This window comes from Lysinibacillus sp. FSL K6-0075 (assembly GCF_038592945.1).
In the GTDB taxonomy this organism is placed as follows: domain Bacteria; phylum Bacillota; class Bacilli; order Bacillales_A; family Planococcaceae; genus Lysinibacillus; species Lysinibacillus fusiformis_F.
The window spans coordinates 1,900,472-1,958,142 of the sequence record NZ_CP151947.1 but is presented as its reverse complement, the minus strand read 5'-3'; the positions used below and the strand labels follow the sequence as shown (position 1 = coordinate 1,958,142).

Here is a 57,671-nt window from a genome sequence, read left to right as displayed (position 1 = left end):
AACAATGCTTGGTCGTCTTCCAATACGCGTAGCTTGTATTGACGAATTTCACTATCCGTTGAATAAGCATCGAGCAAATTAATATCACCTGATTGTATCGCCTGATAGCGAAGCTTTGGCTCCATCGTTGCAAGCGTTGTAAAGGCAATCCCATATCGTTTTTGAATGCCCACATAGCCATCCTCACGGTCATTAAATTCTAATGTAAAGCCTGCTTTCACCTTTTGCTCTATCGGCTTAAGGTCAGAGATTTTTTGCAGTTGATAGCTCTCAGCCAGCTCCTGTGATACAGCGAGTGCATACGTATTGTTATAGCTCATGGGACTAAGCATGACCATATCGAATTGCTCCTGCATCCCCTCTTTTGCCTGACGATAGACGTCCTCTTGGTTATGATTAATCGCTTCTTCCTTTAAAAATTCCGAAATGGCTGTGCCCGTAAATTCAGGATAAATATCAATACTGCCCGATTTTAATGCATTGAAAACAAATGAGGTTTTACCAAGCCCTGGCTTTAATTGCACTGTTAAATCTGTCTCCTGCTCAATCAATAATTTATACATATTGATAAGAATCTCAGGCTCCGCACCAAGCTTTCCTGCAATGACAATTTCATCTTGCTGTTTACTGCTTAGTAGCGGGAAGAAAATCATTACGAGTGCCGCTAAACTAATGGCACTCAAAGTCGTCATTGTTTTTTTAAAGGACAGGGTTTCTAATTTTTTGAGCGCCACATCAAAAATCAGGGCTAAAATAGCGGCGGGAATGGCTCCTATAAGAATGAGGGTCGTGTTATTTCGGTCAATCCCAAGTAATATGATATCCCCTAAGCCTCCTGCACCAATTAAAGCCGCTAATGTTGCAGTCCCCACAATCAGCACCATTGCTGTGCGAATACCAGCCATCATAACAGGCATAGCGAGTGGTAGCTCAACCTTTACTAAACGCTTTGATCGATTCATCCCCATAGCTAATGCCGCTTCCTTCAGTGATGGATCGACTTCATTAATCCCCGTGTAGGTGTTTCGTAGAATAGGCAACAGCGCATAGACGACTAACGCAATAATAGCGGGAACTTTTCCAATACCGAATAAAGGAATCAATAAGCCGAGCAACGCTAAGGAAGGAATTGTTTGCAGCACCGCACTGACCCCAATAATGCTTTCTGCTATTTTCTTTTTATTGGTTAAATAGATACCTAGAGGAATGGCGATGAGGACAGCAAAAAATAGCGCAATAAAAGAGATTTGGATATGCTCTAGCAATGCCGCCAGTAGCTGTGCCTTCCGTTCCTGAAATACATCCACCACATTAGCCACCATGTGTATGTCCTCTTTTCTTAGAATCCTCTGCTAAATAACGCAGCATAGAAGCTCTTGTCACCATGCCAATGCGCTTGCCATTCTCTTCGACACCCAGCAAGTCATGCTTCGCTAATTTTTCAAGAAGCATCGTAAACGAAGCATCGACAGGAATCGTATCCCCAAAGTCGTTTATCGCTACGATTGGTTGTAGCACATCATGGATCGTAAACAATTGATCTGTCTGCTTGCCACCAATAAACTGTTGGACAAAATCATTTGCAGGATTTTGCAGCAATTGCTGTGGCGTGCCTATCTGAACAATTTCACCATCTTTCATAATACAGAGGCGATCCCCTAATTTCAGCGCTTCCTGCATATCATGGGATACAAATACGATGGTTTTCTGGATGGTACGCTGCATCTCTAGTAGATCATCCTGTAGTTTGGTGCGACTGATAGGATCTAGCGCACTAAAGGGCTCATCCATTAAAATAATCTCTGGGTCAGCTGCCAAGGCTCGAACAACGCCAACCCTTTGCTGTTCGCCTCCTGATAATTCCTTTGGTTTACGCTGACGATATTTTGCAGGCTCTAGCCCCACCAACGCTAATAGTTCGTCCACTCGCTGATGGATTTTCGTTTTACTCCATTTCTTCAACTCTGGCACAATGGCAATGTTTTCTTCAATCGTCATATGTGGAAAAAGGGCGATTTGCTGTAGTACATAGCCGATACTCCAACGCAGCTCATGGATATTATAATCGCTAATTCTTTTATCATTAATCCAGATGGTGCCTGCTGTTAAGGGGATTAATCGATTAATCATCTTCAATAAAGTCGTTTTGCCGCATCCACTAGGACCGATAATAACAAAGAATTCACCCTTTTTAATTTCTACATTTAGTTCTTTGACAGCTATTTGGTCGTTATCATATTGTTTTGAGACATTATCAAATGTAATCATCTGTCATCTCCTTTAGAATTTGCTCATGAAGTGCGTTCACTTTTTATATTTCACCAACAAAATTCATTTCAAACATTTGTAGATAGGTGAAGCTATTTCATTCTAAATACCTCGCCTTTGGGCACAAATGGTAGCTTGGCCCCTTGTGGTAGTACGAAGGCATGCTCTCTTTTAATGGCTAAACGATCACATTGACCATCTGTAATAATCAGGATAGGACCATCCTTGGGAAAATCCTGTGCTTCTTCAAGTAGCTGTATACCAGGCTGTAATACCGTGCCGCCTCTACCTCTTACTTTCACTTTCGTTAATAGTTCTTCAGGTGCTAGATAGCCTGCGTCATAGGCAACAGCATCACAAAATATAACGCGAACAAAAGGTACATCTCTAGCGATGCTATAGCTCGCTATTGTGCCGAGTGCTTTTCCTAGTAAGAGGCGATCCATGGAGCCTGATGTATCAATAAGGACTGCGAAAGTGCGCCCATCTTCCTCTCCGCTTTGATGAATCCATCTTGGTCGAGCGATATCCGGTGTCGATGCTTGCCTTCTACTTGGGCGTGCATACGTTCTCACTTTCTCTATTGGTTGAAACATCCGATCAAACCATTTGGCTAATGCCACATCCCAGGCAATAGGAGGCTGTGCTAGGCTACGAATTTCCTCAATGAGCCCTTGTGGCAAGTATCCTCTCTCTTGGGTCATATGATAGCTTAACCCTTGACTTAATGCCCTTTTATAAAAAGCATCCAAATCCACGCCTACCTTGCCTTCCCAAAAGTCTGGTGGATTCGTTTCGATCATATCTCCTATGCCCTGCCCTCGAAAGGTTCTTAATTTGCGATACACCCTGATATCCGTAACAATGCGATCATAAATAGATTCTGCCGAGAGCCCTTTTAATGCTGGATCATATAACCCGCCAAATGCTGGCATCTCGCCGATTTTCATATCGATGAGCCAGCCATTGATAACATAATCACAAGCAACATTCCATAAATAGGGATCACGTCCTTGTCTGCGTGTCGCATGGCTTAATCCCGCATGAAGTAGTTCGTGTGCCAGTAAAAACCGCATTTCCTCATCGGTCATGCCCACGGCCGTATTCAAGTAAATCTCCTTTGTTTCCACTGCAATGGCCGCGACTGAGATATCCATTCTTGTACAAATAAGTGGATCTTCAATTATTGTAAAGTCAGCTGCTAAAGCACCAAATAAGGGATAGGAGCTCATAAACCAAGCCTTTGCGCGCTGTGCTTGTGTTACCCTCGTTGTGCCTCCTAATGTATTTTCTACCCCACCTGCTACCCGAATGGCACTTTGCACTGCTTTCGATAAGCCTTCTGCAAATAACGCAGCGAAATTACTATTGCCTCGATAAAGATAGCTTGTTTTATTTTGTGAAATAACAAAATCCACTTGTCCTGGCATTGTACTATAGCCTTTCAAATCATCTGGCACACCTTCGCGTAAAAATCTATCATACAATTTTTCCTCAGAGCTAAAGGCTTCAAAAAGTGGATTACTCATTTCCTTTGGGGCTTGACCAAATTTTAGTTCTGCTAAAAACTTTGTTATATAGCAGTCACAGGCGATATTCCAAAGCTCCTGCTGCTCTTTTGGTTGATGATGATGCAAGCCAAGGTGTAGCAAACAATGCGCTATCACATAAGCCCATTCATTTGGCTGTCCTTTTTTATCCTGATTCACATAGATGACACCTGCGCTTGTAACGTAAGCCCAATCTTTTTGTGGCATACTTTCGTATTGCATGTAAACAGCATGTCCTAACGCCTCGAACAGGGGGTGTGTACAGACAATGTCATGCCCACGTGCAATGGCTTTCTCATTTTTATGCTCCTGCTGTGATGCTTTCTTTTTTTTGGCCATAAGCTAACCTTCCTTTTTGGCTACTAAACGTGGTAAATCTCGGATAACCTCCAGCATAAACCAGGCAGGTAAGGCTTCACCCTTTTGCTCTGACACAACCATCTGTGCAATTTCTAAGCTGATGGATGATAGGTCCTTGATCAAGTCCTTGGCACGAAAGGCTAATTGCCGTTGATTTCCCTTCAAAGTCGTATGCTCGTTCGGAAGCTCCTTCAGTAACTGAGCACGGAAGGATTGTGCCATGAAATAAAGCAAATCTCTTTCTTCTGGTTGATCGGGCCAACGTAATTCTCCTTGGATAATTTTGGCGAGATCATATTTACTTCGCACTTGCTTGATAAAGGCTTTAAATTGACTGGCAGTATGCGCAGATAGGCAGCTACTTGCTAATAGATCGATTGTTTGTTCTTGCAAGCTGTTGCCGTATGCATACAAACAATCACTTAGCATATGCCATGAACGAGGTGTGGAGAAGGGTTCTTCTGTTTTCGGTGGTTCGCTCCATAAATGATCGGGACGCATTTGAATATACTCAATCACATATGGATGTAGTTCATGTGCATAGGCCCATTCAAGCCAATCCTTATGCGATGCCCTAAGCTGAACATGGACCATTCGATTGATTAATGCGGAGGACATCGGTTTAACAATCGCGTTATCCTGCGCTCGATTGCCTGCACCAATAACAATCGTGCCCTCTGGCAATCTAAACTCTCCAATTCTGCGCTCATGAATAAGACTATAAAACGCTTTTTGTACTTCCTGTGAGCAAGCATTTAATTCATCTAAAAAAAGGCAATAAGGTTCATCGCGTGCAATCATTTTAGGTGGACAAAAAACACTGTAGCCATCCTTAATCTGTGGAACACCAATAATATCCTCAGGTGCTAGCTGACTGCCCAATAACGACACACAGGGCAAGCCTAATTCACTAGCGAAATTTTCAACAATCGCGGATTTCCCAATGCCAGGTGCTCCCCAAATAAAGACCGGTCTTATTGTCGCTACATTCAGTAGAAAATCATATAGTTGTTTTTGTGTAACACTAAAAATCGTATTCAATCAAAACTCCCTTTCAACTCATTGTTTTAAAGGTTAATAATACCATTTTCTATGAAATTATTCTTGTCTCTACCATTCTATGAAATTGACTGCCAATTACTTGCTGTGAGAAGATAATAAAAATTGTAATAGAGAGGTCGTGACCTATGTATAATGGCTTTCAGTTTATGGCGATTTCACAACTAGCTCAAAGGTTTCCAGCAGACTCTTGGTGGGCAAAGTTTTACAAGGATTTTAGTGAAGATGATCTAGTAGCGTACTATGAGGGCGATTTGACACTCCCCTCCCTTGATTTGGACTGGGATATGCCTTTTCCACAGCAGGACAAGACCATTCTCATTTTCATCAATGGCCATTTAACCGTGGACACCCTCTATAATTTAGAGACAGATGGTGCAATTGGGCTGATGGTGATGGGCAATGTAATGGCTAAAAATATAGCAGTAGGTGGTCAGGAAATCTATGTGCACGGGCATCTGACGGTCGAGAATATTTTATGTGGCTCATACAATCATGGCGAAACGATTGTGAATGGCAATCTTCAGGCAGCAATATTGGTTCAGGATGATGAGTATCGCATCAGCGTAAAGGGCCAGAAGTCGATTCCTTGTATCGTAAATATATGGCACGGAGATGGCGTTTTTCAGGAACTCCCTATCCGTATTGAAGACATTTTAATAGAAGAGATATTTTTACCTGAGGATGAGGATGACATCGGCTTTTCCTTCACTTCACTTGTGCAAATTCTTAAAGAAGGACGTTCCGCACTCACTCAATTTACAAGCGTTCCTCAAAGGACAATAGCATCTCCTATTTATTTCACGCACCCTTCCATTAATGCGGAAAACATACTAAAGCTGACTTCATGTATTCTGATGACACCTGACAATCCTTCATTCGATTTGACGGAACAGGATGTTTATTTCATGATTCAGCGTGCACATACCAATGCTGATGGTGATGTACGCAATGACAGTGTTTATATGAAGACCGCACAGTGTCACTATTTTATTTGGCTTAATGACGATCAATCCGTCTCCCTCTTGACAAAAACACTAGATGAAGAAGCTGAATGGTGGGATATTACAGAATCATCACAGGAGCATTTAGTGGATATTCAGGAGCACTGGCTGATGCTGTTAACTTGCATCAATGTAGCAGAGCTTTATTTGCATACGATTGAGGTGCGAGATGTACAACAAATGTTCCAGCATCCTGCAATTCAGGATTTAGACGAGGAGCATGATGGATTCTGGGATGGTTCCAAATGCTATAGCTTCCGCCAAGCCTATTTGGATGAGGATGGTGATAGGATACATGCTCGCATTGAAATTCATACGCCTGACGAAGCCTATTATTTTTATACGCTCGAAAATGAAACCTATGTTTCCCGTCATTATCAGCCTCCTAACGATGTTGGTCGTCAAGAGCTATCCTATTTGAACACGACACAATGGGAAGCGTCCGAGCGATATTTTGAGAGATTCAAACAATTTATGTCTCAGAATTTTAAGATAGATATAGGAACTAATTAAGGCAAGAAACGTTCTATTAATGATGAAGTCTATTCAACTATACATCTCTTTCACTCTCTGTAATAATGAGAGATAGCTAAACTTTTAATAGAAGGGAGGGAGATGTGGTCACGACCAACATCCAGCTACAATGAAATACGTGCTAAATTTTTTTAAAGGACTTATGATTGCCGTTGTTGTTATTTGTATTTCGTTTTATATGGTGACACAGTTATTTAATACGACTGAAAGAGAAGAGTCTGTGGTTATTGATGATCGTCCAAGTGTGGAAGAGTTTATCGGTGAGATTGCAGAAACGGCACGAGATCTTGGTGCTGACAATGACTTATATGCATCCGTGATGATTGCTCAGGCGATTCTAGAAAGTGAGCATGGGCAAAGTGGACTTGGCTCTGCCCCTAATTATAATCTATTCGGTATGAAAGGCAGCTACCAAAATAATTCCGTCACACTCGAAACAACAGAGGATGATGGGTCAGGCAATCTTTCCACAATCATGGCTGCCTTCCGCAAATACCCTTCCTATGAGGCATCCATGCAGGATTATGTAAAATTAATGCGAAATGGGGTTTCGTGGAATAAAGATTTTTACGCAGGCGTTTTCAAAAGCAACACGACGGTCTATACAGATGCAACGAAATTTTTAACAGGCTCTTATGCAACTGATTCGGCTTACAATGAAAAATTAAATACATTGATCGCAAAATATGACCTGCAACAATATGATAGTCCAGTAAAAGATAAGAAAACCATTACAGTGGCTGATGGCGATTCACTTATGAAGATTGCAGAAGCCTATAATGTGAAAGTGACATCACTGAAACAATGGAATCAACTTCGAACAGATCGACTTGAGGCAGGCCAACAACTCAATATTTATCATTATTAACCCAAAACGTCCATGACTCACCAACGAGTATGGACGTTTTTTCTCATGGAACTAATCCGTTTGGCAAACGTCTTCATGTAAAATTACAGAAAGGACAGGAAAACAGTGAAGCGTACACAATTGCTCCGTCTTCTCGCCGTGAACCTTGTGCTCTTGCCATTGATTCAGCTTAGCTACAATCTATATTTCATGACAAAAATAGCGGAGGGTTCTTTTCATCTTATTATTTTCCCCACGCTTATTATTTTATTGAACCTCTTGCTATGGTGTAGTCGACAAAGAGTAGCATCTTCTATTCATTGGATCTTTATCTATGTCGGACAAGGCACCTCTTTAGCCTGTTATTTTGTGTGGCATTATTGGCAATTAGAGCCCTATCCAGATATGCCTCCAGGTGAAGCAGCCTTTGATTTATGCATGCGTACATTTTTAATCGGCTTATGGCAGCTCATCGGATTAGTGCTGATCCAGCTCAGTACGTTCATCATCCTGAAAATGAGGATGACCCTCAAGCATCATTCTAGTAGGGAGCTCAGCTAGTCCTTCTGTGCGTTAAATAAAGTACCTACTGCTAGTATGGTCGTGGCTAAATCCTGTCGATAGAGGGGATGTTTGGCATCTAAACTATTAACCGTTACTTCATTACCGCCCAACGATGAGTGGACATACAAATCATTTCCCATATATAAAGCAATATGACCTGGAAAATAGATCAAATCACCCTTCTGCATCTGGTCTTGGTCGATGCTAACGATCGGGAAGCCCTCTACTATTCGGGCATCTCGATAAATATAGACACCGTTTAACAGATAGGCCATCGAACATAAACCAGAGCAATCAATACCGAATGGCGATTTGCCACCCCAGCGATAAGGGGCCGTTAAATAGCTGAGCGCTGTTTCCACAACATTTTCTCGGAACTGCTGCTCCGATAATGACTGTACTGTTATTTTAGGCTGTAGCCATTTTGTTCGAACATACCCTGTTTGTCCTGATACTAGCTGTACGGCTGACCATTCTTCAGGTACTACTTCGTCTGACATGACACGAATGGATGAGCCTTTTACTAGCGTTAACAGCTTTGTACTTTGGATACGTGGTTGCTGCAAAACATCGGCAAAGCTTTGACAAATGACATGCTGTGCTTCTTGTTGCCACGTAGATGCAAGTGTTGCCTCTTGCAGTAACTGTGCCCTCTGACAATACCCCTCGTAACGATAGGCTGTTCGGATAAAAACCCAAGCTTCATTGACATCACTGATGATCTCTACGGTCATCCCATACAGTACTTCATCGACTAATTCAGAAGCTTTATCTGGCATGGCATGCAAACTAGCCATCATGGCTGTAACGATAGCCTTCATCCCTGTCCCCCTCTCGCTTCACCAACTGGTCATAGACAACTTTTGCTAGACGACCAATGAGTTGGCGCGCCTGATCATTGTCCGTCACGTTTGTTATAAAAACGCCCATACTATAATCAACTGTGCTAGTGTAAAATATTCCCACATCATGATCGACGGTATCGAGTCCGCCTGTTTTATGTGCCAGTCGCACATCATCTACTAGATAGCGCTTTAGGGAGTCATGTACGCGCTGACGACTTAAAATAGCAATGACTAGTTTACTGTAAGAAGATGATAGTAGCTCTTGCTGATAGATACGCGTATAAAGATGTGCCATATCCCTTGCTGATGTGCGATTATCTATGCCCTTTGCTAGACGCTCTACATCCATCATTTTTCGCTGTAGCAGCGTGTCCTGTAAACCGATATGCTGAAAATAGTCATTCAAATATTCCATGCCAACTACATCGATTAAGACATTCGTGGCTGTATTGTCACTCGTAATAATCATCCAAACAAGAAGGTCATAGAAAGTGCTTTGAGTAAGTCTTTGCTCACTAATCACACTAAAATCCACCCAATCAGTTGGTGAAATTGCAAGCGTAGAATCAAGTGATCGTTTATTCTCCTCTAAATATGAGAGCAAGGCTAACAGAATCGGCACTTTGATTAAACTTGCACTAGAAAATGACGCCTCAAGCTGATGACCGACGAGCAACTGATTCGTTGATAGATTTTTAATAAACAAATGTACGTTGTAGGGCGATTCTTGAATAAGTGTCGTAATCCGCTGCTCCATAGAACACCTACTCAACCACTTGGATGCGCTGATTGTCCGCATCCATCGTGACAGTTCTACCTAAAGGTAGCGACATCGTTGGTAAGCAATGACCACATGTCAACTCTGCAATAATTGGCTTCCCTAGAGGCACTAGAATTTCTTGAAAAATAGTTTGTAATGATAAGCAATGTGCTGGCTTTTCGGGATTTTCAGGTCCACAATTTGTCCAAGCTCCCAATAAAATGCCTGCCACGTCATCTAGCTTTCCTGCCAGTTTTAATTGTGTCAGCATACGATCCACCCGTTGCTCCGTTTCATCGATATCTTCTAAAAACAGAATTTTATCTCGTGTATCAATTTCATAAGGTGTGCCAAGTGAAGCCGTCACTAATGTTAGGTTGCCACCGATGAGCTGACCTGTGGCTCTTCCAGTGACAAGTGTGGACATGGGCTGGTTAGAGGGATTTTCTAGGTAGAACTCCGTTTTTTCATTCGCCATAATCTGTTGAATGAACGACTGCCATGTATAGTCGTCCATCTCCTGTCGAATAAATTCCGTGGATGGCATCGGAGTATGATAGGTTACAAAGCCACATAGCTGATTAAAAGCTATATGTAAAGCGGTCACATCACTATAGCCCGCAAATACTTTTGGATTGGCGCTAATCATGTCAAAGTCTAATTGCGCTAAAATTTTCGTCGCCCCATAGCCCCCACGTATACAAAAAATGCCATTAATCGTTGGATCTCCAAACATACGATGAACATCCGCTGCCCGTAAATCATCAGTGCCTGCTAAATAGCCATGTCTTGCGTGACAGGTTTCCCCAACCACCACATTGAGTCCTAGCTTTTCAATAGTTGCTATAACAGGCTGCAGCTTTTCTGGTGGTGTGGCCCCAGAAGCACTAATAAGACCAATTGTGTCACCTTTTTTCAATGCCTTTGGACGAATCATACCTTTCCCTCCCTTTTCAGTGAAGCACGATAATGGGCTAGTTCCTCTTCATTGGCTAAAATAAAATGACCTTCCTCAATTTCAACGAATGAAGGGGGATTTTCCTCATAACGATGCTGTGACGGATCATACACCTCTACAACTTTCTCCCGCTCCTTATAGGGATTTGGCTCTGGTACTGCTGATAACAGTGCCCTTGTATAAGGATGCAGCGGATGGGCAAAAAGCTTTTCTGTTTCCGCTAGCTCCACAATCTTCCCCTTATAAATGACCGCTGTACGATCGGTAATAAAACGGACAATCGATAAATCATGGGCAATAAATAAATACGTTAAATGTTTACGCTGCTGCAGGCTTGCTAATAAATTCAATACTTGCGCTCGAATGGATACGTCCAAAGCAGAGATGGGCTCATCTGCAATGATAAATTCAGGCTCCATCACTAAGGCGCGGGCAATGCCAATTCGCTGGCGCTGTCCACCTGAAAATTCGTGCGGAAACCGACTGGAGAACTCTGGCAGTAGCCCTACATTTAATAAAGCAGCTCGAACCTTTTGCTGACGCTCTGCCTCATCCTTATATTTTTTAGAAGGGTACAGTCCTTCCGAAATAATATAATCCACTTTTGCTCGTTCATTAAGGGAGGCCATTGGATCCTGAAAAATCATTTGGATTTTCTGCGTAATTTCTCTATCCCAATCTTTCGGGATTTTGCCCTGTATGCTTTTGCCATGGTACAAAATTTGTCCCTCTGTGACCTCATTGATGCGCATAATCGCTCGACCAATTGTTGTCTTCCCTGAGCCTGATTCACCTACAATACCAAATGTTTCACCTTTAAAAATATGAAAGCTGACATCATCAATCGCTGTAAACTTATTTTTTCCTTTGCCAAAAACAACGGTTAAATTTTTTACTTCTACTAGCACCTCTTTATCAGTCATTCGCATACTGCCTCCCCTCGTCAAAAAATGCTTGTAGGGCAGCTGGAGGCTCTACCTTTGGTGCAAGTGGATCTAATAACCATGTGCGGGCATAATGGGTATCACTGACCTGAAAAAAAGGTGGCCGCTCGATAAAGTCAATTTTTAATGCATATGGATTGCGTGGGGCAAAGGCATCCCCCTCAATTTCCTGAAAAAGATTCGGTGGTGTGCCCTTGATGGAATACAATTGTTCCCCCTTGGAGCCAAGCTGAGGTAAGGACGAAATAAGCGCCCATGTATAAGGATGCTTACTATGAAAGAAAATTTCATGTGTTTCCCCGACCTCGATGACATCGCCCGCATACATCACAGCAATTCGGTCAGCCACCTTTGCGACAACGCCTAAATCATGCGTAATATAGACGATTGTTAAGCCGTATTTTTGCTGAAGATTTTTTAAGAGCTGTAAAATTTGCGCTTGAATGGTTACATCTAATGCTGTTGTTGGCTCATCACAAATTAATATATTCGGCTTACAGGCAATGGCAATCGCAATAACAATGCGTTGGCGCATCCCTCCTGAAAATTCATGCGGGTATTGCTTATAACGCTTTTTCACGTCCGTTATGCCGACATCTGTTAGTAGTTTTAATGTTTCCTCATAGGCTTCCTTGCCTCTTAAGCCCTGATGCATCACTACACATTCTTCGATTTGCTTCCCAATGGTTTTGAGCGGGTTCAATGATGTCATAGGATCTTGTGTCACCATCGCGATTTCCTTGCCTCGAATACCCAACCATTCTTGCTCGGTCGTGAACTGCCCTAAATCCTGTGCATTGTATATAATTCGCCCCTGCTTAATGCGGCCATTTTTATCAAGCAAGCCCATAATGGCTTTCATCAGCACGGATTTACCCGAGCCTGATTCGCCCACAATGGCTAAGCTCTCTCCCTTGTATAGGTCGAGTGAAATATCGCGGATCGCTGTTAAAACTCGACCACGTAGCGTAAACTGAATCACTAAATTTTGGATGACTAATACGCGTGATTTTTTAGCTGTCACTTGTTTCCTCTCCTTATACATGGTTTTTCGGATCTGCTGCATCAGCAAAGGAATTACCAATCATATAAAATGCAATCGTAATAACACTTAACACAATACTTGGGAAAATAAGTTGATAGCGTAAGTCTGGTGACATCATAAGGACGCGTCCTTCATTGATTAAATTTCCTAGGGATGGCTCACTGATCGGTAGCCCTAAGCCGATATACGTTAAAAATACTTCGGCCCCTATCGCAAAGGGTATGGCTAGACTCATGCGTAGCATAATGACAGAAATTAAATAAGGTAATAGATTTTTTAGGATAATACGATAATCGGGTGTGCCTAAGCACTTTGAGGCTAGGTTGTATTCACGGTCACGCAAAATCACAATTTGATTGCGGATAAACCTCGCCATTTCCACCCAACCCGTTATACACATCGCAATAATAATCGTTGAAATACTTGGCCTTAAGATATAGGACATTAAAATGAGCACAATGGTTGTGGGAATATTATCTACCACATTATAAAGCTGGGTAATAGGCGCTTCTAATTTCCGCGAAAAGCCCCACAGCGTTCCAATCGTAATGCCCACCACTGCCTCCACTAAGGCGACAACACAGCCAATAAAGAGAGATGTTCGCGTCCCTGCCCAAATACGAGACCATAAATCCTGACCAATGGAATTCGTGCCAAACCAAAATTCTGCATTAGGCGCAATATTACGTGCCTGCATCCCTGTTTGTTCATCCAAGTAAATCTCAGTCGGTGATTTTTGCGCTGGTAAAAAGGGCTGAAAAATAGTAAAGCCAACAATGATAATTACCCCGATTAATAAAAAAACGGCCAGTCGATTTTTCAAAAAGGATTGCCAAGTAGAACGCCAATAAGAATAATTTGAATAGCCCGTTTCCTCTGCCTGCCTTGCGTCCACTTCCGCAAATTCAAACAAAGCTTCACGGGATTTATTTGAAATATTATTGATTTCATTTGTATACATCCCCATTAACGCACGCCCCCTCCCTTGCCTAATTTAATACGAGGGTCGACAAGTGCCATGGCAATATCCCCTAAAATAAGTCCGATGATACCAAGGGAAGAGAACACTAACACTAGGCCCTGCACAATCGTATTATCCTGTCGTTGAATAGCATCCACAAGCAAGCCCCCCATCCCCGGAATGGAATACAACGATTCAATATAGATCGAGCCTGTAATCGTAAACAGAATCGTAGCAGGTAAATATTGCGCCATCGGAATAAAGGCATTACGTAATACATGCTTGAACATCAATGTCCGCTCCTTCACGCCCTTCGCCCTTGCTAGCTTAATATAATCCTTGTTCAGTTCATCGACCATATAGCGTCGCATCCACATCGCATAGGAGGCTGTTGGAGCTAAGGCCATGGACGTAAGCGGAAGAAGCCAAGTAATCGGCCTATATTCATCAAACAGCATCGGTAATTGAAAAAGTTCTGTAATATACATTTGAATGACTAAGTAATAAACGGCTGCAGGGACCGCAACAACAAATACGATATAGCCTGTCCCAAGTCGATCCAGCCACCGCCCCTTACGATAGGCCATCAAAATTCCTAACGGCACACCAATCAGTAGTGATAAAGCGACTGCTCCTAAACCAAAGAGAAGTGAATACGTCATTTTATCTGCAATGATCGTCACAACCGGTACATCAGTACGATAAGTCACCGATTTGCCTAAATCCCCCTGCAGTAAATTATTGTAAAAATTTCCCAATTGGACTAAGATCGGATCTCGCAAGCCCAGACTTGTTAAGTAAATTTCCTGCTGAGCAGGTGACATTTTATCGGCTGCCGCTCCTAAATAGCCTTCCTCTGGCATTAGCCGTAATAATGAAAAGACAATGGTGATGATAATAAAAAGGGTTAAAACGGATTGTAAGAGTCGTTTTCCTATATACTGCAACATCGCGCCATCCTCCTTTGTCAAAAAGACGAAAGGAGATGCCGACTATTCTTTTCGGTATCTCCTTTTCATCTACAAAATGCTACTACTTTTCAGCATTGGCTAGGGCTTCCGCACGTTCTTGTTCCCAATCGGCAAGCGCCTTTTTAAATTCTTCATTACTCATTGGCTTTTCTAGCACTTGCTGACCTTTAAATTTCTCTGCTGTTACACCAAATGGCGAATATTGTGCCTCGAATGGATTTAATTTAGAAGCCATATAACCACTACCACCAACTGAATACGGAATGACAAAGGCTTCCTCAATTAAAAACGCTTCTGCCTTCGCAAATAGCTCATAGCGTTTGGCTGTATCGATTGTTTCTTTCGCTTGATCCACAAGATTTTGATAAGTCGTTTTTCCATTCGCCTCTTTATAACCCTCTGCTAATTCAGGCTTATTGTAAGTACCATCAACAGTGAATGGATCTGTATACGTAGAAGGATCTGCATAATCAGGGCCCCAGTTCGCTTCTAAAAGCGCAAACTTGCCAGGTCGACGCACCTCTGATAGGAAGCCTGTCGATGGACCCGCCTCTACGATAATGTCGACATAATCTGTCCCTAGCAATTTCTCCATTTGCTGCTCGACTACTTGAGAACGATTAGCCCAATCTGGACTGCCCGCATTATAGGGCATTAATACTTTTACAGGGAATGTAGCCTTATCTGCTAATGCTGCTTTTGCCTTTTCTTTGTACGCTAGAGCCAGCTCTTTATTGAAGGAATCTTCATTGGAGATGGATGTAAGTGGTGCAAGTTGTGTATAATCCACCCCTTCCACATCAACAAAGTTTTTCGGTGTAATGGTATTGCTCAGCAAATCTGCTGGATTATAAGGCTCAACCGTCAGCATCGCAGATACACGATCAAGCGCATGGAATAAGGATTTGCGGAAATCTTTATTATTGACAGCGACCTTCCAATTATCAGGCTCGTATTGTGCGTCAAATTGTGGGTTGAAGTTGAGTGCATAGAAGTAGGTATAGAAGTTATTTTGTGTTTGACGAACCTGTGATTTTTTCTTTTCATCTTTAAACCATTCATCAATAATGGAGGTTGGGATACTAGCCGAATCGATTTCGCCACGTAAAAATAGCTCAGGTGCCACTGTTGCTGCTTCTTTATTGTATTTATAGCGAATACGATCAATCAGCACCTTGTCTTTATCCCAATACGACTCATTTTTCAGAAGCACGCGCTCATTTTGTGGCTCAAATTTATCTAAAATATACGCGCCATTATAAAGGAAATTTTCACGTGTCGTACCAAAGGCCTCCCCTTTTTCCGCAATGAACTTGCCATTCACTGGGAAGAAGCATACATAGTTCAACATAGAAAGAAAATAGGGTGTCGGCGCCTCTAAAGTATATTCTACTGTATGTTTATCTAACGCCTTTATGCCAACTCCCTTGAAATCTGTCATCTCGCCGTTATAGAAGGCCTCCCCATTTTTCACCACTGTTGCAATCCAAGCTGTCGACGATTCATTTTTAGCATCAAGCACATAGTGCAAGCCATCCACAAAGTCTTGTGCCACAACATCTGCATAACCCTTGCCCTCATGTGTCACCCATTTTGCGTCATCACGCAGCTTGAACGTCCACACGGTAGCATCCTCATTCGCAGACCATTCTTTCGCTAATCCTGGCTGGACCACCCCATATTGATCGTATTCTATGAGCCCATCCACCATATTCGCGGCCACCGCAAATTCATTTGTTTCTGACGTCTTTAAAAAATTTAACGTTTTAATTTCCCCTGAATACACCACACGATATTCCGATGCTTTTTCACTCGATGATTCATCATTGCAAGCTACACAAAATAATACGACCAGACATACGAACAGCAACCAATACTTTCTCACAAGCATCCCCCTAGTCATCTTTTTATAATGAAAATCCTATTGGCTGGATGGATTGTACCTTCAATAGGATCATTCAAACATAAGCTAGGTCCGTCTAAATCGACCATCTATCGATGAAATGAACAACGGTACAATACCCGTTGTCACGGTTATGAGATTTAATTGTTGGTTCTATCAACTATCAAACCACTTAGACAGCGTGTCCCACTGCTTTTTGAAGGCCTCTTTAAGTGGGAGGAGTTCGCTGGGTTGAGCTGGGTTGAGCGCTTTTCAACTATTTGTGAGCGGGTTCTTTACTTTTTTGATCACTTTTCACTTGATTATGAGTGGGGTGCCCTACTTTTTGATCACTTCTTACTCGATTGTGAGCGGGTGCCCTACTTTTTGATCACTTCTCATTCATTTGTGAGCGAGGAACTCCACTTTTTGATCACTTCTCACTCTTTTATGAGCGGGGACCTCATCCTTTTGATCACTTCTCACTCGATTGTGAGCGGGGTGCCCACTTTTTTGATCACTTCTTACTCGATTGTGAGCGGGGTGCCCTACTTTTTGATCACTTCTCATTCATTTGTGAGCGGGGACCTCCACTTTTTGATCACTTCTCAGTCAATTGTGAGCGGGGACCTCATCCTTTTGATCGCTTCTCACGTGATTATGAGCGGGTTACCCAACTTTTTGATCACTTCTCACATGATTGTGAGCGGGGACCTCCACTTTTTGATCACTTCTCACTCATTTATGAGCAAGTCCCTCACCAAATTGATCACTCCTCACCTATCACGTTAAAAATTGCAGGACACGCAGCACTTCATAAAAATCACCTGTTATGAACTCTACGGTATTGTGTGGTTTGAATTTGGCATGAGGATAAAAAGAATTGCGATAGGCCCGTGTATGGTCGCGATAAATAATTTCTACTACAAAGTGTTCTGGCAACGTTACCTGTAATGCGGCACGGGGCACCTTCATAGAAGACGCTACCAGTCGTTTGGTTTCCATGATGGTTAGTTGCGGACTGACACTAATCGTTGCGTTGCCGATGCCTTCCTTAGTGGCGAATGTGACAATGTGTTCATTGATGGCCTGAATCTCTTCTGTCAATCCCACATCTCCACTCACGAAGGACACGGGCACACCGTGTAAGGCTGCTGCATACGTATTGATTAGAAATTCGCTCGCATATTCGCCATTAATTTTGACGTCGGCATACGTACAAAGCGTGTGGGCTAGTGGGTTACGCTCACTTCCTCCTTTACTGTGGTAGCCGATAAAAATGGCACGGTCAAAGCTTTGATCGAGGCCCGCTACCATACACATAGGATCGTATGTCCAGCCACGGATGACTTTACAATTGATTGGTAAATTGGAAATGTCTAGATTGCGGGCTGAATCATGGGCATCCTTTAATAAAATTTCGGTTGCTCCCCCTGCTATCGCTCCTTCAATGGCTGCTTCTACTTCTCGCGTCATTTGTCTTTGGAAAAATTGATAGTCAGGCGCATTTAACTCGGTTTCACTCCACGAAGTTGTTCCTGTAATCCCTTCAATATCTGCACTAATATAAACTTTCATAGAAATCGAAACTCCTTTACATTGTGATTTTGAATTGTTGCGTGTACTGCTCCATAATCGGCTACCTGTGCCTGAACACGTCTAGCCCATGCCACATTGCCATAATCGTAATGCCACCATTCCTCCGCATAATTCGTAAATCCAGCAAGTGTCATACAGTTATACAGCAAACGACGATGCTGACAGGCTAGCGGATTTTCTTCCGTATACTGTTCAAAATAACGGGTAGCAGATTTTTCATTCATTGCATCGAACGCTGTCCCAAGATCCAAGGCTTTACCATGAATATCAGCTAACGTCACGTCGATGGCACCGCCTGTTAAATGGGGGGCTAAATGGGCTGCATCTTTACTTGGAAACGCTACATATTTTTTGGTTGCTTGCACAATCGCTTGTGGTGATAACTGCGGCATCATTTTTGCTAATTGCTGTGAAAAATGGCTAAACAAATACTCCTGTACTTGAAAGGGACGATAGCCATCATAAAGTAATAAGCAATACTCCTGAGGTAATAATGTTAACGCCTGCTGCAAACGCTCATAGACACCTTCTCGCACATAAATAGCTCGTAAACTATCAGGAATCTGTTGCTGATAGTAGATTGGCTCCATCACTATCCTAGAATGAGCAGCTGAAATCTGGATAAGCGGCTCATCGTTTTCACGTACAACTGGTGATGTTGAGGGGTTTCCATTTAGAGACGGCGCTATCGGTTGAAAAAGGTTCATAGTAATAGAGCCCCCTTAAAATAATTAGATAATTCAGTTTTTTAAGTTGAATGTTATCACATCTCTCTATCATTGACTACATAAAAAAAGAATAATTACAAAATAATGGATATACTCTTATAATGAAACATATTCCAGCAATTTACGGGGCGAAAAAACGCTTTCATCCTCTAATTAAGGATTTTATTCATCTTATAGCTCGCTCATGCTAAAAAAACAACGAATCCTGTTTGGTGGCATAAAAAAAGCCATTGAAACACGAATATTGTCTCAATAGCTCTTTCTATTATGCCTGATGAAATGAGTATGCTTCCACCGTATGACCATTGCGACCAATTGTTGTCTGTGCCTGAGACAACGAATTAAGTATCGCTTCCTCTGTCGCTTCAGCAGCGGCTGTAAACAATTGATTCATGATAGGATGATCCTCACGTAGCTGTGTTCTTGTCTCAACAAGCTGATCAGCGGTATGAGGAATACAATGTGCCGTCGTGAAGCCAATCACAATGTCGCCACTACCATGTGAAAAATGACTGCCTGTCCGTCCTAAACCGATACCACAACGTTTAATGACGCGTGTCAATTGTCGGCTACTCAATGGGGCATCTGTCGCAAGGACAATGATAATGGAGCCATCTGTTGGTGATAAGCTTGATTGGTTTTGAACAGTTGCAATTTTGTAACGCTCGGCTAAAAACTCTGCGCTTTGTCCGAAATTACTAAGAACTAGGCAGCCTACAGTATAGTTGACTTCATTTGATTGTGCTTTGACGATGCGAGAGGAGGAACCAATTCCTCCTTTATAGCCGAAGCACATCATACCCTTCCCTGCTCCAACAGCGCCTTCCTGTGCCATCTGTGTAGAGGCTTGACGAATGGCATCTGTGGCATGAGCAGGTGTCACTGGACAAGCTCGAATCGAATTGAGATAACTATCATTACATTCTCCCACAACGAGGTTAATGGTTCCCGTTGTTAGTCCAATGTCTTCATTCTGGTCAAGCATATAGCTTAATGTTCCTTGGGTAACAGCTGGTACGCCAAAAGTATTGGTTAACATGATGGGCGATTCGAGTACACCTAGCTCATTCACCTGCACAAGTCCCGTTGTTTTCCCAAAGCCATTTAGCACATAGCCTGCCGCCGTTACCTTTTGCTGAAATACATTGCCACCATGCGGTAAAATGGCTGTGACGCCTGTACACGCATAGGCTCCATTCTGATCTAATGGCTCATCCAATGTAACATGTCCTACTCGGACTCCTGCTACATCGGTGATGCAGTTTTTCTGTCCAACTGGTAACACGCCAATTTCAATGCCCAATCGTCTTACCTTTCCCTGCATATTATGCCTCCTCCTGAATCGCCATTAACACAGCAGCCTGTGCATGGATAGCTGTTGTATCAAATACTGGAATGCTGACATCCTCCTGCTGAATCAGTAAGCCAATCTCCGTACAGCCCAAAATCACCCCTTGTGCACCCGCTTGTACAAGCTCCTCGATCACTTGGATATAGTACGCTTTAGAGGCCGGTACAATAGTGCCGAGACACAATTCATCATATATAATTCGGTTTACTTCCATTCGTTTGATGCTATCTGGCACAATGACCTCAATATCAAAGCTCTCTACTCTCGCCTTATAAAAGGCTTGCTCCATTGTATATTTTGTGCCAAGAAGCGCTATTTTCTGGTATCCCGCTTCTTTTATTTGACTAGCTGTGGCATCCGCAATATGTAAAATAGGAATGGTAATGGCAGTCTCGATAACATCAATGACCTTATGCATTGTATTGGTACAAATGATGACTAAGTCTGCCCCTGCACGCTCGAGTGCTTGTGCTGCTTGAGCTAGCACCTCGCCTGCTTTGTCCCATTCTCCGTTAGCTTGCAAGTGCTCAATTTGCTGGAAATCTACACTATACAAAATACATTTCGCAGAGTGTAAGCCCCCTAATCTATGTTTCACCTGTTCATTGATCAGTCTGTAATATTCAGCAGATGATTCCCAGCTCATCCCACCAATTAAGCCGATTGTTTTCATGACAACAACACTCCTTTTTTCTATTATTATACGCCTATCTCGCACCGAAATAAGAGAATTTTCCAAAAGTAATATGTAAGGCTTGGAAAATAGTAGATAAAAAGAATTTTTACAATTAAATAATTACAAATCTCAAAATTTTATTATAATTCATTATTTTAGAAAAGTTGATTTTTTATAAAAAACCAGTGTAGACTAAAGCGTATTGTGAAAGGAGGACAACTTATGGAATGGATCTCAACGATAGTAGATAGCGGAAATAATATTTTATGGACATACATCCTCATTATCTTACTTTTAGCAGCAGGACTATATTTTTCATTCGGTACGAAGTTTGTACAAATTCGTCTTTTTCCTGAAATGTTTCGTTTAATTGTAGAAAAAAGAGAGGGCGATTCGGGGGTTTCTCCGTTCCAGGCCTTTACCATTAGTGCTGCTTCACGTGTCGGCACAGGGAATATTACAGGTGTAGCCTTAGCCATTGGTGTAGGTGGACCTGGTGCAGTATTTTGGATGTGGATGATTGCGATTTTAGGGATGGCCACTGCATTCATTGAAAGTACCTTAGCACAAGTGTACAAAGTAAAGGATGGCGATACGTTTCGTGGTGGTCCTGCCTACTATATGGAGAAGGCGTTAGGTCAACGAAAGCTTGGTATTATTTTTAGTATTTTATTAACATTAAGCTTTGGCTTTATTTTTAATGCTGTGCAGGCCAACACCATTGCCACTTCAGTTGGCGAAGCCTTCGATGTAAGTCCAAAGATCATCGGGGCGATACTTGTTATTTTAACAGCCTTCATTATTTTTGGTGGTGTCCATCGAATTGTAAAGGTGACACAAATTCTTGTACCTGTTATGGCCATCTTCTATTTACTTGTAGCCCTTTTTGTGGTGGTGACCAATTTATCGGAAATTCCGCATGTTTTTTCATTAATTTTCACTCATGCATTTGGCCTACAGGAAGCTGCTGGTGGCGCAATTGGGGCAGCAATTATGCAGGGCGTACGTCGCGGTTTATTTTCCAATGAAGCAGGGATGGGGAGTGTGCCGAATGCTGCGGCGACTGCTAATACCTCACATCCTGCTAAACAAGGACTTGTACAAAGCTTAGGTGTCTTTTTTGATACGATTATGATTTGTACAGCCACAGCCTTTATTATTATTTTAGCTGGGTTATATGATAAGGGTGAAAGTGATGGCATTATTTTGACGCAACATTCTTTAGCTGTTCATGTTGGTGATTGGGCTCCTTATTTTATTGCCATCTCCATCATTTTCTTTGCTTTTAGTTCGATCATTGGTAATTATTATTATGGTGAATCCAATATTGAATTTATGGACGCACATAAAGTTTGGATGTTTAGCTATCGTATTTTAGTGCTGTTTATGGTCATGCTTGGCTCCGTCGCACAAGTACAGCTTGTATGGAACCTTGCTGACCTCTTTATGGGGCTGATGGCGCTCATCAATATCGCCATCATTATGATTCTCGGTAAAATTGCCTTCCTTGTGCTAGACGACTTTACAGAGCAACGAAGAGCAGGCAAAAACCCTGTCTTTTATGCAAAATCAATTCCAACCTTAAAAAATACAGACTGTTGGGAAGAAGAAGATCGATAAAACAACTAACGCCACTCCGAAAATTGGAGTGGCGTTGTGCGTTAATATTTAAACTGACTAATCAGCAGCTTTAATTCATCGGCCATATGTGCGAGTGCTTGCGCAGAGGCATTGATTTCCTCCATTGAGGCTAATTGCTCCTCTGTTGAAGCTGCTACATCCTCAGACGCCGCTGCATTGCCCTTCGCGGAGAATGCCAAATCTTCTGTTACCGCTGCTACCTCCTGAACTCCTGCTGACATTTGCTCAGAGGCGGAAGATACCTCCTCCATTTTCGGGGTAATTTCATTCATACTAGTCATAATGACTTGGAATTTCGCAATGGCTTCATCGGAAATATGCAAACCACTTTGCACATCCTCTGTTACCTTCGCCATAATACTGACAGATTGCTCCGTTTCTTGCTGAATACCTCGGATAAGCTCAAATATTTGTTTGGCTGATTCTTGTGATTGCTCTGCTAGCTTGCGCACTTCGTCTGCCACTACTGCAAAGCCTTTCCCGTGTTCACCTGCTCTTGCTGCCTCAATGGCTGCATTTAAAGCCAGTAAATTTGTTTGATCTGCAATGCTTGTAATCACATCTAAAATGGATGTAATTTGCTGAGAACGTTCATGCAACGTCTGGATTTTTGCATTGGAATCTGCTACGGATAAATGGATGGATTGCATTTGATCCTTCGTATTTTGCACAGCTTGTCCTCCCTCATCCGCCTGTAATGTGGCGTGCTGTGAAAGGTCTGTCACAGCAGAGGAGATTTCTGCAATATGCAGAATGGCAGTAGCAAGCTCATGTAATGAAGCTGCATTTTTATTGGCACTAATCGTTTGAGAATCAGCGCTTGTGGCAACATCCTGAATGGAAATCGCCACTTTTTCTGTTGCAATGCTAGTTTGATTGGCATTGGCGGTTAGCTCTTCTGCTGAAGAAGCAACCTCCTCTGCGTTTTGTTCGATTTTTTGAATCAGTGTCCGTAAGCTTTCTTGCATATCATTAAAGGCTTGACCTAATTGACCAATCTCATCTTTCGACGTAATTGTCACTATTTCCGTGAGGTCACCTTTGCTGATTGTAACAGCACTATCCTTTAGGGCTTTAATGGGTTTAATGACAGCCTTCATTACAAAATAAAAGATGATGGTACTGATGATAATTGCAGCTATGAGGACAAGAATTGTATGATATAGGATTGAGGAAGCGGACTCATCAATTTCTTTAGCAAAAATTGTTCCTGTTATTTTCCAATTCGTCAGTTCATTTGTCGTATAGAATAATAGACGATCATCGCCATTAAAGACATACTCATACGTACCTGATGGACTTTCGTACATTTTATCAAGGAAGCTTTCTTTCAGCTCCCCTCCCGCTTCAAGGGTAGGATGTGAAATGACCATCTTGTCCTCCCCAAAAATAGAAGGATAACCATTTTTTCCGATGCGAATAGAATCTGCAATTTTTTGAAGATCGGTTAACTTAATATCAATTGCCACAACCCCAGCATGATCTTTCGTCTGCTTGGCAACTGTTACCACCATATCACCCGTTCCTGCATCCTTGTAAGGGTTGGTAATCAAGGTTTCTCCTTTTAAAGCTGTCGCCTCTTTATACCAATCTCGATCTAATGGATTATAATCTGCACCATTTAATTTTGGCTCCTGTGTAAATCGTCCGTCATTCATGCCAATATAAACACTTAACACATCAGCATTCAGCTTTGTATATTGCTGGAATTTAGACACCATCGATGCTTGTGCTTCTTCATATTGGCGCGCATCTATTTCACTACTGAACACACTGATGTCACTCATTTTCTCACTAATCGTTTTGTCAATGAGCTTATTTAAAATGCCTACACTTTCATTGGCACTAAATAAGATTTCTTCTTCAATCGAGTCTTTTGCAGATAAATAAGACAAACTCCCAACAGATATGACAGGGATTAGTAAGACTAGCGCAAATAGCGTATAAAGCTTGCCCTTAAAACTGCTAAATAGTTTCTTCATATATCAATCTCCTTTTTATTTCTCTCCCTCTCTTTATCTGCTTAACATTTCTCCCAAAGCTTTTATCGGATGAAAAAAATTTTTTCCAACATTTTTACGATTTTCATATTATTCAGGCTTTATCGACAAATAAAAACCCCTGTAACGAGACAGGGGTCAGTTGAATTTAGTATTTAAACGACTGGATGGATTCTTGCAGGTCTATCGCCATCTTTGCTAGATGGGTAGAGGCTGCTGCTACCTCCTCCATAGCCGCATTTTGCTCCTCTGAAGAGGCTGCAACACTTTGCACATGATGGCTTGATTTCATCGACACTTCACTAATATAGTCGATTTCTTGCACTAACTTTTCAATATCATGATGGATTGTTCGAATGGCTGCGGTTACTACCTCGGTCTGTGCTTGTACATCATTAATCGCATCATCGATTTGTATAAAATTATCTCTTGCCACATTGACCTTTTCACGACCTACATGGACAGAATCATTACTGTTGACCATATCTTCTTCGATAATTCTCGTGCTATCGGTGATTTGGGCCACTACTTTTTCTATATCGACGGCAGCAAGATTTGACTCATCTGCTAGCTTACGAACTTCCTCTGCCACAACCGCAAAGCCTTTCCCATGCTCCCCGCTTCTTGCCGCTTCAATAGAGGCATTGATTGCCAGTAAATTGGTCTGTGTTGCAATACTCTTAATGACATTTACCGCTGATACAATCGCCGCCGTATTGTCATCTAAATCTTGCACCCGTGTGTTAAGCTCACTTGTATTGGCAGAGATTTCATTCATTTGCGCTGTCACATCATGCACAGAAGAACGACCTGTATTTGCCATATTTTTCGTGTCGACTGTTGCCTGATTCACGCTTTGTATGCTTGCAGAAATATCATTCATTTTCTTCAAAATATGGGCAGATAAATTTCGTACATCTCCTGTTAAAGTATCCTGCTGATCAATACCTTGCGCAATATCATGAATAGATTCTGTTACCACCTCTGTCGCCTGTGTAACCTCCATGCTACTTGCCGTTAGCTGTTCCGATGTCGCGGCTACTTGCTCGGAAGAGTTTCCGACTTGTTTCATCATCAGCCGAAGTTTCTCTGACATACTATTGAAGGAATCAGCTAAATGTGCAAACTCATCCTTCGTTTTAAATTGTAAATGCGTATGCAAATTACCTTCTGAAAACTTATCCATTTCAACCACTGTTTGTTGAATATTTTTTGCGATTCGTCTACCAAATATTGTCGCAATGATGATACTTATAAAAAGAGAAATGGCCGCTAGTGTCATAATTTCAATGCCACTTTTTTCTCCTTTTTGCTTGGTAGCTTCAATATGTGCTAGCATGTCTTCCTGTTGAGCCGTTGCCATCGTCTTTCCAAAGACAACCAATTTCTGAGAGCCTTCTCCTAGAATCGGTAAAGCCATTTGTTGTGCTTGTTGGTGATCTCCACGTTGATAAAGTGGCACAATCTGCCCATCTATGGCCTTTTCCCAATCGGCAAGCTGCAATAAAAATTGGTCAAAATCTTGATTGCTATCGCCTATTTCTTGAAGTCGATTAATTGACGTATGTAAGGTATTGCGGATTTCATGATGATTGTTGAGCATTTCTTCCTTGCCATATAACATATACCCACGAATAGCTGCATTCGCTCGTACAGTTTGGAACGAGATATCTTGATATAAATGAATTAATTCCGTATTGTCTTCGATTTCTGCTAATGTCTGATTATTATTATTCAAGTAGTACATAGCAATGCCTGAAATAAGCAGTAAAAAGACGAGGACAATACCAAAAGCAATTTGCAATTTCCGTTCCACAGTTAGTCTCATATGATTCCCTCTATTCTTCTATAATCCACTTGAGTATAGCCTACCTGAATCTATTAGCCTATAAAATCTATGCCTCTCCTCATAAACTATCGCTAAAATTTAACAATAATGAGAACTTCGCCTCCAATCTATTGACAATAATATCCACTATTGCGCTAGTTGAAATAGGAAGAAATCATTTGAAAACCGTAAAGATAACACCAAAAGAGCGGAAGAAGCAGGAGCATTTTCAGAAAATGACCTCTTTTTTCTACAAACTCCCGAATGCCTGAAGTCAGCATAATCGCACTCAGTAATAGTAAGCTATGCTGAGCCCCATAAATCTGCAAAGAGAATGTGATGACCAAGGGCAAGATGGCTGGATAAATAGAATCTGCTAGTGATCGCTTGCCCTTCAGATTGATGGGAATACTTTCTTTCTCTGTAGATTTAGCGCCTGTTAGTTTCTTTCCAAGCATAAGGACAAGACTAAAAAATATAATCGTATAAACAATAAATAATAGCCACGGCATTGCGCTTTCCTCATTCAACAAACGAAAATAATCCACAGCTTCTTGTGCTTGGAGCTCATAATACTGTTTCGTCTTCTGATCCATTAGGAAGTATCGTTCATCCTCGACTATTACTTTCAAGGCCGTTTCCTTGCCATTATGGAAGCGTATGTATAAATCACTTACTGAAGAATTGTTGGCTGGTCGACTGCTAGGGTCCTTTTTCGTCTGTAAAACTTGCTGAAGGCGATCTATATCTTTCACCTCATAGCGATCGACATAGAACACTTGCTTTAATGGATACAAATGTTGCTCTTTGCCATTACTCCCAGATAAATACCAAGCCTCTTCAATGGATTGAATGGGACTATGCTGCAGTGGTACTAGCTCCTCCCGTTGCCTTTCATTGTAAATGAAGAGTAGTAGTGTGCTTAAACTAAGAATAATGCCTAGTATAAGTGTATAAATATAGCCTCCCTTGTGCATGCTTTCACCTCCTTTGTCATATATAGTAATTATTGTAATATACGGTTTACTCCCCTAATAAGTTTCAACTCTACTTAAAATAGAGGGGATGAAGTATGAGTAGACGATAATTATACGTACATTTAGTAGTCGGTCCTGATTGTGATTTTGAATCCATGGCCATTCGAGCGGCAATGGAATCCTTTGGTGCAAGAGTGACACTTGATTTAATTGGCAGACCAAATGATTTAATTGACATTTTATCTGGAAATGATCTTCCTCATAAAGTGGATTATCTGATCTTGAATTTTCACGGCGATGAGGGGCGATTTTGTCTGCCTGAGTTAAGCTAAGAGGTATATGAAGAAAATGAACCAAGGCGTATCTATTTTGAACCACAGGATGTCTTAACCTATTGTCAGCTACAGGATGTCAAGGTCATTGCGGCAGGCTGTACATTAGGTTGGCAGCAGCTAGCGACAGCCTTTTTAGAGAGTGGCTGTCATTCCTACTTAGCACCTGATGATGATATAGAGGGTAACGCCAATCTCATGTTTCTGATTCGCTTTTTTTATGAGATAATCACAAATCATAGAAATCAGCAGGAATCGTTTGAACTCGCTCAATCGATCGATACCGAAACAGCCGTGTACAAGCTGTATTTTGCATAAAAAAGATCGTAGCACCTACTACTGGCTACGATCTTTTTTCATTAGTGTTGATGTTTGTCTAGCATAGCTTCCGTAAAAGCCTGTGACTGTCCTTTAGGAATACTGAGTGTTTGCCAATCAGTGCCCTTTACCTGTTTCGCGATATAAATGATTTGACCGACGTGCTGTGCATAATGCGCCATTTGTCTTTCAATGGCATCGATGACCGCTAGCCGCTCCCCTCTAATCGTGACATCCCCATGCAAATCAGATTCTGTTAAACTCGCCAAGGCCTCTAAAAACACTTGCCAGCCCTTGTCCCAAGCTGCGATGATCGCTTCTTTGCTGTGAAGACTATCCTCAAATTCATCATCTCGATTTCTCGTAGGCTTTTCTCCATCTGTCGTTAAAAAATTGGTCCAGCGGGAAATCATATTCCCACTTACATGCTTCACAATCACTGCGATACTATTGGATTCTTCGTTATATGCCCAGTGCAGTTGTGCCTCTTCTAATTGGGCAAGCGCTTTATCCCCTAGCTCTTTGACACTTTGAAATCTTTTCTGGACAACTTGTAAATAGGTTTGCGCAATCGTCATAGCCAAATCTCCATCCCCTCTTTTCTATCATTCTATAATAGGTCAAAGCGAATGTCTCATTAATTAATCGTTAACAATAAAATCTCTTGCAAGGATCGCCATTTTTTCTTGAACCTCCTGTGGGTCCCCATCAAGTTGATACCCGATATGATAGACATAGCCGTTATAGTAAGAATAAAACTCATTGGCTCTAGTCGTCATTTGAAAGATTCGCTTATCCGCTTCATCGTAATTATAATAAGTATATACATAACCTCGCTCTGGTGACATCTCCCGATAATACAGAGGATTCATAAAATTTAAGCCTATATTCGAAACTTTCATCCCTAGCGTTTCCTCCATATTTTTGGACTTCACATAGCTCGCTAAGGGATTATACTTTACATTTGTCACGGTAAAATTAATAAATTGTAAATCCACCCCAGTGGAGGATTTTTCTTTATAGCTAAATTGAAATTGTGTTTGTTTGCTACCATCCTCCATTTTTGCTGATACCGCATAGACCTCCTGAATATTTGGTTGAAATGGCAAATTTTCAGGTTCAATGAAATGAACGACGTCCTCCAGCGATGTTGCTACTGATTGCATTGCCTCTAAACCTTGAAGTGGTGCATAATATTGGATATGTTTTGCCTGACTTAAATAATTAGCAAGTGGAAGAAAATTACTGTATGCTGTGTCTTTTCCCTCCACTTCTGTTTGAAATAAATCCGTGAATGTAGATGTTTCCCCTTCATCCTGTGTCGCCAGCTCATCCATCGGTTTTGCGGCTTGCCAGGCAATGAAAAATAAAATAGAGCAGGTAATCATCATCGTAACAGCACGATATGTCCACTTCGACTTGGACATCGTAGGCTCTTGCTGAATTTGCTGTCGAACCTTTTGAATGATTGCCTCTTTATGTGCTGTAACATCTTGTAGTACCTGCATTGTATGCTTATCCATGGAAAAGCACCTCCCACTCAATATGTTGTAACTCTCCTTTTAATAGCTCCTTTCCTTTCTTTAAGCGTGATTTCACAGTACCTTCAGGAATCGCAAGTAACTCCGCAATCTCTTTAATCGTCATCTCCTCCAAATAAAAATAGACAATCGCTTCTCGTTGCTTAAGAGGTAAGCTTAAAATAGCATCATCTAACAGAGCTTGTTCATCTTGACGAATTAGTGTGTCCTGCAAAGTTGATTTTTGTTTGGTAAAAAACTTATGTTGCAATGTAATTTTTCTGTATGCCCAGCTTTTTAAGTAATCCTTGCATTTATTGATTGTCATGCGAGCTAAGTACGCCTTCATCTCTCCTCGTTCCTCATAGTGTTTTTGATGATAGAACTTAATAAAAACATCCTGCACAATATCCTCGGCTATTTGTAAATCCTTTGTATAGTAATAAGCAATTCGAAACAATTGCTCCGTATGTATAGCCATTAGCTGCTCTAATTTTTCATTATCAGACATGCCTTCTCCCTCCTTCTACACTATAAACGACTCCCAACCAGAAAAAGATTATTTTTCCAAATAGAAAAGCGCATAAAAAACCGCCTCAACCATTTGAGACGGTTTATTGTTACTTTATAAATTTTCATCAATATATGTTTCAATATCAGATGCTATCGTATCAATCGGTACATCTTCAATATTTTCAGCATAGCCATTATACATTTTGACGAGTTCACCATCTTTATCGACTAAGAAAAATTGATTACCATGAATGACTTGGTCACTGTTAGGGTCGTTTTTCACTAAAATCTTTGTATTTTTTACCGCAAATTGTTCGATATATTTCTGTGAATACCCTGTCAGAAGGTTCCATTTAGATTCATCTGGAACATTGTATTTACTAAGATAATCCGCTAACACATCTGGTTGATCAACGTCTGGATCTACTGAGAAGGCAACGATATTATAGTCCTCTACGCCTTTTTTCTGAAGCTTTTCTTGGACTTGTGCCATGTTTAATGACATGGGCGGGCAGATAGACACACAGTTTGTGAAAATATACATGCCAATCCAAGGCTTACCTTTTAAGCTTTCAAGTGAAACCGTTTCACCACGTTGATTAACATGTTCAAAATCGGGTATTTCCAGACTATAATCTGCTTTAAATTTTGAATTTCCACATGCGCCTAGCACAGATGCACAGGCTAAAAGCAACACTAGCCCTATTAATTTACGTTTCATGTCAACACTCTCCCTAACCTACACTATCCCCATCCTAACGTAGGTTGTAAGCGTTGACAAGAACTTCTAAGTGACAGCTTTCGTACATCTTTGTGAAATCCATTTCATTTTAATGAAACGAGTGCAGCATGAATCGCATCAAGCTTTACTTCGACGCGGTGCAATAAATAAAATGACACCAAAATCGGAAAACCGATATCGGATATCATGTTCAACCACTGTTCCATTCGTCTCCTCCTCTCTTACGCTAAAAATGGTCTTTGCACTGCTCATTGCAAAGACCATTTTTGAATTATTCTGTTGCTACTTCAAATTCTGTTACTTGACGATCTACAATACGGGCTCCCTTGATGGCTGACAGAGCACCACCTTGCCCAGTAAAAACATTTTTAGCCATGATCGTTGCCATTGCCTGCTGAATTTCAGTCACTGTGATATTCGGCTTGGGTGCATCAATCGAAAGAGTTGTCGTTTTCCCATCAGTTGTTACGAATTGTAACTCTAGAACTTGTGTCATTCTGTAATCCCTCCTTAAGATAAATCGTGTGTTTCCTGCTTAGCAATGCCATCCAGTGACTGTGATGAAAGACTAGCAATGGCATGAGCAACAGCTAGCAAATCGTCCGCGCCATGTGTGTTGTTCACATTTCGATACAATTTCGTTGTAAACGTAGGCTCATTGTTCTCATCATAGCCATCCACATACTTGAGACGCAGTGTAGCATTTACAAAGTTAATGTTAGCCATCAAGCATCACCTCCCTTCTGCACACTATATAATGGCGAATTGCTAAAAAAGGGACATTAAGGATGAATTTTTTTTCAGAAGCTTTTATAATAGAGTGAGAGAAGGCAAAGAGGTGAACGATTTGTTACAAGGTTGGTTTTTATGGTTTATTTTATTTTGGGTTGTCGTCCTCATTTCATTGATGGCTATTGGCGGATTCTTCATGTTCCGCAAATTCCTTAAGGCACTCCCAAAGCAGGATGGAAAATCAGATTTAGATTGGCAAGAATATTATTTAGATAAAACCGTTCACTTGTGGGGACAAGCTGAAAAAGATTTACTCTATGAACTCGTAAGCCCTGTCCCAGAGCTTTTTAGACAAGTGGCTAAGGAAAAAATAGCAGGAAAAATTGGCGAGCTTGCATTAGAGGAAAAAGCAGCTGCCATTAACAATGACCTCATTATTCGCGGCTATATTCAAGCAACACCAAAACGCGACCACAAATTTTTACGCAAAAAATTAGAGCAAATGCAAATTGACATCTCCCCCTATGAACATTTATTCGAATAAGTAAACGCTGCACAAAGGTTTGTGCAGCGTTTTTACGTAGCTTCGGGATGCTATCGATCGTTGTTGGGCGTTTTAACCTGTTTTTTTGAGATGCTATCCTTTATTTTTGCTAAGTTTATCCTCTACATTTGGATTTCTATCCACGCTGTGCTGCTCTATCCTCTACTTTTGAGATGTTATCCTTCACTTTGCTAGTTTTATTCTCTACATTTGGACTTCTATCCACGCTTTGCTTTTCTATCCTCCACTTCTGAGATGTTATCCTTCACTTTCCTAGTTTTATCCTCTACATTTGGACTTCTATCCACGCTTTACTTTTCTATCCTCTACATTTGAGGTTCTATCCGCTACTTTTATGATGCTATCCTCCACTTTGCTAGTTTTATCCTCTACATTTGGACTTCTATCCACGCTTTGCTGCTCTATCCTCTACTTTTGAGGTTCTATCCGCTACTTTTATGATGTTATCCTCCACTTTGCTAGTTTTATCCTCTACATTTGGACTCCTATCCACGCTTTGCTTTTCTATCCTCCACTTCTGAGGTTCTATCCTCTACTTTTTAGATGTTATCCTTCACTTTCCTAGTTTTATCCTCCACATTTGGACTCCTATCCACGCTTTACTTTTCTATCCGCTACTTCTGAGGTTCTATCCTCTACTTTTATGATGCTATCCTCCAATTTGCTAGTTTTATCCTCCACATTTGGATTTCTATCCACGCTTTGCTACTCTATCCTCCTCTTTACTAGTTTTATCTGATTGAAGCACAAAAAAACTACACTAGCTTCAGCACTAGTGTAGTTTTGGGATTGTTTTTTTGACTTTTTTAAACTGGATGAGCATCGCGATACGCCAAGGTACTAACATGGCAAAGGCTAATATCCAGAACATACCTGCTAATTCACCGACATCGATGGAGCTACTTAAAATCATTTTCGCCACCACTCGGAAAATTAACAAACCGATTAATATAAATGCGAATGCTTTTGATCGTTTTAAATAAATATCTCGACCCCTTACTTCAAATTTCGAAGTGGCAATTAATATTATCGAGAACACCATTCCTACCGCGGTTGCCTCTAAAATTTGCATCGGTGGCACACGGAATTGTTCAAATAAAAACATCAGTGCACCGGAAGACATCGCTATTGGTGGAATAATAATTTTCTTCTCATTTGTCGGCATTTTGGAAGCTCTCATTCGTATGACCATTACAAAGCTCCCCATAAGAATGGCCATAATGGTCGACCCTATAACATAATAGTGAGAAGGGATACTGCTTAACATAAAAAAAATCCTCCTCTAATGTCTAATTAACAATTTTGTCCAAGTAATTGATCAGCTACAGCCTTCAATCTCTCTGGTTCAAAAGGCTTTGTGATAAAATCCTTTGCCCCACTCTCAATCGCCTCGACGATTAATTTTTGCTGCCCTAATGCTGTTACCATAATGATTTTTGCATCTGGAAATTCTGGGACAATTTTTTTTACGGCTGCAATACCTGTCATAACGGGCATCGTTACATCCATTGTCACTAAGTCTGGTTGTAACTCACGATACATCGCCACAGCTTCCTTACCATTTACTGCCTTACCGACTACTTCATAGCCCCATTCTGTAAACATATTACTGATTGCAACACGCATAAAAAGCGTATCATCCACTACTAAAACTGTAGGCACATGTTCATCTCCCTCCACGTTAAAGTTCGGTATGCCTCTTTAGTTTAACAAATTAAAAGCCTGTAAATCCACCGAAAATAGGTTGTAAAACGCGTGTAATATACGTTAAGCCATCAAAGAATAATAAAATCCCAACGGCAATCATGATGTACCCGCCGATTTTTACAATTTTCTGGCTGTGTGTACGAATCCATGTCATGCGTGAAATAAAGAAAGATAACACGAAGAATGGAATTGCGAACCCTAAATAATACGCAAACATATAGCTAAAGCCCGCACCTGGATTTGTACTTGCTAGCATAATAATCGATGCAAGGATTGGTCCTGTACATGGTGTCCAGCCTGCCGCAAAGGCAATACCAATTAAGACGGACCCAAAATAGCCAGATGGTCTATTTTTAAATTGGAACTTTCGATCCTTCATTAAGAAGTCTATTTGCAATAACCCTACAATCATTAAACCGAATACGACGATTAAGATCGCTCCAACCTGTCGTAATAATGTTTGATAATTGAGGAAGAATTCTGCTGCAAATGAAGCACTTAGTCCAATAATGATAAAGATAATGGAAAACCCTAGTAAAAAGAATAGTGTGTGGAAAATGGCACGTTTTTGTAGCATACCTTTTTCTGATTTTAGCTCATCTAATGTCATACCCGTTATGTACGATAAAAATGCTGGATACAGTGGGAGAGTACATGGTGAAATAAAACTTAAGAACCCTGCACCAAAAGCTAAAAATACGTTAATATCAGATCCCATATTTTTTTAATCGCTCCTTACAGTTACTGCATCCATCGTACCAAAAAACAAAATAAAAAGCGCCCTTCTAGTTTGTGAACGTTTCATGGCAAAATGATGAGATTTTTGAGAAGTAGCATCAAGCTACTTCTGCATTATGCGCTCCTGTTGATTTTCTGTCAACAAAATCCGCCAATCTTCCCCCTTTTCAAAGAGAGTATAGCTAATTTCTCTAGCTTTTTCTTGACATTGTCGATTGCTTGTCGTTAATGTTGAAAGAAGCTTCAATATTTCAAATACACTATCACGCCCATGTTATAGTAAGAAACTATTTATTTTTTCATTCATCAGCAAATCTATCTGGATATCATGTCATCTGATGACCTTATTATAGGCTTATTCGATGCATTATATTTTCCCTAAATTTCGACAGTCCTCTACTCTACACAAAGTGTTCATGTTCAACCATGAGTAAATGACTTATTTTCATGTATAATGATAGGAAATGAGCGAGAAAAAGAGGTGTAGCCCTTGAAATTAAGAAAGATTAAACCAAAAAAAATTTATGAAGAAGTGTCCGAAATCCTGCATGAAAAAATACGAGCTGGTGTCCTCAAGCCAGGTGATCGGCTTGACTCAGTTGAGCAGCTTGCTGAACAATTACAAGTGAGTCGATCCGCTGTACGGGAGGCGTTATCTGCTTTAAAAGCGATGGGATTGATTGAAATCAAACAAGGCTCTGGAACATTTGTCAAAAGTGTGCCAGCCAATCAGCTTGATTTTCCTTTATCCACAGCTATGTTAACGAATAGACAGGATATTGCTCATTTATTAGAAGTGCGCAAAATTATTGAAGTAGGCGCAGCAGGACGTGCAGCGCTCCACCGTACAGATCAGGATATTAAGGTAATGCTACAAATTTTAGAGGATATGAAGCAGGCCCATGGGGATGGTGAGCTTGGTGAAAAAGTAGATTATCAATTTCATGCAGCTATTTCCAATGCCTCTCAAAATCCCCTACTCGCTACCCTTTTAGATCAAATTTCGGGATTGATGATTGAAACGATGAAAGAAACGCGACGAATTTGGTTGTACTCCCAGAAAACAACGAGTGAACAATTATATGACGAACATATGCAGATATTCCTCGCGATTAAACAACAAAATGAAGAGCTAGCCAAACACGCAATGGCATCACATTTAAGCAATGTTGAAAAAGTGCTATTACAATATTTCGAAACGACTGAATCCAATTCACACTAAAATTACCTAGTACCCTCTAGGTAGTTTTTTCTTTTCTGAAAATTCATTAAAAATGGTTTTATCTCGTTATAATTTATTGTATGATTAAGTTATCGATAAGTCATCAGATGACCAGTTGTTTTAGAAAAGGAGGATGCATATGAAAGTCACACTATTCGCCACTTGCTTAGTGGATATGTTTCAGGGGGATGTAGGGAAGGCCGTTGTTGAAGTATTAGAAAGACTTGGCTGTGACATCGATTTTCCAGAGGATCAAATTTGCTGTGGGCAGCCTGCTTACAATAGTGGCTATGTCAAGGACTCGAAAAATGCGATGAAAAAAATGATCTTAGCCTTTGAGCATGCTGAATACGTCGTCTCCCCTTCTGGCTCCTGCGCTTATATGCTGAAGGAATATCCAGAAGTTTTTAAAGGGGACACGACATGGGAGCCAAAAGCGCAAGCATTAGCAGCTAAAACCTATGAATTCACAGAATTTATTGTCAACGTATTAAAGATTGAAGATGTGGGTGCCCATTTAGAAGGCAAAGCTACCTACCATACGTCATGCCATATGACCAGATTGCTAGGTGTGACAGAGGCACCCTTGCAATTATTAAAGAACGTCAAGGGCTTACACTATGTGGACCTCCCTGGCAAGGATCGATGCTGTGGATTTGGTGGTACTTTTTCAGTCAAAATGGGCCATATTTCTGGAGAAATGGTCAATGAAAAAGTACACAATGTAGAAGAAACAGGTGCTGATATTTTAATAGGCGCAGATGCTGGCTGTTTAATGAATATCGGTGGTCGCATTCAACGTCAGGATAAGCCAATTAAAGTGATGCATATTGCAGAAGTATTAAATTGCCGATAAGAGGGGGAAATAAACATGGCCATGAAAACAAGTGATGATCGGTTTCAGCAACGTGTCACAAAAGAGCTAGATAATCAGTTTATGCGTCGTGCGGTTTCGAGTGCCCAAGAACGTTTTCAAACTCGTCGCCTTCAACAAGCAGAGGAATTAGGACATTGGGAAGAATGGCGCTCACACGGAGAGGAAATCCGCAAGCATGTTTTAGCTAATCTTGATTATTACCTCTATCAATTAAGTGAAAATGTTGCCAAACGAGGCGGGCATGTGTTCTTTGCGCAAACTGCACAGGAAGCAACCGACTATATTCAAAGCATTGCTAGAAAGAAAAATGCAGCAAAAATTGTGAAATCTAAATCAATGGTGACAGAAGAAATTAACTTAAATACTGCTTTAGAAGCACTTGGTTGTGAAGTGATTGAGACAGACCTAGGTGAGTATATTTTGCAGGTGGCAGATCACGAGCCCCCTTCGCATATTGTGGCGCCAGCCTTGCATAAAAATAAGGAGCAAATTCGAGATGTTTTTAAAGAAAAACAAGGCTACAGTCAAACAGAAAAGCCAGAGGAGCTTGCCCTTTATGTACGTGAAAAATTACGGCAGGAATATTTAACGGCCGATATTGGGATTACAGGCTGCAACTTTGCTATTGCTGAAAGTGGCTCGATTACACTTGTCACGAATGAAGGCAATGCTGATTTAGTAACAGCATTACCAAAAACACAAATCACAGTTATGGGGATGGAAAGAATTGTTCCTACCTTTGAAGAAATGGAGGTCCTTGTTAGTTTATTAACAAGAAGTGCAGTTGGTCAAAAGCTAACGAGCTATATTACAACGTTAACAGGCGTAAAGGACGAAGAGGATACGGATGGACCAGAGGAATTCCATTTAGTCATTGTCGATAATGGGCGCTCTGCTATTTTGGGAAGTGAATTCCAGCCTATTTTACAGTGCATTCGCTGTGCTGCCTGTGTCAATGCTTGTCCTGTCTATCGTCATGTTGGTGGGCATACGTACGGCTCTATTTACTCAGGTCCAGTAGGTGTTGTCCTCTCCCCACTTTTAGGAGGCTATGATGATTTTAAAGAACTGCCCTATGCTTCTACATTGTGCGGTGCTTGTACAGATGCATGTCCTGTTAAAATTCCTTTACATCAGCTCATTCATCGCCATCGTCAAGTCATTGTTGAAAATGAAGGCAAGGCACCTGTTTCTGAAAAGCTTTTAATGAAGGCATTTGGTTTAGGGGCTTCCTCCCCTACCCTTTATAAAATGGCGACAAAAATGGCTGCGCCTGCTATGTCTCCATTTACTAAAGACAATACCATTTCTAAAGGGCCTGGCCCATTAAAAGCATGGACTGAGGCAAGGGATTTTCCTGCACCAAGTAAAGACAGCTTTAGAGACTGGATGAAGCATCGTACAAAAGGAGGCGGGCAATAATGAATGATATGATTCAGCATCGAGAAACCTTTTTAGCAAACATTGCGAAGCAACTCAGACGTTCACCTAAGACAGAGCTGCCACGACCAACTTGGCAGTATCAGCCACAAGAGCGTGTGCTCAAAGATGCGACAAAGGACGAATTGGTAGAGATTTTAATCAAGCAATGTGCCAACATCCATACTCATATTGTCATTTCTAGTACTACTACACTTCCACAGGATTTACAGACTGTTGTTGACAATTATGGAGGGCAGTCCATTATTACATGGCAGGATAAACGGTTCCAAGACTACGGATTATCTGCACTCATGAACGAACAATGGCCACAAGCCAATATTCAGCTTTATGAATGGGACCCACAGCAACCCGAGGAAAATATCCGCCAAGCTGAAAAAGCAAATATCGGGATGACCATTAGTGAAATGACGTTAGCAGAATCGGGAACAGCCGTGCTTTTTAGCAGCAAGGATAGAGGGAGAAGCATTAGCTTTTTACCAGAGAAGTCGATCATTTTAATTCCTAAAAGTACGATTGTGCCTCGTATGACACAGGCAGCTCGTTGGATTAGTGAAAAAATCCGTCGGGGTGAAAAAATTGCCTCCTGCATCAACTTTATTACGGGACCAAGTAACTCAGCCGATATCGAAATGATTCTTATCGTTGGTGTCCACGGCCCTATTCAAGCAACCTACATTGTCATTGAGGATCAGTAAAACAACAGGCATGCATTTCACTGCATGCCTGTTCATGTTGTTGAAAAAAGAGGATGTCAACGGCAGAAAAAGCAACTTTGCAAGGTGAGGGGTTGATTTCCGTTCCGCCAGCGTCCTTTCCAGGGGGCGTCCGATGAGCCGCTTCACTCACTTCCGTTCGCTCCAGGGTCTCCTCTGTGACGCTAAATCCCCTAGGAGTGACGCTGGCTCCACTCCAATCAACCATTCTGCAAAAGTGGCTTTTCCTTATCTTTCATACTAGCTAGCCGTAGTAATCAAATTAGCCTATTATTTGTATGATTAGAGAAAGGATAGACTCTTAATTTCATTGCGAAGAAGTAATTTCACTTTATTTGAAAACCTTTGCTAAAAAGTTAGTGGGTTGAAGTGGAAGGCTACTTGACTCCCGTGGGATAGCGAGACAGGCGAAACTCTAAACGGAGCGGTAGCGGAGGAAGCGATTCGGCGCTCGCCCACAGGAAAGCAAGTAGCCTGCAACGGAAATCCATTTCTACCTTTCAATTGACTGTTTTGTTTTTCAACACTAATAACAGGCATGCATTTCACTGCATGCCTGTTATTTTAAGTTGTTGTGTTAGCGACCCTTTCCGGTAGAGCTGCTTTTTCATAATACTCTGGATGTGCCTCTTTTAAAATAGATGAGCGTAGCATCACAAGTGAAATGATAATAATAATGACACTTGTTATTGGTAAAATAATGGTAGCTGGTAATGTATCATATAGCATGCCATAGACTACCATACCGATTGGCATCATGGACATTGCCATCGTTTCCATTAGTCCAAAGACACGCCCACGATACTCTTCCGCTATAATTTTTTGCATATATACCCCAATCGGCATATTAATACCCATTTCGAAAATTGCGAAAATAAAGTAAATGATGAGGTAGAAGATCACGATCGCTATATAGGAAAAATCAGTGACTAATGGAATGACTGCTAAGCCAACACTTCCCGCCAATAGCAGTAAGCTGATTTTCGAAAAGCGTAAAGGTACCTTTACTTCAGGTCTTGTTGCGAAATAAAGGGAGGCCAAGAGCATACCTAATGCACCTGACGCTTCAATAAAGCCAAAGTGTGTGGATTTGATTTTTAGCAATTCAATGATGATGTACGTTCCTCCAACAGCGATGGCAGAAAAGAATAGGTTGATCCATAATGCTACCCACATAATGGTTTTAATGACGTTTCGTTGCTTGATGTAATAAAAACCGCTTTTCAGCCCTTCCCACATCTTTTCTTTTTTCGTATCTTCCCCTCTTGTACTATAGAGGTTAAAATCCATTGTTGCCTCAAGACAAAAAGCAATCGCATAGGCCACCATATTCACCATTAAAAATACATCCATATTAAAAAATCCATACATCATACCACCAATGACTGGTCCCCCAATCGCAGCTACGGACATTGACATTTGGTTAAATGACATCGCACGCTGTAATCGTTCTGGATTAACAAGTGTGGCAATAGCAGATGAAAACGTTACACCCGAAAAGGCTGAGCAAATAGTATTAAAAACAGTAGCTATGTATATAGCATAAACGGACATTCCTACTGTTTCTGTATAAAGCAATAATCCTCCTACTGTCAAAATGGTGCCTGCCTGCGCTATTAATATCGTGCGTTTTTTTGAGAAATTATCTGCGACATAGCCTGCTAAGGGTGCCACAAGTGCGCGTGGTAATACGGAACAAATCATATTCGTCGCAAAGCTCATCGCCGACCCAGTCATCGCTAAAATATATAGGCTAAAACCGAATGCCATCACATTTGCACCCAACATGGCAATCATTTTACTCGCTGTGAACGTCCATAAATGATAGGTCGCCTTTTTTAACTTTTCCGCTTCATTCATCTAAACCCCTCCGTTTTTTTAACTAAATTAAAAAGTTTAATTAGGTTAAACAAAATATACCATAGTTCCCCCTTTTCACGCAAGCAAAAGTTTAATATAATTAAACAAAAGGAGGCGAGGCAGTGGACTCTTTAGGCACACGAATTCGCAAATTAAGGAAAGAACAAAAATTAACATTAGAGGCACTTGCCGGTGATCGTCTAACTAAAGGAATGTTAAGCCAAATAGAAAATGATAAGGCCAAGCCTTCCATGGAAAGCCTTGACTATATTGCTGAACGTTTAGGTGTAAAAGCTAGTGAATTACTGGAAGAAGTAACCCCATCCTCCATTCGCCAGCTATTAGAGCAGGTGGAAATTTTATTTGCAGAAGTAAAACGTGGTGATACAGACCATCATCAAGAAATTGTCGATTTGATTAAGCCGTCTGTGGAGGGCCTACCTCAAAGCTATGAAGCAGGTCGCTTATTATATATTTATGCAGATGCCCAATATGAAGCAGGATTATCGACATGGGAAGCCCCGCTTTTGCAGGCACGCACTATTTTTAAAGAAATTAATTTACTTAGCCATTGGTTTAAAACATTTGTCCTACAAATGGCTATTATAGCGGAAAAGCGTCAATATGAATTAGCCTTCTCCTATATGTTACAAGCAAAGGAAATCATTGAACAGGAAGACTATCAGCTTGATTCGCGTGACACCTTATTAATGGCCTATTACACAGCCACGCTACAGCTTGCTATCGGTAAACATGAGGAAGGAAAAAAGTTAATTAACGAGACGATTATCAATGCCCATAAAAATCAACTGTTCTATCAAATCGATGATATGTATCGAATTGGCGCTTATTGTGCCATGGTTGACCATGACTTTGAGCAGGTTGAGTATATGCTGATGAAGCTTGATCAATACCGTGCTTTTGCTGGGCGGGATGAGGTTGATGCGTTAATTTTTGTCATACGAGCACATTATTACAATAATTACGTTCATCATTATGAGCAGGCACTTATAGAAGTAGAGCGTTTTAATCAACTTAAACATAAGGAATTTGACAAGCTAGATCCCAACTATATTTATTTTGAAAAAGGAAAATCTTTATATTTACTTGGTCGTTATGAGGAGGCAAAGGCCGCCTTTGATCACTATACAAAAATACCGATCTTTATTAGTCATCCCTATGATATCTTGAGCGTACATGAATGCTTTTCCTATAAAGCCCTTTGCTATGCACATTTTGGGGAGCTCACAACAGCCTATGAAATTGCGAAAATGGCCTACACAGATTCACTGGATTTAGTGGATTTACCCTATAAACGAAAAATTGAGGAAGTCTATCGAACAATTAAGGCACAAATTAATTCCATAACTTAATGCGTAAAGGGATTGCACGAGGCTGTGCAATCCCTTGTTTTTACTGCTGACGATCGTTCTTTATTTGTTTATGGATCTTACGTAAAGCCTTTTTCGATCCCCGTTCGATATCATGCTGAAGCTTACGTTCTTGATAGTCTACAAATAAAGTCTCTAGATCATATCCTTCAGGGTATAGCTCCGTTGCGGGTAAGTCTAGGGTAAGTCTCTTCACATTCACCTCTAGTATTTGTCCCTGATAGAATACGCTGACTTTATTGTACGGGTTCATTTCTTCGTACACCAGTCCCACATCATCATAGTCCAATAATTTAACACGATCCCCTTTTGCAAATGCATATGCCGCTGCCATGCTTTTTTTCTCTTCTTTAGGCTTTCTAATTTTACTGTCCTGAACGAGCGTCAGCTGATATTCCTTGTCATTTATATAATCCTTTGCTCTTTGTAAAACAGCTTCGCGGACATTCATTTTCTTGGAAATCCATAACGCATTGCTTTCTCCAGACGTGCCGATGAGTAATTGATACAAAGGCTCTAATGTTTCAGGATGGAAGCGCATTGCCGCATTCATAAAATCAGGATGCATCTCAGAAAATCGTTTAATTTCACCATAATGTGTAGTCGCAACAGTAATGCAGCCCATTTGATAAAATTCCTCTAATATCGCAATGGCCAGTGCGGCTCCTTCATTTGGCTCTGTTCCACTGCCAATTTCATCAAACAGCAATAGCGTATGATTATTAGCGGCTCTCATAATATCGGAAAGATTTTTCATATGCGATGAAAACGTACTTAGTGCATTTTCTATACTTTGATTGTCGCCAATATCAACAAAGATATGATCAAATACCGCCATTTCCGTTCCTTCGTCCGCTACAATATGGAAGCCCGACATCATAGCTAATGTTAAAAGGCCAATGGTTTTCAACACGACCGTTTTGCCACCAGCGTTTGGCCCTGTAATAATTAAGCTACGGTAGTCTTTCGCAATGGAAAATTGAAGGGGCACCGCATTTCCTGGTAATAATGGATGCTTGCCATTGATCAGTTGAATATAACCGTAATCATTTATACGCGGTTCCCTACCACCAATTTGTCTACTAAACTTCGCTTTCGCAAAGACCATATCATATTGGCTGATTAACTCCATGTTAATCGTGATAGCATGCAGATGTTCCATTAATAGCCCTGATAAAGTTGCTAAAATCTGATATTCCTCCACCGCTTCCTCAGCCTTTAAGGTAGCCAATTCTACATTTAATTTAGCCACCACACTCGGCTCCATAAAAACGGTTGCCCCTTTTGAGGATATTTCCACTACTGTTCCCTGTACATGATTTTTATAAGTTGCCTTAATCGGAATCGTATAGCGATCATCCTTTTGACTGATAAAGAATTCCTGAATATACGGTTTATTGGCACTGTTATTCAAAAATTTCGTTAAGCGCTCTTTCAATTTTTCCTCTGTCGTTTCCATATGATGACGAATACGCTTTAATTCACGACTAGCAGCCGAATCTACACGATTGGCTTTGATCGCAAAATTAATCTCCTCCTCCACGCTCTTCAATTCAGCCATAGAATGAGCGTAAGAAGAAAGAACGGGCGCAAAAAATTCCTTATCTAACATAAATTTTTTGATGTTGCGACAGCCTCGTAAAAAATCGGAGATACTCACTAGCTCACTGGGGTCAAGAATCATCCCCTTTTCAAGCTTCGTCATGATATGCTCAATATTCGATACCCCTAAAAACGGAACATGCCCCTCTGCATCCAAAATGGCACGAGCTTCTGTTGTTTCATTCAATCGATTTTTTACCACTGCTAAGTTTGAGCTTGGCATTAATTTATCTAAAAGTTGTTTTCCTAACCCGCTGACACAGTAGGATTTAACGATGTCCTTTAATTCATGATATTGTAATTTTTCAAGCGTAGTTTTATTCATTTGTTATGCTCCTCATTGTAATGTTTTATCATACATGAAGATACCTACCCAATATTAGATAGCAATGATGGTTTAAACAACATAAAAAAAGCTGTGAGGAATCCCCACAGCTCTATCTTTAAAAGGCGCATTTTCCCGGCATCACAAATAAAACTTCATCTAATTGAAGTTTCTATCCTGTATGCCACGCTTGATAAAGTATTGTAGGTATCTACATAGGTTATTGAAATAGGTCCATGACAAAATAAGGGGTGTCCATAACATATATCCCCGGCTGTCGTCATCGCCACTATTTCATTCAATTTTTACCTAGTTAGAACCTACCGCACTCACAAAAAAGCACCTCTCATTAATTGATCATTGTTATCTAATTATTGACATTTTACTATATGCCGGTTTGAAAGTAAAGGTGCCAATGCTTCAAAAGGTTTTCTCCTATTTTTGTCGAATCTATCAATAAGACTTTATTTGGAGGGAGTACTTAAATGCAACAAAGAATTATCCATTACCTATTCACCTTTCTTTTCTTCTTTATTTTAATAATTCCTACAGCCTCTGCCTCTGCCACTGTGATTGGTGAAAGAAATGCAATGGGCTTTCATTATGTAGTCTTACAGGAGAATGATCACTTTAAGTGGGATATTGCCCATAAAGACAGCCAAAAAGTCATTGTGGAGAGTCAAGACAATGCGGGGTTATTAGCACAATATAGAGAAGCCGTGAATGAGTTGCACTCTACACTCATTGTTAGCCTCATTATTCTCATCATCGTCTTAATTGCTGCCATTATTTGTTGGCTCTTCTTTAGAAAGCAAAAGCATGAGCTGAAAAATCCTGCGGCCATCGTATTCGTTCTACCATTCGCTCTAGCAATTTTGATGGTTTTCAAACAGTCACTCCATCTCAACCAGACAATTCAACAAGCTACCTATATTTTTCACCATATTAGTGGATGAATTTTATCGATCTATCGGAGACGATTAAACAAAATAGCAGGCAATCCAACAGCCCAATCCAATAAAAAAATAAAACATTTTTGTGTACCAATAGGGCATTCTATCAAATACTAGGGTAAATAAATCCCAAATGAAAGAGCCGCTAGAGCCCAATCCCTCATCTTTATGTACGCTCGCATTATGTCTCATCCCAAAGGCTATAAAAGCCAGCCCAAAAATGGCTAGTAAAATATGTTCCAACTTATTACACCTCTTTATTCATATCTCCATTAGAGTAGCATGCAAATCATACTAAACAAAGAGGTAAAAATTACATAAGAAAGACCTGTAGAAAAATCTACAAGTCTTTTACGAAACTGATTTATGATGGGCTTTTCTTGTCTCGATAATTTTGGAACCAGAGAATAAGAGTAATGCCGCCCAAATAATGCTGAATGCAAGGAGCTCAACTTGACTAAATGGCTCTTTGTATAACACGATACCTAAAATCAAGACAATGGTTGGCGACACATATTGGATAAACCCTAGTAAATATAAAGGAATATTTTGTGCCCCCTTCGCAAATAAAATAAGCGGGACAGCTGTTACTAAACCACTGAAGATCATTAAGATATCTGTTTTAACATCGACATGTAAAAACAAGGCTTGATGGGTAGTAAACAGATACACATAATAGCCTAATGCAAAGGGTAAAATCAATAACGTTTCAATGGCTAACCCTCTTGTAGCATCCAGTGTAATTTTCTTTTTCAGCACACCATAAATAGCGAAAGATAGCGCAATCAATAAAGCTACCCAAGGTACTGAGCCGTAATTGATTGTTAAAATAATCACCGCAATAAATGCAATTCCTGTCGCTACCCATTGTGCACGACTGAGCGATTCTTTAAAGAAAATTACCCCAAAAATAACAGACAAGAGCGGATTAATATAATAACCTAAGCTCGTTTCAATGAGATGATTATGTGTCACTGCCCAAATATACAAATACCAGTTCATTGAAATGACAAAGGACGCACCTGCAAGCTGCCAGAACTGCTTTTGATGTGACCATAAATATTTTAGATCTGCTACGAGATCCTGACGCATTCGAAATACGATAACTGCAAGTACCGTAAAGACAAAGGACCAAATGACACGGGATAATAAAATCTCCATACTTGGTACATGCTCAAGTAGTTTCCAATATAGAGGGAATGCTCCCCAAAAGGCATAGGCAAAAAAGGCAGCCAAAACCCCTTTTTTCTCATTTGACATGGACACTAACGCTCCTACTCTGATTGAAATCGATAAACGATTTCCTATAATCTTAAACTAGTTAAAGAATAGACTCATTATAGGACTTTGAGTGGCTGCTGTAAATGCCAAATTTCTAGTACCCTTTAAAAGCTGTTAACCTTTCTGTTCCGACTCTAGCTCAGAAATATACTTGCGTACAGTACTATAGCTAATCTCGGGATTGATTTGGCGCTTGATGCGAATATGGATTTCTTTAATCCCAACCCCTTGCTCACGCATATCTCGAATCATCGACTTCAAAGGCCCCGTCAGTGACTCTCTTGACATCGCTGTATATTTACTTAGTTCAATGAGAAGATCCGTATTTTGTTGGCGGAGCACCTTCATTTCCTCCACCACACAATTATATTCTGTTACCTTTTTCTGTAAAACCGTATTTTGCTGCTTGAACTTTTGCAGTTCTTCTGTTAGCTGTGCATTTTGCATTTTTAGCATTTTTCGTTCTCGTTCTAACCCATTTTGCTTGTTATCTAAATCTCTATTCATCGCATTATATAGCTCTTCCGTATGCAGCAGCTCTAAATAGCGGCTTTGCGGCACAATCATTAAGCTATCTGTCGTGTATAGAGCAAGCGTTCCGTCTTTAAAAGGCTCATACGATAATGTAGAGGGCTTTATTTTATTCGCCATTTATTTTTCTCTCCTCCACGAAAAAATACATGATATCGAATTGCTTTGTTTCGCATCTTTCCGCTTCCTTTTTCATTTGATAATCATTCTCATTTAACTTTATCATAATCACTATTTTGCTTTTTGTCAAAGAACATTTCCATCTTAGCGAATATTATGGCAAACCCTTGGAAAGAGCCTCTCTACCTGACTACACATTCCATATAAAAAGCCTCTTGCAACAATAGCTGCAAGAAGCTTGGGCCTTACATTTTTTTCAGTTTTTCATATTCCAACTGCAAACGTTCAATACGTTTACGACCTTCTTCACGGTTTCTTGCTGTTTCTGCTTGAATTTGCTTCGTTTCTTGAATACCAGCCATAATTGTTTGCCACGTTGTTTCAATCGTTTCGATTTTAATGCTTGGGCTACCAGCTTGACGTGCGATATTCACACTGTTCTTACTAATATTTTCAGCATTACGGACAAGCATTTCGTTCGTACGGCGGTCCAGTTCCACCATAGAATCCGAAATCAGCTTTTGACGCTTCAATGTGACTGCGTGGATCAGCCCTTGCTTAAAGATCGGAATCGTTGTGACAAAGGCAGAATTAATCTTGGCAATCAAATGATTGTTCCCTTGCTGCATTAAGCGAATTTGTGGTGCTGATTGGAAGGATACTTGTTGTGCCATTTCCAAATCATAGCGACGTTGCTCTAATAATTCCACAGCGCGAAGCATTGTTTCATATTCCATGGCTGCCAGTTGATCACCTGTTTGTGCTTTTTGCTCAAGTGCAGGTAATGATGCGCGAACCTCTTCTGTTTTTACTTCAATCGCAGCAACAAATTTACTTAATGATTGGAAGTAATTTAAGTTCTGATCATACAGATTTTCAAGGTCAATGGTATTACGCTTCATTTCCCCTTCGTATTTTTGGATTTCACGGTAAATGACATCCACTTCTTTATTCATGCTGTCATACTTAGATAAGAACCTTTCCAATTGCTCTTTTCCTTTGTTAAAGAGCTTGGAGATGAAACCGCCCTTTTTCTCTTCCGCAAAATCCTGTGGATCGAATTTATCCATAATTTTATTCAGGTTATTTAATAGCACACTCGATTCTTCCAGCTTACTAGCTTTCATCGTTGCGAGCATTTTATCTGAAAAGGTAGAAATGCCACTTGCTGTTTCTTTACCAAGCTCTAGCATGGCAATTTGATCTTTGACATCAATTTTTTGTGCAAGTGTATGAACCTCTGGATCTTGCTTTAACATCAGCTGATTTTGAGCGATTTGTGATAGCTCCTGCTCAGATACAAGTACCGGCTTTTGCTCAGGCGCCTGCTGTAAAAGTGGATTTGGCTGTAATAAAGGATTTTCTGAAGCGAATGGGTCCTTGGATTTTAAAAGATCATTGTTGAATTCAGACATACGTTTTACCCCCTGCAATTTATCTCTACTAAATACTTACGATTACCATGTAAAAAAGTTTCATTTTCTATAGTATGAAAAAATATGAGTCTGCTATACGATAGCCATTCTGGTGAAGCTTATATTGCAAGCTGTATTGGTTAGGGTGAGTATTATCAACAAAAATGTCCATCTCAGTACGATGGTGGAGAATTTCTTCTATTTCATTATTCATGGGACAAAGCTGCTGAAGTTTTTGAAAGAACTGCGCTTTTTCCTCAGGTGTTGCTATACGTTGATTTGGCGGGAGGGCAAGGAGCGCTTCCACCTCTGATTTAGCTAACATGGTCTCACCCCTTTGTTAAATTATAGCTTCTTTCTATGCAAAATTCGACTAATTCCGTAAATTCCTTTACATTGTTTGCTAACTGTGGCTTCTTGTGACCAAAAAAGCAGCTACATCATGATGTAGCTGCCCTAGTGTTATGTTGTTACCTTTAATACCGTTTTAATTTTTTGAATGACGCCGCCAGAGCTATATGTCAATACACTACGTTTATAGAACGATAAACTAAATAGGTATACGACAATAATCGTCGCGACTAAAATTCCTAATGAAAGTAACGGTACAATGCCACCGATATCTGTAGCGCCAATACGCATTGGCATGATCATACCAGAAGTTAGTGGGATATAAGAGAATATTTTAATGATAATTGTATCTGGATTACCCATACCTGTCAGCATAACATAGAAGCCAATCATTGTAATAATCATAGCAGGCATTAATACTTGACCCGCTTCCTCTACTTTCGAAACTAAAGAGCCAAATAATGCGCCAATGATGAGATACAAGATAACCGTTAACAGTAGGAATACGATGGCATAGATGACATAGCCAACAGACAATTCCTTGACAATACTAGCAGCCGCATCCCAAACCATTCCGCCTTTGATAAACTTCGCATAGATAAGGAACACTACTGCAATAATGCCCATCTGTGTTAAAGCGAGCAATAAAACCCCTGCAATTTTTGCTTTAAAATGTGTCGCTGGTTTGACACTTACTAAAAGCATTTCCATTGCTCGTGAGCCTTTTTCAGAGGCAATTTCAGTTGTAATCATCGATAGGAATGTAGAAATAAAGAAATAGATTAAAATCCCAACCGCATAGGAAACCACTAGCCCTGATTGCTTTTCTTCCTCACTTTTTCCACCTGCTGATTCCTCATTTAAGTTTTTCGTTGAAATCGTTGTTTGAGCCGCCATAATTTGTGCTGCTTGCTCAGACGATAACGATAGTTGCTGTACAGCATAATGCTGACCTGCATACTGTAATAAGGATGACAATGTAGATTGATCATTCAATTTTAATGGTGTGAACGTAGCAATTTCCGCATGTAACTGACCATTTTGATCGTTAATCGTCACAATAGCATCGAGCTTGCCGTCCTTCACTCTTTTTTCAAGGGCCGAAACATCTTTTTCATCCTGAATAAAGGCCATGTCTCCATTCGAGACAAAAATACCACTTAAATCGGCAGAGGTTTCATTGATAATCGCGATTTGCTGTGCTTCATCATCGCCTGTGAATAGCTCCTTAATTTCTGACCAGAAGACAGCCACAGACATGACAAGGACATATAAACATGTCATTAAAATAAAGGATTTTGATTTAATTTTAGCTTTGTATAATTGCTTCATTAGTAAACTAAACTTCGACAACATGGCCACCTACCTTATCTTTAAAGATTTCATCTAACGATAAATAATCTAAACTGAATTTTTCAATATACTTCCCATTGGACAGTTGCTCAAAAATACTTTGGGCAAAGCTTTCGTCTGCTAATGTAAGCACCGTTTGCTCCTTCTCTACGCGCACATCCTTAACACCCTCTAGTGCCAATAACTGTGTCGTCGACCAATCCGTACGAACAGCAAGCTTTGTTTTACCATATTGTTTCTTTAAATCTAGTAAGCTTCCAGAAAATAAAGAAATACCTCGTTTTAATAAGCACAAATGATCACAAAGCTCCTCGACATTGTCCATTTGGTGACTGGAGAACAAAATGGTCGTGCCCTGCTTTTTCAATAGTAGAATCGCATCCTTTAGTAAATCTTTATTGACTGGATCTAGCCCACTGAATGGTTCATCTAAAATTAAAAACGCTGGTTTATGGATGAAGCTTGCAATCAGCTGTACCTTTTGCTGATTCCCCTTTGACAGTGTTTCTGCCTTATCCTTGCGTTTTTCTTCTAATTCAAATCGTTGAATCCAAAAATCAATTTCCTTTTTCAGCTCTGCTCGTTTCATGCCACGTAGCTCGCCAAAAAAGTAAAGCTGCTCCTCCACCTTCATCGTCGGGAAAATACCACGCTCCTCAGGTAAATAACCAAGGACATCTCGGTTAATGGCATTGACTGGCTGGCCATCCCAAGTAATCGTCCCCGCCGTCGTCTCCTGTAAATCTAAAATCATTCGGAATGTCGTCGTTTTCCCTGCACCGTTTTGACCAATTAGACCGAAAATTTCACCCTTTTCAATGGTAAAATTTAAATCATCCACAGCTGTAAAATCCTTGTACTTCTTTGTAACATGCTGTAACTGTAACGTCATGTTGTCATCCTCCTTATCCTTCAAATATATGTAAGTCTTGTTTCAAGCCTTTTTTACGATTTTCATTTTTTACTATAGGAATGAATAGCAGTAAGGCTACGATCAAATTCATGCACCCTACACTCGTGTTTATAGGTCCTACAGCAGATTCTCGTAAACCTAGCGATAGATTATAAATACCCATGATTAAATTTAACAGTAACACTGTGATAAAAATGCGATTCATTGATTTGATATAGTTAATTTTCGAGGAAGCATCCGTAAATATCTCAAAAGGGCCCTCTGATTTTGGTTTTCGATAATAGGCCCATCCACCGAACTTGGACACACATTCGATATTCATAGCGTCTAGAAACTCAAAATAATCCTTCGATTTTCTATTAACAAATTCATTTCGATAAATATATTGTCCTGGTGTGCCTTGTTCAAAAACAAAGTAACCTACGACTGTTTTTTTCAGATTCCACCCCCGATCTGCCATGTCATTGACCCATCGTTCTTCCTTTTCGAAATCCATAAAAAAACGATACACTCTTTTTTTCATTTGCATCACCCCAACTATAAAGTTACGCTTCCTTTTTCATTATTTTCTGATTTCCCGGAAAATAATAGACGCTTCGTTAATCCGAAAATACATTTAATTCTCTCTTTAATCGATTACGTATACGCATAAGCTTATAGAATGGGAGGGCGAATAATACAACAACCACAAGATTCAGCGTATTTAACGCGAAACCAACCCAGTCTGTTGTTTGCTCCGAAAAATCACCAATTAAACCGATGAGACCAATGAACAAATTAAGAAGAATAAGAGAAAGCAGGATCATCATCTTTTTTGACAGGTTACCAATCTTCGTTTTTTTATCTGTATACAGCTCAAATGGACCTTCCTGTGCTGCCTTTCTAAAAAACACAAAATTGCCAGAACGATCTACTTGCTCAATGCCAGAGGATTTGAGAAATTCGAGATAATCCTCTTCATAATGCGTACCGAACCGCTCTAATTCATCATGGCGATAAATATAGCTATTTGGTTCTCCACGTTCAAACGTAAAGCGAATCCATGTGAATTTTTTCAAATGCCAGCCCTGACAAGCCATGTCATTGACCCACTTCTCTATTGCATAGGGATTAATCATCAATCGATATTTATGCATATTATTCAACTCCTCTCGTTATACGGATACCATTGTCAAAAAGTTCCCTTAATCTCAAAATTTCATATTCAACCATTGTTTTTCCAGTTTCGGTAATCATATATTCTTTCTTTCTGCCATCCTCATCGAGCGCCTCTATCCAGCCTCGTTCCAGCAATGTTTTAATTGCGCCATATATGGTACCTGCCCCTAAACGCACTCGCCCATTGCTCATTTCCTCCACCAATTGCATAATGCCATAGCCATGCCTCGCCTCATATAATGCTAATAAAATATAATAAACGCCTTCTGTTAATGGCGGATGCTCCTGTGTCATTCAAATCCTCCTCTATATCGCCTATCAATATATCGTCAGTCGATACATTTAAAATATATCAGCAGTCGATATAATTGTCAACGCTCATTTGTGATGTTGCAGTTCATCTTACACTATGCTAAGATGTAAGTAATTACTTGCATGGAAGGAAGTATATTTTTGACAACGAAAGGAACTGCACAACGAATTATCGAAGCTGCTCTACAATTGATTAGTGAAAAAGGCTATACAGCTGCAACTACCAAAACCATTGCAGAATTAGCAGGTGTCAATGAGGTCACTCTTTTCCGTCATTTTGGCAACAAACGTGGTTTATTAAAAGCCATCATTGAGCAATTTTCTTATTATCCTCTTCTACAGCAGGAGATCACTCAAAATGTAACGTGGGAATTAGAAAAGGATTTATTAAGTTTCTCATTGAAGCATTTTCATTTTTTAATGTCAATTAAAGATTTTGTCATGATTGGCTTTAAGGAATCCATTCAGTTTCCTGAAATTAGTGAGGAAATCGCCAATCTCCCACTCCTCATCAAAAAGGAGCTTATTCACTACTTTCAAGAGATGCATCAGCAAGGAAAAATAAGAGAAGTTGATTTTGAAGCAGCAGCGTTATCGCTAATTGCTTTGAACTTTGGTCATTTTATGTCACGTGCTCAACTTGGAACAATCGTGTCTGACCTACCAACTGAAGAACTTTTGCAAACTAGTGTTGCTATTTTTTCTAGGGGACTCGTTTCCTAGAAAAAATTTTTCTAATCAATGCAAGTAAGTACTTACTTAATTAGGAGGAATAAAATATGACAGGTTTACAAGCATTATTGCGAGTTCGTGAAACCTATATCGGCATTATTGCAACCATTGCCTTTCAATTAATCTTCTTTACGATTTGGATGACTGCCTATGATAGTGTCAATGAAAGAGCGGAACAGTTAAGCATTGGCCTTGTTGTGGAAGATACCGCGATGGGGCAACAGGTAGCACAGAACATCAAAGGCTCCATCCCCTTTTCAATGGAGGACTATTCATCAATGAAGGAAGCAGAGAGTGCATTAAACGAACGTCAAATTAATATGATTATGCAAATTCCCACTGATTTTACAAATCAAATACAAGCAGGGAAAGAGGCAGAAATTATTTATGCGATTAATCAAGCCAATGCAAGTGTAGCGAAAAATATGATGGAGGGCGTAGCAAAGCAATTAACAGATGAGATCAATCAAGCCCTTTATCCAATGCAACAAAATCAAGCAGTTGAGGCCTTTGCTCAACAATTTGCTCAGCTTCCCTTCGAGCAACAAATTACCACTTCTGTCAAAACGACTGTAATGAATGTCAAAGACCATGCCGTCGACGGAACCATTGTTAAAACCAATGATGTGAAAGGATTTGCCGCAAACTTTGTGCCACTTATGGTCATCATCTCCTCCTTCGTGGGCGCGATGGTCATGATTATGCAACACCAGCAAGCAGCACAGCTCGTTCAAGAAAGCCTATCAAAATGGCAATTATTCCTCGCACGACAGCTACTCAATGTGGGCGTAGCCTTTACATTGCCATTACTAACAATTGGGCTGATGCACCTTTTTGATATCGCTAGTCAAGAAAGCCTGCTGTCGATATATTTCTTTCAAGCTGTGATGTATCTCGCTTTCCTTAGCTTGGCCCAAGTATTTGTCATCGCCTTTGGGAATTTAGGGATGGTATTTAATATTTGTGCCCTTTCACTCCAATTAGTAACATCAGGCGTCCTTGTACCAAAAACCATGCTATCTGAAGGTTACAAGCAAGTCGCTGCCATGCTACCAGCCACTTATGGAGCAGATGGCTACTACACAATTATCTTTGGTGGTAGTACCGATAATCTCCTGCAAAACAGTAGCTCCTTATGCATCATCATCTTCGTGACACTAGCCATCGCTACGTTGATCGTCACATTCAAGCCTGCCCCCGTTCGATAATTTGATAGAAAAGAGAAGGTCTACAAGTTGATGTAGACCTTCTCTTTGGGTGGGTTATCCGCTACTTTTTCAGTTTTATCCTTCAATTTGCGCGTTCTATCCGCTACTTTTCCTGTTCTATCCTTCAATTCTGGCGTTCTAACCACTACTTCTCACTCTATCCTTCACTTCAAGCGTGCTATCCTCTACTTTTCCTGTTCTATCCTTCAAATCGAGCTTTCTATCCACTACTTCTTACTCTATCCTTCAAATTGTGCTTTCTAACTACTACTTCTTACTCTATCCTTCACTTCAAGCGGGCTATCCGCTACTTTTCCTGTTTTATCCTTCAAATCGAGCGTTCTAACCACTGCTTCTTACTCTATCCTTCACTTCAAGCGGGCTATCCGCTACTTTTCCTGTTCTATCCTTCACTTCAAACGTTCTATCCTCTACTTTCTCTGTTCTATCCTTCAATTCTGGCGTTCTAACCACTACTTCTTACTCTATCCTTCACTTCAAGCGGGCTATCCGCTACTTTTCCTGTTCTATCCTTCAATTTGAGCGTTCTAACCACTACTTCTTACTCTATCCTTCACTTCAAGCGTTCTATCCGCTACTTTTCCTATTCTATCCTTCAAATCGATCTTTCTATCCACCGCTTCTTACCCTATCCTTCACTTCAAGCGTGCTATCCACCACTTCTCACATTCTTCAAAATAGCTGCTAGCTGCTGATTTAACATGGTCACACTATCGCTGAAATCGCCACGATACCATTGGATGATGAGACCGATGATGGCGTTTGCTTGATAGGCGCTATAATAGTCAATCGAAATATGATCCTCCATTTGATGTATGCGATGTGTGGTAATATCTCGTTTTAGCAAGGAATAAATGCCATCAAAGAGCATGTAATAGTAGGTCAGCGGAACATTTTTAGAAAAGACAATACGGTAAAACATTTTAAAGCGTTCAATATGATGAAAAATACGGATTGTATTGGGATCTAATTGATTGGTGTCCAGGGTGGTCACGGCTCGATAGGGTTCTTCATAGGATTGATATAAATCCTCCATAATTTCCTGAAAGTATTCTTCAAAGAGCCCCTCTTTTTGCTCGTAGTGTAAATAGAATGTGCCCCGATTGACCTTTGCTTCTCTACAAATTTCTGCAATGGATATTTGCTCCAAAGGTTTTTGGCTAAGCAAGGTCAATAAGGCATCGTGGAGAGCTTGCTTCGTTTTAATAATTCGTAAATCCGTTGTACGCAATTTTTTCAGCTCCTTATTAAACAGTTTGTCCAAAGGTGTTGATTACTCAACACTTCCCGTTTTTTTGCATATTGAAATCGCTTTCAACTTTATTATATGATTTTAATGAACAGATGTTCAATAACTAATGAAATTACCATGAGGAGGTCTTTGAGATGAGATTAGAAGGTAAAGTAGCCATTGTGACAGGTGCAGCTTCAGGTATGGGGAAAGCTATTGCAGAAGGCTATGCAAAAGAAGGCGCTAAGGTTGTCGTTTCAGACTTAAATTTAGAGGGTGCTCAAGCGGTTGTGGATGGTATTCAAGCGGCTGGAGGGACAGCATTTGCCATTCAAACAAATGTCGCATCAACAGAAGACTTACAACGTTTATTTGATGAAACGAAAACGAATTATGGTCAATTAGATATTTTAGTCAACAACGCGGGTATTATGGATGGTATGGAGCCAGTTGGGGAAATTTCTGATGAACGATGGGAAAAAGTATTTGCAGTGAATACAACAGCCGTTATGCGTTCTATGCGTATGGCAACAGAAATTTTCCTTGCACAAGGACACGGTGTCTTTGTCAATAATATTTCTGCTGGTGGCTTATATGGGGCACGTGCAGGAGCGGCTTATACAGCTTCCAAACATGCAGTTGTTGGTTTAACAAAAAATACTGCGTTTATGTATGCGGATAAAAATATTCGCTGTAATGGTATTGCGCCAGGAGCAGTGATGACCAATATCGCCTCTTCTATGACAAATATGAGTCAAACGGGTGCTGCACGCCAAGCACTTGGTCTATCCATTAATCCGCGTGCTGGTCAGCCAGAAGAAATCGCTCAATTAGCTATTTTCCTAGGCTCAGACGAAGCAAGCTTTGTGAATGGACAAGTGATTGCCGTGGATGGTGGCTGGACAGCTTACTAATCCATTAAAAAACACGCACAGAGACATTTTCTGTGCGTGTTTATTCATTAGATAACTTTTCGAGAAGGCATCAGGCTTCCAATTACCGCACCAATTAGTGCAGGTAATATCCATCCTAAGCCGACATCATAAAAAGGCAGCATTGTGGAATAGTACTTCTCTACAGCGTCTAAAACACCTAACTTCGCGCCTGGCACACTTTCAACCAAGGCTTTATAGCCATCAATTAGGCTAATGAAAAATGTAAAAATCATCGCAATGGCATACACTGTTTGCTTATTCCTAAAGAAGGCTGAACTTAGAGCAAGCAAAATTAAGACGATTGCTAATGGATATAAGAACATTAAAACAGGGATCGCAAATTGGATGATATTGTTTAAGCCAAAGTTTGCAATCATAAAGGATACTGCACACAATAGGAACACAAACCATTTATAGCTGATTTTTGGAAATACTTCGTGGAAAAATTCACTACAAGACGTAATTAAACCGATACTTGTCTTTAAACAAGCCAGTACGATGATGACCGCTAATAAAATAGCTCCAAATGAGCCGAAATAATGATCGGCCACTGCGGCAAAGATTAAACCACCATTATCAAAAGTCCCGACAGCATTAATACTAGAAGCGCCCATATACGTAATGAGACCATAAATCAGCGTCATTAAAGCCATCGCAAAAATACCTGATGTCCATGTAGCCTTGGCAATTTCTCTGCGATCTGTAATCCCTGCACTTTTAATGGCATGAATGACAACAATCCCGAAGGCCAGTGATGCTAGGGCGTCCATCGTATTATAGCCCTCTTTAAAACCTGTCATAAAGGCTGCATCCCTATAATCACCGATAGGCTGCTGGAAATCGCCCATTGGCTTCGTGATGCTTGTAATAATTAAAATAAATAATACAACTAAAAATGCAGGCGTTAAATATTTGCCGATATAATCCATTATTTTCGCTGGATTTAAAGAGAAATAGTAGACAATCGCGAAAAATACAAAGCTAAATACAGCTAGTAGTAGCGTTGCATGCTGTGCTTGAATATATGGCTCAAAGCCTACTACAAAAGGTACAGTTGCTGTCCGTGGGATAGCAAAGAATGGACCGATTGTTAAGTACAATGCCAATGAAAAGATGATGCCAAATAGAGGATGAACACGATTGGCTAGATCTCGTAAACCATTACTACCTGATAAGCCAATCGCCAAAATTCCGAGGAATGGTAA

58 protein-coding genes and 1 pseudogene (2 of these 59 running past the window's edge) are annotated in these 57,671 nt (G+C 40.5%); 15 read left to right on the top strand and 44 right to left on the bottom strand.

Features of this window, described 5'->3' with window-relative positions:
• The 4 genes from opuFB to MHB65_RS09380 form a co-directional block, all read right to left on the bottom strand.
• Positions 1-1,322, bottom strand: the 5' portion of a protein-coding gene (opuFB, locus tag MHB65_RS09395) for an osmoprotectant update ABC transporter permease/substrate-binding subunit OpuFB (protein WP_342443230.1). Its footprint begins 199 nt before the window's first position; the window shows 1,322 of its 1,521 coding nt (coding positions 1-1,322); its start codon is at positions 1,320-1,322; its stop codon lies off the left edge, out of view.
• Entirely contained in the window at positions 1,312-2,268 is a 957-nt protein-coding gene (locus tag MHB65_RS09390; RefSeq protein WP_342443229.1) for an ABC transporter ATP-binding protein, read from the bottom strand. Before MHB65_RS09390 ends, opuFB begins: the two co-directional genes overlap by 11 nt.
• Positions 2,269-2,360: 92 nt before the next feature.
• The gene (locus tag MHB65_RS09385; RefSeq protein ID WP_342443228.1) at positions 2,361-4,157 is read right to left on the bottom strand and encodes a peptidase; all 1,797 of its coding nucleotides are present in this window, start codon (positions 4,155-4,157) and stop codon (positions 2,361-2,363) included.
• Between the two features lie 3 nt (positions 4,158-4,160).
• Positions 4,161-5,219 carry a MoxR family ATPase gene (locus MHB65_RS09380; protein ID WP_342443227.1) on the bottom strand — a complete coding sequence of 353 codons (1,059 nt, stop codon included), beginning with the start codon at positions 5,217-5,219 and terminating at the stop codon, positions 4,161-4,163.
• 146 nt (positions 5,220-5,365) lie between these two features.
• Between MHB65_RS09380 and MHB65_RS09375 the strand changes: the two genes are divergently transcribed.
• From MHB65_RS09375 to MHB65_RS09365, 3 genes are all read left to right on the top strand, one after another.
• Complete coding sequence (locus MHB65_RS09375; protein ID WP_342443226.1) at positions 5,366-6,754, top strand: hypothetical protein; 1,389 nt, start codon at positions 5,366-5,368, stop codon at positions 6,752-6,754.
• A gap of 130 nt (positions 6,755-6,884) precedes the next feature.
• Positions 6,885-7,643 carry a glucosaminidase domain-containing protein gene (locus MHB65_RS09370; protein ID WP_205442715.1) on the top strand — a complete coding sequence of 253 codons (759 nt, stop codon included), beginning with the start codon at positions 6,885-6,887 and terminating at the stop codon, positions 7,641-7,643.
• Between the two features lie 105 nt (positions 7,644-7,748).
• Entirely contained in the window at positions 7,749-8,183 is a 435-nt protein-coding gene (locus MHB65_RS09365) for a hypothetical protein (RefSeq protein WP_342443225.1), read from the top strand.
• On the opposite strand, the gene MHB65_RS09360 is transcribed toward MHB65_RS09365, so the two are convergent.
• The 12 genes from MHB65_RS09360 to MHB65_RS09305 form a co-directional block, all read right to left on the bottom strand.
• A complete protein-coding gene (locus MHB65_RS09360) occupies positions 8,180-9,007 on the bottom strand; it encodes an SH3 domain-containing C40 family peptidase (protein ID WP_342443224.1) in 828 nt (275 codons plus the stop codon). The two genes, MHB65_RS09365 and MHB65_RS09360, sit on opposite strands and share 4 nt — an antisense overlap.
• Positions 8,976-9,788 (bottom strand): serine hydrolase, encoded by an 813-nt coding sequence (locus MHB65_RS09355; protein WP_342443223.1) that lies wholly within the window; start codon positions 9,786-9,788, stop codon positions 8,976-8,978. The genes MHB65_RS09360 and MHB65_RS09355 overlap by 32 nt, the downstream gene beginning before the upstream one ends.
• A 7-nt stretch (positions 9,789-9,795) precedes the next feature.
• A complete protein-coding gene (locus MHB65_RS09350) occupies positions 9,796-10,728 on the bottom strand; it encodes an LD-carboxypeptidase (RefSeq protein ID WP_342443222.1) in 933 nt (310 codons plus the stop codon).
• Positions 10,725-11,672, bottom strand: coding sequence for an ATP-binding cassette domain-containing protein (locus MHB65_RS09345; protein ID WP_342443221.1), 948 nt, complete (start codon positions 11,670-11,672; stop codon positions 10,725-10,727). The genes MHB65_RS09350 and MHB65_RS09345 overlap by 4 nt, the downstream gene beginning before the upstream one ends.
• Positions 11,665-12,738, bottom strand: coding sequence for an ABC transporter ATP-binding protein (locus MHB65_RS09340; RefSeq protein ID WP_205442704.1), 1,074 nt, complete (start codon positions 12,736-12,738; stop codon positions 11,665-11,667). The genes MHB65_RS09345 and MHB65_RS09340 overlap by 8 nt, the downstream gene beginning before the upstream one ends.
• Complete coding sequence (locus MHB65_RS09335; protein WP_342443220.1) at positions 12,731-13,705, bottom strand: ABC transporter permease; 975 nt, start codon at positions 13,703-13,705, stop codon at positions 12,731-12,733. Before MHB65_RS09335 ends, MHB65_RS09340 begins: the two co-directional genes overlap by 8 nt.
• Positions 13,705-14,649 carry an ABC transporter permease gene (locus MHB65_RS09330; protein ID WP_342443219.1) on the bottom strand — a complete coding sequence of 315 codons (945 nt, stop codon included), beginning with the start codon at positions 14,647-14,649 and terminating at the stop codon, positions 13,705-13,707. The genes MHB65_RS09335 and MHB65_RS09330 overlap by 1 nt, the downstream gene beginning before the upstream one ends.
• Before the next feature lie 82 nt (positions 14,650-14,731).
• The gene (locus MHB65_RS09325) at positions 14,732-16,555 is read right to left on the bottom strand and encodes a peptide ABC transporter substrate-binding protein (RefSeq protein ID WP_342443218.1); all 1,824 of its coding nucleotides are present in this window, start codon (positions 16,553-16,555) and stop codon (positions 14,732-14,734) included.
• Positions 16,556-17,335: 780 nt separating this feature from the next.
• Complete coding sequence (locus MHB65_RS09320) at positions 17,336-18,130, bottom strand: M55 family metallopeptidase (protein ID WP_342443217.1); 795 nt, start codon at positions 18,128-18,130, stop codon at positions 17,336-17,338.
• Positions 18,127-18,858: a M15 family metallopeptidase gene (locus MHB65_RS09315; RefSeq protein ID WP_342443216.1), complete on the bottom strand. Its 732-nt coding sequence runs from the start codon at positions 18,856-18,858 to the stop codon at positions 18,127-18,129. Before MHB65_RS09315 ends, MHB65_RS09320 begins: the two co-directional genes overlap by 4 nt.
• Positions 18,859-19,144: 286 nt before the next feature.
• Positions 19,145-20,203, bottom strand: coding sequence for a P1 family peptidase (locus tag MHB65_RS09310; protein ID WP_342443215.1), 1,059 nt, complete (start codon positions 20,201-20,203; stop codon positions 19,145-19,147).
• 1 nt (position 20,204) lies between these two features.
• Positions 20,205-20,903 carry an amino acid racemase gene (locus MHB65_RS09305; protein WP_205442695.1) on the bottom strand — a complete coding sequence of 233 codons (699 nt, stop codon included), beginning with the start codon at positions 20,901-20,903 and terminating at the stop codon, positions 20,205-20,207.
• A gap of 225 nt (positions 20,904-21,128) precedes the next feature.
• On the opposite strand from MHB65_RS09305, the gene MHB65_RS09300 reads away from it, so the two are divergent.
• Positions 21,129-22,526 carry an alanine/glycine:cation symporter family protein gene (locus MHB65_RS09300; protein WP_342443214.1) on the top strand — a complete coding sequence of 466 codons (1,398 nt, stop codon included), beginning with the start codon at positions 21,129-21,131 and terminating at the stop codon, positions 22,524-22,526.
• A gap of 41 nt (positions 22,527-22,567) precedes the next feature.
• Here MHB65_RS09300 and MHB65_RS09295 read toward each other — a convergent pair whose 3' ends face one another.
• The 3 genes from MHB65_RS09295 to MHB65_RS09285 form a co-directional block, all read right to left on the bottom strand.
• Entirely contained in the window at positions 22,568-24,529 is a 1,962-nt protein-coding gene (locus MHB65_RS09295) for a methyl-accepting chemotaxis protein (RefSeq protein WP_342443213.1), read from the bottom strand.
• Between the two features lie 166 nt (positions 24,530-24,695).
• The gene (locus MHB65_RS09290) at positions 24,696-26,375 is read right to left on the bottom strand and encodes a methyl-accepting chemotaxis protein (RefSeq protein ID WP_342443212.1); all 1,680 of its coding nucleotides are present in this window, start codon (positions 26,373-26,375) and stop codon (positions 24,696-24,698) included.
• A 155-nt stretch (positions 26,376-26,530) separates the two neighbouring features.
• Complete coding sequence (locus MHB65_RS09285) at positions 26,531-27,352, bottom strand: hypothetical protein (RefSeq protein WP_342443211.1); 822 nt, start codon at positions 27,350-27,352, stop codon at positions 26,531-26,533.
• Positions 27,353-27,507: 155 nt separating this feature from the next.
• On the opposite strand from MHB65_RS09285, the pseudogene MHB65_RS09280 reads away from it, so the two are divergent.
• A pseudogene (locus tag MHB65_RS09280) lies at positions 27,508-28,002 on the top strand (delta-aminolevulinic acid dehydratase).
• Between the two features lie 41 nt (positions 28,003-28,043).
• Here the strand turns inward: MHB65_RS09280 and MHB65_RS09275 are convergent.
• The 7 genes from MHB65_RS09275 to MHB65_RS09245 form a co-directional block, all read right to left on the bottom strand.
• Positions 28,044-28,580, bottom strand: coding sequence for a DUF1572 family protein (locus MHB65_RS09275; protein ID WP_342443210.1), 537 nt, complete (start codon positions 28,578-28,580; stop codon positions 28,044-28,046).
• A gap of 63 nt (positions 28,581-28,643) precedes the next feature.
• Positions 28,644-29,525 carry a hypothetical protein gene (locus MHB65_RS09270; RefSeq protein WP_342443209.1) on the bottom strand — a complete coding sequence of 294 codons (882 nt, stop codon included), beginning with the start codon at positions 29,523-29,525 and terminating at the stop codon, positions 28,644-28,646.
• Positions 29,518-30,033, bottom strand: coding sequence for a sigma-70 family RNA polymerase sigma factor (locus MHB65_RS09265; protein ID WP_342443208.1), 516 nt, complete (start codon positions 30,031-30,033; stop codon positions 29,518-29,520). Before MHB65_RS09265 ends, MHB65_RS09270 begins: the two co-directional genes overlap by 8 nt.
• A 114-nt stretch (positions 30,034-30,147) precedes the next feature.
• Positions 30,148-30,756: an SCO family protein gene (locus MHB65_RS09260; protein WP_342443207.1), complete on the bottom strand. Its 609-nt coding sequence runs from the start codon at positions 30,754-30,756 to the stop codon at positions 30,148-30,150.
• Positions 30,757-30,860: 104 nt separating this feature from the next.
• Positions 30,861-30,983 (bottom strand): YvrJ family protein, encoded by a 123-nt coding sequence (locus tag MHB65_RS09255; protein WP_004229459.1) that lies wholly within the window; start codon positions 30,981-30,983, stop codon positions 30,861-30,863.
• A gap of 65 nt (positions 30,984-31,048) precedes the next feature.
• Entirely contained in the window at positions 31,049-31,273 is a 225-nt protein-coding gene (locus tag MHB65_RS09250; protein ID WP_342443206.1) for a DUF2922 domain-containing protein, read from the bottom strand.
• A gap of 14 nt (positions 31,274-31,287) precedes the next feature.
• The gene (locus MHB65_RS09245) at positions 31,288-31,503 is read right to left on the bottom strand and encodes a DUF1659 domain-containing protein (protein WP_342443205.1); all 216 of its coding nucleotides are present in this window, start codon (positions 31,501-31,503) and stop codon (positions 31,288-31,290) included.
• A 121-nt stretch (positions 31,504-31,624) separates the two neighbouring features.
• On the opposite strand from MHB65_RS09245, the gene MHB65_RS09240 reads away from it, so the two are divergent.
• On the top strand, positions 31,625-32,053 hold the full coding sequence (locus tag MHB65_RS09240; RefSeq protein ID WP_205447381.1) for a DUF2621 domain-containing protein: 429 nt from the start codon (positions 31,625-31,627) through the stop codon (positions 32,051-32,053).
• Positions 32,054-32,846: 793 nt separating this feature from the next.
• On the opposite strand, the gene MHB65_RS09235 is transcribed toward MHB65_RS09240, so the two are convergent.
• Genes MHB65_RS09235 through MHB65_RS09225 form a run of 3 tightly spaced genes read right to left on the bottom strand, consistent with a single transcriptional unit; the run spans position 32,847 to position 34,499 of the window.
• The gene (locus tag MHB65_RS09235) at positions 32,847-33,341 is read right to left on the bottom strand and encodes a cytochrome c biogenesis protein CcdC (protein ID WP_205442679.1); all 495 of its coding nucleotides are present in this window, start codon (positions 33,339-33,341) and stop codon (positions 32,847-32,849) included.
• Between the two features lie 26 nt (positions 33,342-33,367).
• On the bottom strand, positions 33,368-33,736 hold the full coding sequence (locus MHB65_RS09230; protein ID WP_279381281.1) for a response regulator: 369 nt from the start codon (positions 33,734-33,736) through the stop codon (positions 33,368-33,370).
• 52 nt (positions 33,737-33,788) lie between these two features.
• Positions 33,789-34,499: a cytochrome c biogenesis protein CcdA gene (locus MHB65_RS09225; protein WP_205442676.1), complete on the bottom strand. Its 711-nt coding sequence runs from the start codon at positions 34,497-34,499 to the stop codon at positions 33,789-33,791.
• A 510-nt stretch (positions 34,500-35,009) separates the two neighbouring features.
• Here MHB65_RS09225 and MHB65_RS09220 point away from each other — a divergent pair.
• The 4 genes from MHB65_RS09220 (at position 35,010) to MHB65_RS09205 (ending at position 38,756) form a co-directional block, all read left to right on the top strand.
• The gene (locus tag MHB65_RS09220; RefSeq protein ID WP_342443204.1) at positions 35,010-35,741 is read left to right on the top strand and encodes a FadR/GntR family transcriptional regulator; all 732 of its coding nucleotides are present in this window, start codon (positions 35,010-35,012) and stop codon (positions 35,739-35,741) included.
• Between the two features lie 139 nt (positions 35,742-35,880).
• On the top strand, positions 35,881-36,597 hold the full coding sequence (locus MHB65_RS09215; protein WP_205442675.1) for a (Fe-S)-binding protein: 717 nt from the start codon (positions 35,881-35,883) through the stop codon (positions 36,595-36,597).
• A 15-nt stretch (positions 36,598-36,612) separates the two neighbouring features.
• Positions 36,613-38,040: a LutB/LldF family L-lactate oxidation iron-sulfur protein gene (locus MHB65_RS09210; protein ID WP_342443203.1), complete on the top strand. Its 1,428-nt coding sequence runs from the start codon at positions 36,613-36,615 to the stop codon at positions 38,038-38,040.
• Entirely contained in the window at positions 38,040-38,756 is a 717-nt protein-coding gene (locus MHB65_RS09205; RefSeq protein ID WP_342443202.1) for a lactate utilization protein C, read from the top strand. Before MHB65_RS09210 ends, MHB65_RS09205 begins: the two co-directional genes overlap by 1 nt.
• A gap of 582 nt (positions 38,757-39,338) precedes the next feature.
• Here the strand turns inward: MHB65_RS09205 and MHB65_RS09200 are convergent.
• Positions 39,339-40,634, bottom strand: a complete 1,296-nt coding sequence (locus MHB65_RS09200) for an MFS transporter (protein WP_342443201.1) — start codon at positions 40,632-40,634, stop codon at positions 39,339-39,341.
• A gap of 122 nt (positions 40,635-40,756) precedes the next feature.
• Between MHB65_RS09200 and MHB65_RS09195 the strand changes: the two genes are divergently transcribed.
• Complete coding sequence (locus MHB65_RS09195) at positions 40,757-42,007, top strand: helix-turn-helix domain-containing protein (RefSeq protein ID WP_205442667.1); 1,251 nt, start codon at positions 40,757-40,759, stop codon at positions 42,005-42,007.
• Between the two features lie 40 nt (positions 42,008-42,047).
• Here the strand turns inward: MHB65_RS09195 and MHB65_RS09190 are convergent, their stop codons facing one another.
• A complete protein-coding gene (locus MHB65_RS09190) occupies positions 42,048-43,952 on the bottom strand; it encodes an endonuclease MutS2 (RefSeq protein ID WP_342443200.1) in 1,905 nt (634 codons plus the stop codon).
• Between the two features lie 485 nt (positions 43,953-44,437).
• On the opposite strand from MHB65_RS09190, the gene MHB65_RS09185 reads away from it, so the two are divergent.
• Complete coding sequence (locus MHB65_RS09185) at positions 44,438-44,908, top strand: hypothetical protein (RefSeq protein WP_342443199.1); 471 nt, start codon at positions 44,438-44,440, stop codon at positions 44,906-44,908.
• Between the two features lie 24 nt (positions 44,909-44,932).
• Here the strand turns inward: MHB65_RS09185 and MHB65_RS09180 are convergent, their stop codons facing one another.
• From MHB65_RS09180 to MHB65_RS09135, 10 genes are all read right to left on the bottom strand, one after another.
• Positions 44,933-45,148, bottom strand: coding sequence for a hypothetical protein (locus MHB65_RS09180; RefSeq protein WP_342443198.1), 216 nt, complete (start codon positions 45,146-45,148; stop codon positions 44,933-44,935).
• A gap of 108 nt (positions 45,149-45,256) precedes the next feature.
• Positions 45,257-46,165: an EamA family transporter RarD gene (gene rarD / locus MHB65_RS09175; RefSeq protein ID WP_205442663.1), complete on the bottom strand. Its 909-nt coding sequence runs from the start codon at positions 46,163-46,165 to the stop codon at positions 45,257-45,259.
• A 135-nt stretch (positions 46,166-46,300) separates the two neighbouring features.
• Complete coding sequence (locus MHB65_RS09170; RefSeq protein ID WP_205442660.1) at positions 46,301-46,837, bottom strand: hypothetical protein; 537 nt, start codon at positions 46,835-46,837, stop codon at positions 46,301-46,303.
• Positions 46,838-47,082: 245 nt separating this feature from the next.
• Positions 47,083-48,252: a toxic anion resistance protein gene (locus MHB65_RS09165; RefSeq protein ID WP_004229508.1), complete on the bottom strand. Its 1,170-nt coding sequence runs from the start codon at positions 48,250-48,252 to the stop codon at positions 47,083-47,085.
• Positions 48,253-48,319: 67 nt separating this feature from the next.
• Positions 48,320-48,577, bottom strand: coding sequence for a hypothetical protein (locus tag MHB65_RS09160; protein ID WP_342443197.1), 258 nt, complete (start codon positions 48,575-48,577; stop codon positions 48,320-48,322).
• 137 nt (positions 48,578-48,714) lie between these two features.
• Positions 48,715-49,959, bottom strand: a complete 1,245-nt coding sequence (locus tag MHB65_RS09155) for an ABC transporter permease (protein WP_342443196.1) — start codon at positions 49,957-49,959, stop codon at positions 48,715-48,717.
• Positions 49,943-50,848 carry an ABC transporter ATP-binding protein gene (locus MHB65_RS09150; protein WP_205442656.1) on the bottom strand — a complete coding sequence of 302 codons (906 nt, stop codon included), beginning with the start codon at positions 50,846-50,848 and terminating at the stop codon, positions 49,943-49,945. Before MHB65_RS09150 ends, MHB65_RS09155 begins: the two co-directional genes overlap by 17 nt.
• 13 nt (positions 50,849-50,861) lie before the next feature.
• The gene (locus MHB65_RS09145) at positions 50,862-51,392 is read right to left on the bottom strand and encodes a DUF2812 domain-containing protein (RefSeq protein WP_205442655.1); all 531 of its coding nucleotides are present in this window, start codon (positions 51,390-51,392) and stop codon (positions 50,862-50,864) included.
• Between the two features lie 76 nt (positions 51,393-51,468).
• Positions 51,469-52,005 carry a DUF2812 domain-containing protein gene (locus MHB65_RS09140; protein ID WP_342443194.1) on the bottom strand — a complete coding sequence of 179 codons (537 nt, stop codon included), beginning with the start codon at positions 52,003-52,005 and terminating at the stop codon, positions 51,469-51,471.
• 1 nt (position 52,006) lies between these two features.
• Positions 52,007-52,321, bottom strand: a complete 315-nt coding sequence (locus MHB65_RS09135; protein WP_205442652.1) for a helix-turn-helix transcriptional regulator — start codon at positions 52,319-52,321, stop codon at positions 52,007-52,009.
• A 141-nt stretch (positions 52,322-52,462) separates the two neighbouring features.
• Here MHB65_RS09135 and MHB65_RS09130 point away from each other — a divergent pair, with 141 nt between their 5' ends.
• Positions 52,463-53,062 carry a TetR/AcrR family transcriptional regulator gene (locus MHB65_RS09130; RefSeq protein WP_342443193.1) on the top strand — a complete coding sequence of 200 codons (600 nt, stop codon included), beginning with the start codon at positions 52,463-52,465 and terminating at the stop codon, positions 53,060-53,062.
• A gap of 56 nt (positions 53,063-53,118) precedes the next feature.
• The gene (locus MHB65_RS09125; protein ID WP_342443192.1) at positions 53,119-54,279 is read left to right on the top strand and encodes an ABC transporter permease; all 1,161 of its coding nucleotides are present in this window, start codon (positions 53,119-53,121) and stop codon (positions 54,277-54,279) included.
• A 342-nt stretch (positions 54,280-54,621) separates the two neighbouring features.
• Here the strand turns inward: MHB65_RS09125 and MHB65_RS09120 are convergent, their stop codons facing one another.
• Both MHB65_RS09120 and MHB65_RS09115 read right to left on the bottom strand, forming a co-directional pair.
• A complete protein-coding gene (locus MHB65_RS09120; RefSeq protein WP_342443191.1) occupies positions 54,622-54,753 on the bottom strand; it encodes a hypothetical protein in 132 nt (43 codons plus the stop codon).
• A gap of 196 nt (positions 54,754-54,949) precedes the next feature.
• Positions 54,950-55,531 carry a TetR/AcrR family transcriptional regulator gene (locus MHB65_RS09115; RefSeq protein WP_342443190.1) on the bottom strand — a complete coding sequence of 194 codons (582 nt, stop codon included), beginning with the start codon at positions 55,529-55,531 and terminating at the stop codon, positions 54,950-54,952.
• 155 nt (positions 55,532-55,686) lie between these two features.
• Here MHB65_RS09115 and MHB65_RS09110 point away from each other — a divergent pair, with 155 nt between their 5' ends.
• Complete coding sequence (locus tag MHB65_RS09110) at positions 55,687-56,445, top strand: SDR family oxidoreductase (RefSeq protein WP_342443189.1); 759 nt, start codon at positions 55,687-55,689, stop codon at positions 56,443-56,445.
• Between the two features lie 47 nt (positions 56,446-56,492).
• On the opposite strand, the gene brnQ is transcribed toward MHB65_RS09110, so the two are convergent.
• On the bottom strand, positions 56,493-57,671 hold the 3' portion of the coding sequence (gene brnQ / locus MHB65_RS09105) for a branched-chain amino acid transport system II carrier protein (RefSeq protein ID WP_342443188.1). Its footprint extends 162 nt past the window's final position; only the last 1,179 of its 1,341 coding nucleotides appear in the window; the start codon falls outside the window, past its right edge; it ends in the stop codon at positions 56,493-56,495.

Excerpts from the sequence above, each read along its gene's own strand:
- MHB65_RS09305 (WP_205442695.1), bottom strand. The coding sequence starts at position 20,903 with ATGAAAACAATCGGCTTAATTGGTGGGATGAGCTGGGAATCATCTGCT.
- MHB65_RS09155 (WP_342443196.1), bottom strand. The coding sequence starts at position 49,959 with ATGTTGTCGAAGTTTAGTTTACTAATGAAGCAATTATACAAAGCTAAA.
- MHB65_RS09210 (WP_342443203.1), top strand. The coding sequence starts at position 36,613 with ATGGCCATGAAAACAAGTGATGATCGGTTTCAGCAACGTGTCACAAAA.
- MHB65_RS09260 (WP_342443207.1), bottom strand. The coding sequence starts at position 30,756 with ATGAAACGTAAATTAATAGGGCTAGTGTTGCTTTTAGCCTGTGCATCT.
- MHB65_RS09145 (WP_205442655.1), bottom strand. The coding sequence starts at position 51,392 with ATGAAAAAAAGAGTGTATCGTTTTTTTATGGATTTCGAAAAGGAAGAA.
- MHB65_RS09170 (WP_205442660.1), bottom strand. The coding sequence starts at position 46,837 with ATGGCGAATAAAATAAAGCCCTCTACATTATCGTATGAGCCTTTTAAA.
- MHB65_RS09290 (WP_342443212.1), bottom strand. The coding sequence starts at position 26,375 with ATGAGACTAACTGTGGAACGGAAATTGCAAATTGCTTTTGGTATTGTC.
- MHB65_RS09355 (WP_342443223.1), bottom strand. The coding sequence starts at position 9,788 with ATGGAGCAGCGGATTACGACACTTATTCAAGAATCGCCCTACAACGTA.
- MHB65_RS09310 (WP_342443215.1), bottom strand. The coding sequence starts at position 20,203 with ATGCAGGGAAAGGTAAGACGATTGGGCATTGAAATTGGCGTGTTACCA.
- MHB65_RS09255 (WP_004229459.1), bottom strand. The coding sequence starts at position 30,983 with ATGGAACAGTGGTTGAACATGATATCCGATATCGGTTTTCCGATTTTG.
- MHB65_RS09110 (WP_342443189.1), top strand. The coding sequence starts at position 55,687 with ATGAGATTAGAAGGTAAAGTAGCCATTGTGACAGGTGCAGCTTCAGGT.
- MHB65_RS09385 (WP_342443228.1), bottom strand. The coding sequence starts at position 4,157 with ATGGCCAAAAAAAAGAAAGCATCACAGCAGGAGCATAAAAATGAGAAA.
- MHB65_RS09165 (WP_004229508.1), bottom strand. The coding sequence starts at position 48,252 with ATGTCTGAATTCAACAATGATCTTTTAAAATCCAAGGACCCATTCGCT.
- MHB65_RS09360 (WP_342443224.1), bottom strand. The coding sequence starts at position 9,007 with ATGAAGGCTATCGTTACAGCCATGATGGCTAGTTTGCATGCCATGCCA.
- MHB65_RS09250 (WP_342443206.1), bottom strand. The coding sequence starts at position 31,273 with ATGACACAAGTTCTAGAGTTACAATTCGTAACAACTGATGGGAAAACG.
- MHB65_RS09270 (WP_342443209.1), bottom strand. The coding sequence starts at position 29,525 with ATGGATAAGCATACAATGCAGGTACTACAAGATGTTACAGCACATAAA.
- MHB65_RS09345 (WP_342443221.1), bottom strand. The coding sequence starts at position 11,672 with ATGACTGATAAAGAGGTGCTAGTAGAAGTAAAAAATTTAACCGTTGTT.
- MHB65_RS09215 (WP_205442675.1), top strand. The coding sequence starts at position 35,881 with ATGAAAGTCACACTATTCGCCACTTGCTTAGTGGATATGTTTCAGGGG.
- rarD (WP_205442663.1), bottom strand. The coding sequence starts at position 46,165 with ATGTCAAATGAGAAAAAAGGGGTTTTGGCTGCCTTTTTTGCCTATGCC.
- MHB65_RS09330 (WP_342443219.1), bottom strand. The coding sequence starts at position 14,649 with ATGTTGCAGTATATAGGAAAACGACTCTTACAATCCGTTTTAACCCTT.
- MHB65_RS09275 (WP_342443210.1), bottom strand. The coding sequence starts at position 28,580 with ATGACGATTGCGCAAACCTATTTACAAGTTGTCCAGAAAAGATTTCAA.
- MHB65_RS09225 (WP_205442676.1), bottom strand. The coding sequence starts at position 34,499 with ATGGGATCTGATATTAACGTATTTTTAGCTTTTGGTGCAGGGTTCTTA.
- MHB65_RS09190 (WP_342443200.1), bottom strand. The coding sequence starts at position 43,952 with ATGAATAAAACTACGCTTGAAAAATTACAATATCATGAATTAAAGGAC.
- MHB65_RS09370 (WP_205442715.1), top strand. The coding sequence starts at position 6,885 with ATGAAATACGTGCTAAATTTTTTTAAAGGACTTATGATTGCCGTTGTT.
- MHB65_RS09160 (WP_342443197.1), bottom strand. The coding sequence starts at position 48,577 with ATGTTAGCTAAATCAGAGGTGGAAGCGCTCCTTGCCCTCCCGCCAAAT.
- MHB65_RS09375 (WP_342443226.1), top strand. The coding sequence starts at position 5,366 with ATGTATAATGGCTTTCAGTTTATGGCGATTTCACAACTAGCTCAAAGG.
- MHB65_RS09335 (WP_342443220.1), bottom strand. The coding sequence starts at position 13,705 with ATGGGGATGTATACAAATGAAATCAATAATATTTCAAATAAATCCCGT.
- MHB65_RS09295 (WP_342443213.1), bottom strand. The coding sequence starts at position 24,529 with ATGAAGAAACTATTTAGCAGTTTTAAGGGCAAGCTTTATACGCTATTT.
- MHB65_RS09390 (WP_342443229.1), bottom strand. The coding sequence starts at position 2,268 with ATGATTACATTTGATAATGTCTCAAAACAATATGATAACGACCAAATA.
- MHB65_RS09300 (WP_342443214.1), top strand. The coding sequence starts at position 21,129 with ATGGAATGGATCTCAACGATAGTAGATAGCGGAAATAATATTTTATGG.
- MHB65_RS09315 (WP_342443216.1), bottom strand. The coding sequence starts at position 18,858 with ATGAACCTTTTTCAACCGATAGCGCCGTCTCTAAATGGAAACCCCTCA.
- MHB65_RS09320 (WP_342443217.1), bottom strand. The coding sequence starts at position 18,130 with ATGAAAGTTTATATTAGTGCAGATATTGAAGGGATTACAGGAACAACT.
- MHB65_RS09205 (WP_342443202.1), top strand. The coding sequence starts at position 38,040 with ATGAATGATATGATTCAGCATCGAGAAACCTTTTTAGCAAACATTGCG.
- MHB65_RS09340 (WP_205442704.1), bottom strand. The coding sequence starts at position 12,738 with ATGTATAAGGAGAGGAAACAAGTGACAGCTAAAAAATCACGCGTATTA.
- MHB65_RS09245 (WP_342443205.1), bottom strand. The coding sequence starts at position 31,503 with ATGGCTAACATTAACTTTGTAAATGCTACACTGCGTCTCAAGTATGTG.
- MHB65_RS09125 (WP_342443192.1), top strand. The coding sequence starts at position 53,119 with ATGACAGGTTTACAAGCATTATTGCGAGTTCGTGAAACCTATATCGGC.
- MHB65_RS09140 (WP_342443194.1), bottom strand. The coding sequence starts at position 52,005 with ATGCATAAATATCGATTGATGATTAATCCCTATGCAATAGAGAAGTGG.
- MHB65_RS09150 (WP_205442656.1), bottom strand. The coding sequence starts at position 50,848 with ATGACGTTACAGTTACAGCATGTTACAAAGAAGTACAAGGATTTTACA.
- MHB65_RS09235 (WP_205442679.1), bottom strand. The coding sequence starts at position 33,341 with ATGTTAAGCAGTATCCCTTCTCACTATTATGTTATAGGGTCGACCATT.
- MHB65_RS09185 (WP_342443199.1), top strand. The coding sequence starts at position 44,438 with ATGCAACAAAGAATTATCCATTACCTATTCACCTTTCTTTTCTTCTTT.
- MHB65_RS09285 (WP_342443211.1), bottom strand. The coding sequence starts at position 27,352 with ATGCACAAGGGAGGCTATATTTATACACTTATACTAGGCATTATTCTT.
- MHB65_RS09350 (WP_342443222.1), bottom strand. The coding sequence starts at position 10,728 with ATGATTCGTCCAAAGGCATTGAAAAAAGGTGACACAATTGGTCTTATT.
- MHB65_RS09265 (WP_342443208.1), bottom strand. The coding sequence starts at position 30,033 with ATGTCTGATAATGAAAAATTAGAGCAGCTAATGGCTATACATACGGAG.
- MHB65_RS09130 (WP_342443193.1), top strand. The coding sequence starts at position 52,463 with ATGGAAGGAAGTATATTTTTGACAACGAAAGGAACTGCACAACGAATT.
- MHB65_RS09135 (WP_205442652.1), bottom strand. The coding sequence starts at position 52,321 with ATGACACAGGAGCATCCGCCATTAACAGAAGGCGTTTATTATATTTTA.
- MHB65_RS09200 (WP_342443201.1), bottom strand. The coding sequence starts at position 40,634 with ATGAATGAAGCGGAAAAGTTAAAAAAGGCGACCTATCATTTATGGACG.